The 57,671-nt window shown below is 37.1% G+C and carries 48 protein-coding genes, 13 pseudogenes and 1 other annotated feature (2 of these 62 cut by a window edge); of the genes and pseudogenes, 46 read left to right on the top strand and 15 right to left on the bottom strand.

From position 1 onward, the window contains the following. Window positions 1-380, bottom strand: the 5' end (the start) of a protein-coding gene (locus MKX69_RS12775; RefSeq protein ID WP_002345826.1) for a DeoR/GlpR family DNA-binding transcription regulator. The gene continues 388 nt to the left of window position 1, outside the view; the window shows 380 of its 768 coding nt (coding positions 1-380); its start codon is at window positions 378-380; the stop codon falls past the left edge of the window. Window positions 381-868: 488 nt separating this feature from the next. Between MKX69_RS12775 and lacA the strand changes: the two genes are divergently transcribed. From lacA to MKX69_RS12825, 10 genes and pseudogenes are all read left to right on the top strand, one after another. Continuing rightward, window positions 869-1,294: a galactose-6-phosphate isomerase subunit LacA gene (gene lacA, locus MKX69_RS12780; RefSeq protein ID WP_002290555.1), complete on the top strand. Its 426-nt coding sequence runs from the start codon at window positions 869-871 to the stop codon at window positions 1,292-1,294. Between the two features lie 16 nt (window positions 1,295-1,310). Further along, window positions 1,311-1,826 carry a galactose-6-phosphate isomerase subunit LacB gene (lacB, locus tag MKX69_RS12785; RefSeq protein ID WP_002290554.1) on the top strand — a complete coding sequence of 172 codons (516 nt, stop codon included), beginning with the start codon at window positions 1,311-1,313 and terminating at the stop codon, window positions 1,824-1,826. A 10-nt stretch (window positions 1,827-1,836) separates the two neighbouring features. Continuing rightward, window positions 1,837-2,769, top strand: coding sequence for a tagatose-6-phosphate kinase (gene lacC / locus MKX69_RS12790; protein WP_002290553.1), 933 nt, complete (start codon window positions 1,837-1,839; stop codon window positions 2,767-2,769). A gap of 2 nt (window positions 2,770-2,771) precedes the next feature. Continuing rightward, on the top strand, window positions 2,772-3,752 hold the full coding sequence (gene lacD / locus MKX69_RS12795; RefSeq protein WP_002290551.1) for a tagatose-bisphosphate aldolase: 981 nt from the start codon (window positions 2,772-2,774) through the stop codon (window positions 3,750-3,752). Between the two features lie 27 nt (window positions 3,753-3,779). Beyond that, complete coding sequence (locus MKX69_RS12800; RefSeq protein ID WP_142427894.1) at window positions 3,780-4,097, top strand: PTS lactose/cellobiose transporter subunit IIA; 318 nt, start codon at window positions 3,780-3,782, stop codon at window positions 4,095-4,097. After that, window positions 4,097-5,803 (top strand): lactose-specific PTS transporter subunit EIIC, encoded by a 1,707-nt coding sequence (locus MKX69_RS12805; RefSeq protein WP_142427895.1) that lies wholly within the window; start codon window positions 4,097-4,099, stop codon window positions 5,801-5,803. The genes MKX69_RS12800 and MKX69_RS12805 overlap by 1 nt, the downstream gene beginning before the upstream one ends. Before the next feature lie 146 nt (window positions 5,804-5,949). Beyond that, the gene (gene lacG, locus MKX69_RS12810) at window positions 5,950-7,356 is read left to right on the top strand and encodes a 6-phospho-beta-galactosidase (protein WP_010723875.1); all 1,407 of its coding nucleotides are present in this window, start codon (window positions 5,950-5,952) and stop codon (window positions 7,354-7,356) included. 22 nt (window positions 7,357-7,378) lie between these two features. Further along, window positions 7,379-7,652 (top strand): annotated as a pseudogene (locus MKX69_RS12815) (DUF3884 family protein). Between the two features lie 20 nt (window positions 7,653-7,672). Then, the gene (locus MKX69_RS12820) at window positions 7,673-8,572 is read left to right on the top strand and encodes an aldose 1-epimerase family protein (protein WP_341010556.1); all 900 of its coding nucleotides are present in this window, start codon (window positions 7,673-7,675) and stop codon (window positions 8,570-8,572) included. Between the two features lie 385 nt (window positions 8,573-8,957). Next, window positions 8,958-9,308 (top strand): annotated as a pseudogene (locus MKX69_RS12825) (zeta toxin family protein); the annotation flags it as partial. Here the strand turns inward: MKX69_RS12825 and MKX69_RS12830 are convergent. Further along, window positions 9,292-9,687: pseudogene (locus MKX69_RS12830) on the bottom strand (transposase); the annotation flags it as partial. The pseudogenes MKX69_RS12825 and MKX69_RS12830 overlap by 17 nt on opposite strands. 64 nt (window positions 9,688-9,751) lie before the next feature. On the opposite strand from MKX69_RS12830, the gene MKX69_RS12835 reads away from it, so the two are divergent. Next, window positions 9,752-10,878, top strand: a protein-coding gene (locus MKX69_RS12835; protein ID WP_094850654.1) for an IS3 family transposase whose coding sequence is annotated in 2 segments (ribosomal slippage) — window positions 9,752-9,980 and window positions 9,980-10,878 — 1,128 coding nt in all. Because the reading frame shifts where the segments join, the coding sequence is not laid out codon by codon here. A gap of 82 nt (window positions 10,879-10,960) precedes the next feature. Here MKX69_RS12835 and MKX69_RS12840 read toward each other — a convergent pair. Then, the gene (locus tag MKX69_RS12840) at window positions 10,961-12,100 is read right to left on the bottom strand and encodes a hypothetical protein (RefSeq protein ID WP_053001818.1); all 1,140 of its coding nucleotides are present in this window, start codon (window positions 12,098-12,100) and stop codon (window positions 10,961-10,963) included. A 129-nt stretch (window positions 12,101-12,229) separates the two neighbouring features. Between MKX69_RS12840 and MKX69_RS12845 the strand changes: the two genes are divergently transcribed. After that, on the top strand, window positions 12,230-12,910 hold the full coding sequence (locus tag MKX69_RS12845) for an IS6-like element ISS1N family transposase (RefSeq protein WP_016177626.1): 681 nt from the start codon (window positions 12,230-12,232) through the stop codon (window positions 12,908-12,910). Between the two features lie 374 nt (window positions 12,911-13,284). Here MKX69_RS12845 and MKX69_RS12850 read toward each other — a convergent pair whose 3' ends face one another. Then, a complete protein-coding gene (locus MKX69_RS12850; protein WP_005877422.1) occupies window positions 13,285-13,452 on the bottom strand; it encodes a VraH family peptide resistance protein in 168 nt (55 codons plus the stop codon). 1,236 nt (window positions 13,453-14,688) lie between these two features. Between MKX69_RS12850 and MKX69_RS12855 the strand changes: the two genes are divergently transcribed. From MKX69_RS12855 to MKX69_RS12865, 3 genes are all read left to right on the top strand, one after another. Beyond that, the gene (locus MKX69_RS12855; protein WP_005877419.1) at window positions 14,689-15,840 is read left to right on the top strand and encodes a RepB family plasmid replication initiator protein; all 1,152 of its coding nucleotides are present in this window, start codon (window positions 14,689-14,691) and stop codon (window positions 15,838-15,840) included. 242 nt (window positions 15,841-16,082) lie between these two features. Then, window positions 16,083-16,427 carry a PadR family transcriptional regulator gene (locus tag MKX69_RS12860; protein ID WP_005877417.1) on the top strand — a complete coding sequence of 115 codons (345 nt, stop codon included), beginning with the start codon at window positions 16,083-16,085 and terminating at the stop codon, window positions 16,425-16,427. Then, window positions 16,417-17,283 (top strand): hypothetical protein, encoded by an 867-nt coding sequence (locus MKX69_RS12865; RefSeq protein WP_341010557.1) that lies wholly within the window; start codon window positions 16,417-16,419, stop codon window positions 17,281-17,283. Before MKX69_RS12860 ends, MKX69_RS12865 begins: the two co-directional genes overlap by 11 nt. Before the next feature lie 29 nt (window positions 17,284-17,312). Here MKX69_RS12865 and MKX69_RS12870 read toward each other — a convergent pair. Both MKX69_RS12870 and MKX69_RS12875 read right to left on the bottom strand, forming a co-directional pair. Then, window positions 17,313-18,475, bottom strand: a protein-coding gene (locus MKX69_RS12870; RefSeq protein ID WP_086956687.1) for an IS3 family transposase whose coding sequence is annotated in 2 segments (ribosomal slippage) — window positions 17,313-18,199 and window positions 18,199-18,475 — 1,164 coding nt in all. Because the reading frame shifts where the segments join, the coding sequence is not laid out codon by codon here. A gap of 307 nt (window positions 18,476-18,782) precedes the next feature. Next, window positions 18,783-19,662: pseudogene (locus MKX69_RS12875) on the bottom strand (IS3-like element IS1485 family transposase); the annotation flags it as partial. Between the two features lie 67 nt (window positions 19,663-19,729). Here MKX69_RS12875 and MKX69_RS12880 point away from each other — a divergent pair. Next, window positions 19,730-20,378 (top strand): annotated as a pseudogene (locus tag MKX69_RS12880) (IS6 family transposase). A 227-nt stretch (window positions 20,379-20,605) separates the two neighbouring features. Here MKX69_RS12880 and MKX69_RS12885 read toward each other — a convergent pair. After that, window positions 20,606-21,553: a sugar-binding transcriptional regulator gene (locus tag MKX69_RS12885; protein WP_341010558.1), complete on the bottom strand. Its 948-nt coding sequence runs from the start codon at window positions 21,551-21,553 to the stop codon at window positions 20,606-20,608. 188 nt (window positions 21,554-21,741) lie between these two features. On the opposite strand from MKX69_RS12885, the gene MKX69_RS12890 reads away from it, so the two are divergent. The 9 genes and pseudogenes from MKX69_RS12890 to tnpA form a co-directional block, all read left to right on the top strand. Continuing rightward, entirely contained in the window at window positions 21,742-22,929 is a 1,188-nt protein-coding gene (locus tag MKX69_RS12890) for an NAD(P)-dependent malic enzyme (RefSeq protein WP_016177562.1), read from the top strand. Continuing rightward, entirely contained in the window at window positions 22,910-24,214 is a 1,305-nt protein-coding gene (locus MKX69_RS12895; RefSeq protein WP_002303157.1) for a 2-hydroxycarboxylate transporter family protein, read from the top strand. The genes MKX69_RS12890 and MKX69_RS12895 overlap by 20 nt, the downstream gene beginning before the upstream one ends. Window positions 24,215-24,239: 25 nt before the next feature. After that, window positions 24,240-25,253 (top strand): [citrate (pro-3S)-lyase] ligase, encoded by a 1,014-nt coding sequence (gene citC / locus MKX69_RS12900; protein WP_002303158.1) that lies wholly within the window; start codon window positions 24,240-24,242, stop codon window positions 25,251-25,253. Between the two features lie 3 nt (window positions 25,254-25,256). Continuing rightward, window positions 25,257-25,550 (top strand): citrate lyase acyl carrier protein, encoded by a 294-nt coding sequence (citD, locus tag MKX69_RS12905; RefSeq protein WP_002303159.1) that lies wholly within the window; start codon window positions 25,257-25,259, stop codon window positions 25,548-25,550. 4 nt (window positions 25,551-25,554) lie between these two features. Next, the gene (gene citE, locus MKX69_RS12910) at window positions 25,555-26,460 is read left to right on the top strand and encodes a citrate (pro-3S)-lyase subunit beta (RefSeq protein WP_002303160.1); all 906 of its coding nucleotides are present in this window, start codon (window positions 25,555-25,557) and stop codon (window positions 26,458-26,460) included. Then, window positions 26,453-28,012: a citrate lyase subunit alpha gene (gene citF / locus MKX69_RS12915; protein WP_002303161.1), complete on the top strand. Its 1,560-nt coding sequence runs from the start codon at window positions 26,453-26,455 to the stop codon at window positions 28,010-28,012. The genes citE and citF overlap by 8 nt, the downstream gene beginning before the upstream one ends. Continuing rightward, complete coding sequence (gene citX / locus MKX69_RS12920; protein ID WP_002305953.1) at window positions 28,009-28,566, top strand: citrate lyase holo-[acyl-carrier protein] synthase; 558 nt, start codon at window positions 28,009-28,011, stop codon at window positions 28,564-28,566. Before citF ends, citX begins: the two co-directional genes overlap by 4 nt. After that, a complete protein-coding gene (gene citG, locus MKX69_RS12925; RefSeq protein ID WP_002303163.1) occupies window positions 28,559-29,422 on the top strand; it encodes a triphosphoribosyl-dephospho-CoA synthase CitG in 864 nt (287 codons plus the stop codon). Before citX ends, citG begins: the two co-directional genes overlap by 8 nt. Before the next feature lie 233 nt (window positions 29,423-29,655). Next, window positions 29,656-29,984, top strand: a pseudogene (gene tnpA / locus MKX69_RS12930) (IS200/IS605 family transposase); the annotation flags it as partial. Between the two features lie 189 nt (window positions 29,985-30,173). On the opposite strand, the pseudogene MKX69_RS12935 reads toward tnpA, so the two are convergent. Next, window positions 30,174-30,890: pseudogene (locus MKX69_RS12935) on the bottom strand (IS982 family transposase); the annotation flags it as partial. On the opposite strand from MKX69_RS12935, the pseudogene MKX69_RS12940 reads away from it, so the two are divergent. Continuing rightward, window positions 30,886-31,713, top strand: a pseudogene (locus MKX69_RS12940) (Tn3 family transposase); the annotation flags it as partial. The pseudogenes MKX69_RS12935 and MKX69_RS12940 overlap by 5 nt on opposite strands. Window positions 31,714-33,004: 1,291 nt before the next feature. On the opposite strand, the pseudogene MKX69_RS12945 reads toward MKX69_RS12940, so the two are convergent. Beyond that, a pseudogene (locus MKX69_RS12945) lies at window positions 33,005-33,421 on the bottom strand (tyrosine-type recombinase/integrase); the annotation flags it as partial. A 476-nt stretch (window positions 33,422-33,897) separates the two neighbouring features. Between MKX69_RS12945 and MKX69_RS12950 the strand changes: the two are divergent. The 8 genes and pseudogenes from MKX69_RS12950 to MKX69_RS12985 all read left to right on the top strand — a co-directional run bounded on the left by MKX69_RS12950 (window position 33,898) and on the right by MKX69_RS12985 (window position 44,630). Then, window positions 33,898-38,367 carry a S8 family serine peptidase gene (locus MKX69_RS12950; protein WP_341010559.1) on the top strand — a complete coding sequence of 1,490 codons (4,470 nt, stop codon included), beginning with the start codon at window positions 33,898-33,900 and terminating at the stop codon, window positions 38,365-38,367. A 43-nt stretch (window positions 38,368-38,410) separates the two neighbouring features. Next, entirely contained in the window at window positions 38,411-38,674 is a 264-nt protein-coding gene (locus MKX69_RS12955) for a hypothetical protein (RefSeq protein WP_008271158.1), read from the top strand. A gap of 286 nt (window positions 38,675-38,960) precedes the next feature. Continuing rightward, a protein-coding gene (locus tag MKX69_RS12960; protein WP_094850654.1) for an IS3 family transposase occupies window positions 38,961-40,087 on the top strand; the annotation gives its coding sequence in 2 pieces (ribosomal slippage) (window positions 38,961-39,189 and window positions 39,189-40,087; 1,128 coding nt in all). A gap of 40 nt (window positions 40,088-40,127) precedes the next feature. Next, window positions 40,128-41,732, top strand: a pseudogene (locus MKX69_RS12965) (PRD domain-containing protein); the annotation flags it as partial. A gap of 8 nt (window positions 41,733-41,740) precedes the next feature. Continuing rightward, complete coding sequence (locus MKX69_RS12970; protein ID WP_341010560.1) at window positions 41,741-42,373, top strand: HAD family hydrolase; 633 nt, start codon at window positions 41,741-41,743, stop codon at window positions 42,371-42,373. Window positions 42,374-42,463: 90 nt separating this feature from the next. Beyond that, window positions 42,464-42,695: a binding site (T-box leader), on the top strand. 72 nt (window positions 42,696-42,767) lie between these two features. Continuing rightward, window positions 42,768-43,583, top strand: a complete 816-nt coding sequence (locus MKX69_RS12975) for a MetQ/NlpA family ABC transporter substrate-binding protein (RefSeq protein WP_341010561.1) — start codon at window positions 42,768-42,770, stop codon at window positions 43,581-43,583. A 22-nt stretch (window positions 43,584-43,605) separates the two neighbouring features. Continuing rightward, on the top strand, window positions 43,606-44,112 hold the full coding sequence (gene msrA, locus MKX69_RS12980) for a peptide-methionine (S)-S-oxide reductase MsrA (protein ID WP_002334638.1): 507 nt from the start codon (window positions 43,606-43,608) through the stop codon (window positions 44,110-44,112). A gap of 110 nt (window positions 44,113-44,222) precedes the next feature. Then, complete coding sequence (locus MKX69_RS12985; RefSeq protein WP_142956207.1) at window positions 44,223-44,630, top strand: SRPBCC family protein; 408 nt, start codon at window positions 44,223-44,225, stop codon at window positions 44,628-44,630. A 116-nt stretch (window positions 44,631-44,746) separates the two neighbouring features. On the opposite strand, the gene MKX69_RS12990 is transcribed toward MKX69_RS12985, so the two are convergent. Continuing rightward, window positions 44,747-45,172, bottom strand: a complete 426-nt coding sequence (locus tag MKX69_RS12990; protein ID WP_002334640.1) for a helix-turn-helix domain-containing protein — start codon at window positions 45,170-45,172, stop codon at window positions 44,747-44,749. Between the two features lie 81 nt (window positions 45,173-45,253). Between MKX69_RS12990 and MKX69_RS12995 the strand changes: the two genes are divergently transcribed. The 3 genes from MKX69_RS12995 to MKX69_RS13005 all read left to right on the top strand — a co-directional run bounded on the left by MKX69_RS12995 (window position 45,254) and on the right by MKX69_RS13005 (window position 47,236). Then, the gene (locus tag MKX69_RS12995) at window positions 45,254-45,670 is read left to right on the top strand and encodes a hypothetical protein (RefSeq protein WP_260603093.1); all 417 of its coding nucleotides are present in this window, start codon (window positions 45,254-45,256) and stop codon (window positions 45,668-45,670) included. A gap of 376 nt (window positions 45,671-46,046) precedes the next feature. Continuing rightward, entirely contained in the window at window positions 46,047-46,283 is a 237-nt protein-coding gene (locus MKX69_RS13000) for a hypothetical protein (protein WP_341010562.1), read from the top strand. 272 nt (window positions 46,284-46,555) lie between these two features. Continuing rightward, window positions 46,556-47,236, top strand: a complete 681-nt coding sequence (locus MKX69_RS13005; protein WP_001015311.1) for an IS6-like element IS1216 family transposase — start codon at window positions 46,556-46,558, stop codon at window positions 47,234-47,236. A 45-nt stretch (window positions 47,237-47,281) separates the two neighbouring features. On the opposite strand, the pseudogene MKX69_RS13010 reads toward MKX69_RS13005, so the two are convergent. The 3 genes and pseudogenes from MKX69_RS13010 to MKX69_RS13020 all read right to left on the bottom strand — a co-directional run. Further along, window positions 47,282-47,392 (bottom strand): annotated as a pseudogene (locus tag MKX69_RS13010) (ParA family protein); the annotation flags it as partial. A 225-nt stretch (window positions 47,393-47,617) separates the two neighbouring features. Further along, complete coding sequence (locus MKX69_RS13015; protein ID WP_142956104.1) at window positions 47,618-49,006, bottom strand: sensor histidine kinase; 1,389 nt, start codon at window positions 49,004-49,006, stop codon at window positions 47,618-47,620. Then, the gene (locus MKX69_RS13020) at window positions 49,007-49,711 is read right to left on the bottom strand and encodes a response regulator transcription factor (protein WP_142956106.1); all 705 of its coding nucleotides are present in this window, start codon (window positions 49,709-49,711) and stop codon (window positions 49,007-49,009) included. 149 nt (window positions 49,712-49,860) lie between these two features. Between MKX69_RS13020 and MKX69_RS13025 the strand changes: the two genes are divergently transcribed. From MKX69_RS13025 to MKX69_RS13040, 4 genes are read left to right on the top strand one after another with little or no spacing between them, the layout of a single operon-like run. Further along, window positions 49,861-50,616 carry an ABC transporter ATP-binding protein gene (locus MKX69_RS13025; protein ID WP_142956107.1) on the top strand — a complete coding sequence of 252 codons (756 nt, stop codon included), beginning with the start codon at window positions 49,861-49,863 and terminating at the stop codon, window positions 50,614-50,616. Further along, the gene (locus MKX69_RS13030; RefSeq protein WP_341010563.1) at window positions 50,613-51,335 is read left to right on the top strand and encodes an ABC transporter permease; all 723 of its coding nucleotides are present in this window, start codon (window positions 50,613-50,615) and stop codon (window positions 51,333-51,335) included. Before MKX69_RS13025 ends, MKX69_RS13030 begins: the two co-directional genes overlap by 4 nt. Further along, a complete protein-coding gene (locus MKX69_RS13035; RefSeq protein WP_043737767.1) occupies window positions 51,332-52,099 on the top strand; it encodes an ABC transporter permease in 768 nt (255 codons plus the stop codon). Before MKX69_RS13030 ends, MKX69_RS13035 begins: the two co-directional genes overlap by 4 nt. A gap of 3 nt (window positions 52,100-52,102) precedes the next feature. Then, on the top strand, window positions 52,103-52,387 hold the full coding sequence (locus MKX69_RS13040) for a hypothetical protein (RefSeq protein WP_131500805.1): 285 nt from the start codon (window positions 52,103-52,105) through the stop codon (window positions 52,385-52,387). A 40-nt stretch (window positions 52,388-52,427) separates the two neighbouring features. On the opposite strand, the pseudogene MKX69_RS14110 reads toward MKX69_RS13040, so the two are convergent. Continuing rightward, window positions 52,428-52,511: pseudogene (locus MKX69_RS14110) on the bottom strand (topoisomerase); the annotation flags it as partial. A 63-nt stretch (window positions 52,512-52,574) separates the two neighbouring features. Between MKX69_RS14110 and MKX69_RS13045 the strand changes: the two are divergent. The 5 genes from MKX69_RS13045 to MKX69_RS13065 all read left to right on the top strand — a co-directional run bounded on the left by MKX69_RS13045 (window position 52,575) and on the right by MKX69_RS13065 (window position 57,108). Further along, complete coding sequence (locus MKX69_RS13045) at window positions 52,575-54,296, top strand: DUF4158 domain-containing protein (RefSeq protein WP_341010564.1); 1,722 nt, start codon at window positions 52,575-52,577, stop codon at window positions 54,294-54,296. A gap of 115 nt (window positions 54,297-54,411) precedes the next feature. Further along, window positions 54,412-55,077 (top strand): type 1 glutamine amidotransferase, encoded by a 666-nt coding sequence (locus MKX69_RS13050; RefSeq protein ID WP_142956113.1) that lies wholly within the window; start codon window positions 54,412-54,414, stop codon window positions 55,075-55,077. Next, the gene (locus MKX69_RS13055; protein WP_341010565.1) at window positions 55,074-56,000 is read left to right on the top strand and encodes an alpha/beta hydrolase; all 927 of its coding nucleotides are present in this window, start codon (window positions 55,074-55,076) and stop codon (window positions 55,998-56,000) included. Before MKX69_RS13050 ends, MKX69_RS13055 begins: the two co-directional genes overlap by 4 nt. A gap of 180 nt (window positions 56,001-56,180) precedes the next feature. Further along, window positions 56,181-56,774 (top strand): recombinase family protein, encoded by a 594-nt coding sequence (locus MKX69_RS13060; protein ID WP_021459089.1) that lies wholly within the window; start codon window positions 56,181-56,183, stop codon window positions 56,772-56,774. Further along, entirely contained in the window at window positions 56,746-57,108 is a 363-nt protein-coding gene (locus MKX69_RS13065; protein WP_376765550.1) for a hypothetical protein, read from the top strand. The genes MKX69_RS13060 and MKX69_RS13065 overlap by 29 nt, the downstream gene beginning before the upstream one ends. A 22-nt stretch (window positions 57,109-57,130) precedes the next feature. Here the strand turns inward: MKX69_RS13065 and MKX69_RS13070 are convergent. Continuing rightward, window positions 57,131-57,671 (bottom strand): annotated as a pseudogene (locus MKX69_RS13070) (IS6 family transposase) (it continues 108 nt past the right edge of the window).

Here is a 57,671-nt window from a genome sequence, read left to right on the forward strand (position 1 = left end):
AGACTATTTGTAATGACACGAATTTTATAACCTTTACGACCTTTCAATTCTAATGCCAGTTGTTCAAGTGTAGTTCCGGGTCCAATAAAAATAGTATCGCCATCTTTGATTAAAGAGCAGGCTTTTTTAGCAATGTCAATTTTTTCTTTTGTATTTAGACTTTTCTTCTCGATATGTGTCTTTTCAAGTGGCTTTTTAGAGGAAAGCAATTGTGCACCACCATGAGTACGTGTTAAAAGTCCATCAGCTTCTAGAGCATCAAGGTCTCTACGGGCTGTCATATCGGAAATATCTAGTTCATCTATTATTTCTTTTATGGTTATGGTCCCATCAATCTTTAACATATCTAAAATTTTTTCTAATCGTCGTTTTTTGTTCATATGAAGACCCTTCTTTCATAAAGTAATTTTTTTCCAAAGATAATTCTCTTTTAATTGTATCATAAAAGACAATATTTTCAAGGTAAAACAAACAATTTCAAACAAAAATAAATGTTAGATGATGAAATAAGAACAGAGGATTGACGTATATTAGCTTAGGTCAGATTTTGTATAAGACGAAAATAAAGTAGGACCTCTTAATCAGTAAGTTATAGAAAGTAAAAGACTTTTGTAATACTTGAATAGATATTTCACGTCCATTTTGTGATGGATTAAATGAACAAAAATGAACAATAATTTAACGGTGTTATCTATTTTTTAAAAAAACAAATAAAAAAAACAAAAAATAAACAAAAAAGCATTGCTTTTTGTTTGAATGTTTGATATTATATAAACAAAGAAATGATGAAAACGTTTTTTCGAACATTTTGCAAAATGTTTTCTACTTCTACGTAGCATTTCTTTCTAAAATTTAGGAGGTGGTCAAAATGGCTATTGTTGTTGGTGCAGATCTCAAAGGTACGAGATTAAAAGATGTTGTGAAAAATTTTCTTGTAGAAGAAGGTTTTGAGGTAATTGATGTGACTAAGGACGGACAAGATTTTGTTGATGTTACCTTGGCAGTTGCCTCTGAAGTAAATAAAGATGAGCAAAACTTAGGTATTGTAATTGATGCTTATGGAGCTGGTCCATTCATGGTAGCAACTAAAATTAAAGGTATGGTTGCAGCAGAAGTTTCAGATGAACGCTCAGCTTATATGACACGTGGACATAACAATTCACGAATGATTACGGTTGGCGCTGAAATCGTCGGTGATGAGCTTGCTAAAAACATCGCTAAAGGTTTCGTCAATGGTAAATATGATGGCGGACGTCATCAAATCCGAGTAGATATGCTTAACAAGATGTGTTAAGAAAAGGAGTTAAGGAATGAGAATCGCAATTGGATGTGACCACATTGTCACAGATGAAAAAATGGCAGTATCAGAATTCTTGAAATCAAAAGGACATGAGGTCCTTGATTTCGGGACATATGACCACGCACGTACTCACTACCCTATCTATGGTAAAAAAGTCGGTGAAGCAGTAGTAAGTGGTCAAGCAGACTTGGGAGTATGTATCTGTGGTACAGGTGTCGGCATTAACAATGCAGTCAATAAAGTTCCAGGTGTTCGCTCAGCGTTGGTTCGTGATATGACATCAGCTATATATGCAAAAGAAGAGTTAAATGCGAATGTTATCGGTTTCGGTGGAAAGATTACTGGTGGTCTTCTTATGAATGACATCATTGAAGCTTTCATTGAAGCTGAGTACAAACCAACAGAAGAAAATAAAAAATTGATTGCAAAAATCGAACACGTTGAAACACATAATGCACATCAAGCAGATGAAGATTTCTTTACAGAATTCCTTGAAAGATGGGACCGTGGTGACTACCACGATTAAGGTATAACAAATGATTCTGACAGTCACACTAAATCCTTCAGTAGACATCTCTTATCCTCTAGAAACATTGAAAATTGATACAGTGAATAGGGTGAAAGATGTTAGTAAGACAGCTGGTGGAAAAGGCTTAAATGTTACTAGAGTCTTGTATGAATCTGGTGATAAAGTTACTGCTACAGGTTTCTTAGGTGGTAAAATTGGTGAATTTATTGAAAGCGAATTAGAACAATCTCCTGTTAGTCCAGCTTTTTATAAAATCTCAGGAAACACTAGAAACTGTATTGCTATCTTACACGAGGGTAACCAAACAGAAATTTTGGAACAAGGACCAACAATTTCTCATGAAGAAGCAGAAGGCTTTCTTGACCACTATAGCAATCTTATTAAACAATCAGAAGTTGTGACAATTTCAGGAAGTTTACCTTCAGGACTTCCCAACGATTATTATGAAAAACTTATCCAACTTGCTTCGGATGAAGGAGTAGCAGTCGTTTTGGATTGTTCAGGTGCACCTCTTGAAACAGTTCTAAAATCGTCGGCTAAACCTACTGCCATCAAACCTAATAATGAGGAACTTTCACAGTTGCTTGGAAAAGAAGTAACAAAAGATATTGAAGAACTCAAAGACGTTCTTAAAGAGTCACTTTTTAGTGGTATCGAATGGATAGTGGTCTCATTAGGTCGAAACGGTGCCTTTGCAAAACATGGTGATGTTTTCTATAAGGTAGATATTCCTGATATCCCAGTTGTTAATCCAGTCGGATCAGGGGACTCAACGGTAGCTGGTATTGCATCAGCTTTAAATAGTAAAAAAAGTGACGCTGACTTATTAAAACATGCGATGACATTGGGTATGTTAAATGCTCAAGAAACAATGACAGGGCATGTGAATATGACTAATTACGAAACACTAAACTCACAAATTGGAGTAAAAGAGGTATAAAAATGGTACTTACAGAACAGAAACGCAAATCTTTGGAAAAAATTTCAGATAAAAACGGTGTTATCTCAGCTTTGGCATTTGACCAACGTGGTGCTTTGAAACGTTTGATGGCACAGTATCAAGATACAGAACCAACTGTAGCTCAAATGGAAGAACTAAAGGTTTTGGTTGCTGATGAACTTACAAAATACGCTTCTTCAATGTTGCTTGACCCTGAATATGGACTTCCAGCAACAAAAGCATTGGATAAAGAAGCAGGTCTTCTTCTTGCCTATGAAAAAACAGGTTATGATACATCAAGTACAAAACGTTTGCCTGACTGCTTGGATGTTTGGTCTGCAAAACGTATCAAAGAGCAAGGCGCTGATGCCGTTAAGTTCTTGCTTTACTATGATGTAGACAGCTCAGATGAACTTAACCAACAAAAACAAGCTTATATTGAACGTGTTGGTTCTGAATGTGTCGCTGAAGATATTCCTTTCTTCTTGGAAATCCTTGCTTATGATGAAGAAATCTCAGATGCAGGTTCTGTTGAATATGCAAAAGTGAAACCTCGCAAAGTCATTGAAGCGATGAAAGTTTTCTCTGATCCACGCTTTAACATTGATGTTCTTAAAGTAGAAGTACCAGTTAACGTTAAATATGTCGAAGGTTTTGCTGATGGTGAAGTGGTTTACAGTAAAGCTGAAGCTGCTGACTTCTTTAAAGCACAAGAAGAAGCGACTAACCTTCCATACATCTACCTAAGTGCAGGTGTATCTGCTAAATTGTTCCAAGAAACATTGCAATTTGCTCACGACTCAGGTGCCAAGTTTAATGGTGTGCTTTGTGGACGTGCTACTTGGGCAGGATCTGTAGAACCTTACATCAAAGAAGGTGAAAAAGCAGCACGTGAATGGTTGCGTACTACTGGATTCGAAAATATTGATGAACTTAACAAAGTTCTTGTTAAAACAGCTAGTCCATGGACTGATAAAGTATAGTAAAAACATAAAACGGAGGATATTGTTATGAACAGAGAAGAGATGACTCTCTTAGGGTTTGAAATTGTTGCTTATGCTGGAGATGCTCGCTCTAAACTTTTAGAAGCGCTTAAAGCGGCTGAAAATGGTGATTTCGTTAAGGCAGATAGTCTTGTAGTAGAAGCAGGAAGCTGTATTGCAGAGGCTCACAATTCTCAGACAGCTATGTTGGCTCGAGAAGCTTCTGGGGAGGAACTTCCATACAGCGTTACCATGATGCATGGTCAGGACCACTTAATGACTACTGTCTTATTAAAAGATGTGATTCATCACCTCATCGAACTTTATAAAAGAGGAGCAAAATAATGCATAAACTCATTGAACTTATTGAGAAAGGGAAACCGTTCTTTGAGAAAATCTCTCGAAACATCTATCTTCGTGCTATTCGTGATGGATTTATCGCTGGTATGCCAGTCATCCTTTTCTCATCTATCTTTATCCTTATTGCCTATGTCCCAAATGCTTGGGGATTCCACTGGTCAAAAGACATTGAGACCTTCTTGATGACTCCTTATAGCTATTCGATGGGTATCCTAGCATTCTTTGTTGGTGGTACTACCGCTAAAGCTTTGACGGACTCAATGAACCGTGACCTACCTGCGACCAATCAGATTAACTTCTTATCTACGATGCTAGCGTCTATGGTAGGGTTCCTTTTGATGGCAGCTGAGCCTGCAAAAGAAGGAGGCTTCTTGACAGCCTTCACGGGAACAAAAGGTCTTTTGACAGCATTTATTGCAGCCTTTGTGACAGTTAATGTTTACAAGGTCTGTGTGAAAAATAATGTTACTATTCGTATGCCTGAAGAGGTTCCACCAAATATCTCTCAAGTATTTAAAGACTTGATTCCATTCACTGTATCGGTTGTTCTCCTTTATGGATTTGAACTCATTGTTAAGGGAACTCTTGGTGTAACCGTTGCAGAATCAATCGGTACCCTTCTTGCTCCTCTCTTCTCAGCTGCAGATGGTTACCTTGGAATTACACTTATCTTTGGTGCTTATGCCTTCTTCTGGTTTGTTGGTATCCACGGTCCTTCAATTGTCGAACCAGCAATCGCTGCTATCTCTTATGCCAATATCGATGCCAACTTGCATCTTATCCAAGCTGGACAACATGCAGATAAAGTTATCACTTCTGGTACTCAAATGTTTATTGTTACCATGGGTGGAACAGGAGCTACATTGATTGTTCCATTCTTGTTCATGTGGATTTGTAAATCAGAACGTAACCGTGCCATCGGACGTGCCTCAGTTGTTCCAACATTCTTTGGGGTTAATGAGCCAATCTTATTTGGTGCACCAATCGTATTGAATCCGATTTTCTTTGTACCGTTCATTTTCGCTCCGATTGTCAACGTTTGGATCTTTAAATTCTTTGTTGACACATTGAACATGAACTCATTCTCTGCCAACCTTCCATGGGTTACTCCTGGTCCGTTGGGAATTGTACTCGGTACTAACTTCCAAGTTCTATCATTTATCTTAGCCGGACTCTTGGTAGTTGTTGATACTATCATTTATTACCCATTTGTTAAGGTATACGATGAACAAATTCTTGAAGAAGAACGTTCTGGTAAAACAAACGATGCTCTTAAAGAAAAAGTAGCTGCAAACTTCAATACTGCTAAAGCAGATGCCGTTCTTGGAAAAGCAGGCGTTGCTAAAGAAGATGTAGCAGCAAACAATAATATCACAAAAGAAACTAATGTCCTTGTTCTTTGTGCAGGTGGAGGTACAAGTGGCTTGCTTGCCAATGCCTTGAACAAAGCAGCAGCAGAATACAATGTTCCAGTCAAAGCGGCAGCGGGTAGTTATGGTGCTCACCGTGAAATGTTGCCAGAGTTTGACTTGGTTATCTTGGCTCCACAGGTCGCTTCAAACTTCGATGATATGAAGGCTGAAACAGATAAATTGGGCATTAAACTTGCAAAAACTGAAGGAGCTCAATATATCAAATTGACACGTGATGGACAAGGTGCTCTTGCATTTGTTCAACAACAGTTTGATTAATAAATTTGTAAAAGTTATTTGAGACGAGATTATTCTTTCAGTTCCTTATAATATTGTTAACCATATCATTGCATTTCATTTCATTTCCTTGGTTTCCGGAACTCAGAATATCGTCTCAAATGCTTTTTTTGAAAGGATTTATAGTTATGACTAAAACACTTCCTAAAGATTTTATTTTTGGTGGTGCTACAGCTGCTTATCAAGCAGAAGGTGCGACTCACACGGATGGTAAAGGCCCAGTTGCATGGGATAAGTATCTTGAAGACAATTATTGGTACACAGCAGAGCCTGCAAGTGATTTTTACCATAAATATCCTGTTGATTTAGAATTAGCTGAAAAATATGGCGTTAATGGTATTCGTATTTCAATTGCCTGGTCTCGTATTTTCCCAACTGGCTATGGCGAAGTAAATGAAAAAGGTGTTGAATTCTACCATAATCTTTTTGCCGAGTGCCACAAACATCATGTTGAGCCATTCGTGACTTTGCACCACTTTGACACACCAGAAGTTCTTCACTCAGATGGAGATTTCTTAAACCGCGAAAATATAGAACACTTTGTAGATTATGCCGCTTTCTGTTTTGAAGAGTTCCCAGAAGTAAACTACTGGACAACTTTCAATGAAATTGGCCCAATTGGAGATGGTCAATACTTGGTTGGTAAATTCCCTCCAGGCATTCAATATGATCTTGCCAAGGTCTTCCAATCACACCACAATATGATGGTTTCTCATGCACGTGCTGTGAAATTGTATAAAGATAAAGGTTATAAAGGCGAAATTGGTGTAGTACATGCGTTGCCAACCAAATACCCTTATGATCCAGAAAATCCAGCAGATGTTCGTGCCGCTGAGTTAGAAGATATCATCCATAACAAATTTATCTTGGATGCAACCTACCTTGGACACTATTCAGATAAAACGATGGAAGGGGTCAACCACATCCTAGCTGAAAATGGTGGAGAACTTGATCTTCGTGATGAAGACTTCCAAGCACTTGAAGCAGCTAAAGATTTGAACGATTTCCTTGGTATCAACTACTACATGAGTGATTGGATGCAAGCCTTTGATGGTGAGACTGAAATCATTCACAATGGTAAGGGTGAAAAAGGAAGTTCTAAGTACCAGATTAAAGGTGTTGGTCGCCGAATCGCACCAGATTATGTGCCTAGAACGGATTGGGACTGGATTATTTATCCTGAAGGCTTGTATGACCAAATCATGCGAGTGAAAAATGATTATCCAAACTACAAGAAGATTTACATCACTGAAAACGGTCTTGGATACAAAGATGAGTTTGTAGATAATACCGTTTATGATGATGGTCGTATTGATTACGTGAAGAAACACTTGGAAGTTTTATCAGACGCAATTGCGGATGGTGCAAATGTTAAAGGTTACTTCATCTGGTCACTTATGGATGTCTTCTCATGGTCAAACGGATACGAAAAACGTTATGGACTATTCTATGTAGACTTTGACACGCAAGAACGCTATCCTAAGAAATCAGCTCATTGGTATAAGAAAGTAGCAGAAACTCAAGTGATAGAGTAATATTACTTGAAAATGTAAAAAATTGTTATCCGATACTTTAGAAAAAGTACAACACTTATTTAGACCAGGCTTTGAAAAGGTATATATTGTTAGTTTCGAAGATTGTCCTATGATTCCTGAGCTTGAAGCTACCCCCGTTGCTAAAATGTGGTAAATGGTATGTTTTAACTGGAAAAGAGTGGATTTGCCATTCTGATTTAGAGTTATCAGCATTTGAATGGGAATTTTTACAATCACTCGATGTAGAAATACGTGAGACTATTCACTTCGAGGTAAATTATTTGCCTTTCCAATAATAAAAAGAAAGGAATTAGTTGTGACTATCGAATTAAAAAACGAGTATCTTACTGTTCAGTTTAAAACACTTGGTGGTCAACTGACTTCGATTAAAGACAAGGATGGGATAGAGTATCTCTGGCAAGCTGATCCAAATTATTGGAATGGACAGGCGCCTATTCTATTTCCTATCTGTGGTAGTTTACGAAATGATTGGGCTATTTATAGACCTCAAGAAAGACCCTTTTTTACAGGTCTTATTCGTAGACACGGTTTTGTTCGAAAAGAAGAATTTATTCTGAAAGAAGTCAATGATAATAGCGTGACCTTTAGTATTAAACCAAATGCTGAGATGCTTGATAATTACCTATATCAGTTTGAACTGAGAGTTGTTTATACCTTGAATGGTAAATCAATTAGAACCGAATTTCAGGTAACGAACTTGGAAATAGAAAAAACAATGCCTTACTTTATTGGAGCCCATCCAGCATTCAATTGTCCTTTAGTAGAAGGTGAAAACTATGAGGATTATTATATTGAATTTAGTGAGGTTGAGTCTTGCTCGATACCAAAGAGTTTTCCTGAGACAGGATTATTAGATTTGCAAGATCGGACACCTTTTTTGGAAAATCAAAAGATTCTCGATTTGGACTACTCACTTTTTTCCCATGATGCCATTACACTTGACCAGCTCAAGTCTCGTAGCGTAACGCTTCGGTCAAGGAAGTCTGGTAAAGGTCTTCGAGTAGATTTTGATGATTTTCCGAACTTGATTCTGTGGTCTACAACTAATAAAAGTCCATTCATTGCTTTGGAACCTTGGAGTGGTCTCTCCACTTCACTTGAAGAAGGTAATTTCTTAGAAGATAAAAGACAGGTAACGAAAATTTCACCTCAAGAAACTTCTAGAAAAATCTATGATATTACTATCCTTAATTAAAATTTGTTATTATTTGAGTCTTCAATAAGATTTGAATACTCTTACCTTGTGATGATAGATTGGTCTTCTCCGTGCCAGTCTTACATCGCAAGGTTTTTAAGTTTTTTGTGGGTCTATGTCAACTGTAGTGGGTGACGAAAAGCTAATATCTAAAGACAGTCTGGTAGTAAAAAAATAAGATTATTTACTACTTCTTGATTTAAAATAATAGTGGAGCCATTAATTTGTGGCAAATTTAATTTAATATTTTGCCTCAAATTAGCCACACTTTTTATAGAACTAAGAGGAAAAAAGAAGTTTTCTTCCTATTAATATAGTTGTTTGAAATCTTAAATATAGCGTTTTACGATGTAATGGGAAGTATGGTGAATAAATCAACTATGTTCGTATGACAGAAGCACTTATTAGCCGTTTAAGCGATCAAGGCTATAATTTAGTGATTGAAGGAACAGGACGAACAACAGACGTTCCTATCCAAACAGCCACAATGCTTCAATCTAAAGGTTATGAAACAAAAATGTACGTCACGGCAGTACCGAAAATTGAATCATACTTAGGAACGATTGAACGATATGAAACCATGTATGCAGATGGAATGGCAACAGTTTTTTTGACAAATTTTATAAGGTGCAGAACTTCTTTCCGTATGCTATTCCGATTGTCCTTGACAGTGAGCCTCCTCGGATGTGACGATCTTCGGCAGGAGCTAACAGTTAAAGTTAGACTGCCTCGCTAGCGTTAGCACATCCGAGCTCATTATCAAGGATTCGCTGCGCCAATCTCTGGTTACGGTAACCAACCGGTGTCTCGTAGCCAAGTGTACCGTGCAACCGAAGGTGGTTCCACCAATTGACATAGTCAAATAACTCCAAATCCAATTGTTGTAAGGTTTCAAATGTGTATTGATAGACAAATTCTACTTTCAACGACTTATAAGTTGATTCAGCTACGGCATTATCAAAAGGACAGCCTTTATGACTCAATGATCGATTGATGTCAAAAGTTGTTAATAATTCATCAATAGCTTGGTTATCAAACTCTTTTCCACGATCAGTATGAAAAATCTCAACCTCTGTCAGAGGTTGTTTGATACGGCTAAATGGTGTTAGTATCAAATCTTAGACAGCTTTTCGTAGAGACAAGAATAAATTAAACTTATCTACGAGAGGATGAATTTTTATGACCCGATATGAAGAAAATTTTAAACAAATGATTGTTGAACTGAATCAAACTGGACGTTCTGTTCGAGGGTTAGCGAAAGAATATGGCTTATCTGAAGCAACGATTTACAAATGGAAGAATTTATATTTACCTGATCAGTCCACAGGACTGACTGGAAAAGAAGTAGCTGAACTGAGAAAAGAAAATGCTCGTTTAAATGAGGAACTTGAAATCTTAAAAAAAGCCGCAGCCATATTCTCTCGGAAAACCTAAATTCGCTTGTTCAATTTATTGAAAAATGGTGTAAGGATTACACTGTTTCTTTGTTGTGTCGGTTATTAGAAATCCCTAGAAGTGTCTATTATTTTTATAAGAATAAACCGTTGACAGCTACAGAAATCAGAAATAATAAGTTGAAAAAGAAGATTTCAACAATTTTTTTTACGAATAAACAACGCTATGGTGCCACAAAGATCCATCAAGTTTTATTAAAAGAAGGGATTTCAGTATCTCTTAAACATGTCCAAAAGCTAATGAAACAATTAAATTTAAGGTCGATTGTAGTTAAAAAATATAGACCTCAAAGGTCTAATAAACCGATCATTTCAAAAGAGAATCTCTTAAATCAGGACTTTTCTACTGAAACGATCTGTGAGAAATGGGCAGCTGACATTACGTACATTCCTACTAAGAAAAATGGTTGGTGTTACTTATCTTCAATCATGGATTTACACACGAAAAAAATTATTAGTTATACATTTTCAAAACGAATGACTGTGGATTGTGTCATTCAAACATTGAATAAAGCAAAAATACATTATCACATTCCAGAAGGAATGATTCTACACACTGACTTGGGCAGCCAATACACAGCAAGAGAAGTGGAACAATGGCTTAAAACCAACAAAATAAGGCATTCTTATAGTAGAAAAGGAACACCTTATGATAATGCTGGAATCGAATCTTTCCATGCCTCATTGAAAAAAGAAGAAGTCTACACGACTAGCTACTCAGATTTTGAAGAAGCAAATCGAGCGCTATTTAGCTACATTGAAGGATTTTATAACCGAAATCGAATCCATAGCTCGATTCACTATCTAACCCCACAGGAATTTGAAGAATTAGCAAAAGAAAAAATGGCTTAACCGTCTCTACTAAAATGTGTCCAAGATATTGACTCAAATCCATCTTTAGGATATTAAAATTAACTAGCACCACGGGTTTATATTAATAAAAATTATATTCCTTTTGTAAGTTATCTTGTATCTTTCTTTTCATTTCTTCTTTTTTGGAACTCTTGTTAAATATTTCAAACATTTTTTTATAAACATTTTCCTCAACACGAGATTGCTTACTCATATTTTTTATTAATTCATTTTTATTTTTTGGATTTTTTAATACATTAATAAAATAATTATAAAGAAACATCAATTTTAAATTCCAAATTAATTCTTTCTTAGCAATCTTTTTTTTCTTGCCATATACTCTACTTTTTCTACGACATATTGCTTTACTAAATAATGGCGTGTATATCCAATCAAAAAATAATTTCCGTCTACACTTATACCTATATGCTTGATCACTAATAGAATATTGTCGAATAAGCTGTTGTTCAATTGTAGAATAACCTCTTTTGTACTTTTCAAACTTACTTTTTGATTCATAGATTATTTTATCTTTAAATATAACAGGATCTCTCTTTGAATTTAGTATATCCTTAAATGTTATATGAAATTTTTTTCTATCAAATAAATATCTATCTTCAACATATAACACAAAAGCAACTAAATCTAGGTTCTCATTTACAAAATTTTCTTCCAACACATCTTTAGCTTGCTTATTATTTTTTACACCTAAATTTATATTTTTTAAATTAGAAAATGTTTCTTTATAAGAATTTATTCCAAAATAATCTTTCACAATAGATAAGTATTGGAGTATCAAAGAAATGCTTATAATTATTAAAGATAGATTATAATCGATATTTAATATATGAACTAATGTATATATCAATAAAATATTAAAGATCAAAATATAATTACTTGTTATAAAAAACCATGAAAAAGATGAATAAAGTAGAAGCTGAGGGATACTTAATTCCTTTTCTAAATCAAACTTATCATTTATTGAATAAGATAATCCACCTATAACAAAGAATAATACTAGTACACTGATCATAAAATTTGGAAATTTAGAAGTATATAATATTATTGAAATGATAACTGCATATGAGACAAGTATAAATTTTAATTGTTCTTGTTTACCTTTCTGGTCATCACTTAGCCCTAAAAATATTACTAATACTGATACAATTAATGTCAACATAGCTATTGAAGTGTCCAAATTTTCCTGTATTAAATTAATCATCTTAACTCCTCCTATTTTTATAACACCTTGCAGTATATCATTTTCTAAATAATATCGGTTCTGTTGCAAAGTTTTCCAAAAAATCTATTTTAGTGTAAAATTGAGAAAAAAGACAGAGAGGACAGAGTAATGAATCATTTTAAAGGCAAACAATTCAAAAAAGACGTCATTATTGTCGCTGTTGGTTACTACCTGCGTTACAATCTAAGCTATCGTGAAGTTCAGGAATTGTTATATGATCGTGGAATAAATGTTTGTCATACTACGATTTATCGTTGGGTACAAGAGTACAGCAAAGTCCTCTATTATCTTTGGAAGAAGAAAAATAGACAATCCTTCTATTCATGGAAAATGGACGAAACCTATATCAAAATTAAGGGACGTGGGCATTATCTTTATCGTGCAATTGATGCGGACGGCTTAACCTTAGATATCTGGTTACGAAAGAAACGGGATACGCAAGCAGCCTATGCTTTCTTAAAACGACTCCATAAACAGTTTGGTGAGCCGAAAGCAATTGTGACCGATAAAGCACCTTCTCTTGGCTCCGCCTTTAGAAAGTTACAGAGTGTGGGTTTATATACTAAGACAGAGCACCGAACTGTGAAGTATCTTAACAATTTAATAGAACAAGACCATCGACCTATTAAACGACGAAATAAATTTTATCAAAGTCTCCGTACAGCCTCTTCCACGATTAAGGGCATGGAGACCATTCGAGGAATATATAAAAAGAACCGAAGAAATGGAACGCTCTTCGGCTTTTCGGTGTCTACTGAAATCAAGGTATTAATGGGAATAACAGCCTAAGATATTTGGAGTTCAGAGAGGGCGCGTTTGATTTTCAAACTTCGCAACAGAACCCCTAAAGATATTAAAAATAGGATTAAAAATTTGATGAGTTTCAATACTATCACTCCTTATGTTTATGGTTTTTAAACGAGTTGAAAACGAGTTTCTTCTTGTCTTGACTATTTGGCTCATATTTGCGTTTTAAGAGCCGTTTTTGAATTATAAGTACTTTTTTACTAGAAAAACGCTAAAAATGTCTTAAACGGGCTTAAAATTAAAAATAAACATAAATAGTTTTAAATTTTTCTAGATAATTAATCTGCGAAGTTGAAAAAGGTGCAACGATCTTTTATACCGAAAAGGAAATTGGAATAAAGAACACAATTAACGACTTAATTTTCTTCCTCGTCTAATAAAAAGAAATAAGCAAGTATACCAAATGGAATTGCCAAAACAGGTGTTAAGAATATGCCTGCTATGACAATGCACATGATAAGAAATAGCAAATCTGTTACCCATTTTCTATTTAACAATTCAGACCATAGTTGTTTAAGTGACATATATATCCCCCTTTTTTACATCTAAATTTTACCAGTTAAAAAATAAAAAAACTATTCTAAATATAGTTTTTTTATTTTTTTCAATATTGATTTTCTCGGTACTGCCCATTTACATGCAAACTTCGTTTTCATGTAAATGGGCAAACATGCTGTTTGATTGCATAGTCCGTGTGGCGACTGAAAAACGAGAATTAATTTGAAATTCGATGTTTTTTTGATATGAAAATCAGGCGATCTTTTATGCTGAAAAGGAAATTGGAATAAATGTAAAAATGAGTTATAGTGTGTCTGAGTTAGAATAAAAAAATATTGGGGGATTGTTATGAAGACAGAGTTTGATTTGCCGTTTTTTATTTCTTTGATTCTTAACGTGATTTTATTAACTTTTATCACTTTGGGTCTTTTTGATTTTAATATTTATATTTCAGTAATTGTTGCTATAGTGGCTGTTATAAATGCGGGTTTTATGTGTGAAAGGAGCATGAAATTGAATAAAAAAAACCGATCTCTTTGAAAAAGAGGTCGGTTTTGCTTGAGGAACTCAAAAATGCGAAGCAATTTTTGAGTTTCTTCTTGTCTTGATTTAAGCGACTTTAATTCGAAACTGTCTATATTTTTTCAAAGGGAGCATTAAGAATGCTTAAACGAGCTTTTAAGTGGGTTTAAATTGATTTTGAATTGAATAGCTTGTTGTAAGTTGTAAAAAAAAACAAGTTAAACAAAATATCGGTTTTCCATTTAAGGGTTGTTAGGGCTTGCCCTTACCGTCTGTAAGACGCTTGATTGCATGATATGAGTAATTTAGCTAGTCAAACAGTTAAAACAGCTTATATGAGCAATTAGAGGGAATCCAATAAATCCCTAAAAGTGGTTTTGATCTTTTCTTTTAGCGAGTGAACGAAGTGAACGCTGCAAGTAAAATGTGAGCGTGGTTTTCGCTCACTCCTTTTTTTGATGACTTTGACCTTTGGTTTTAAATTTTTGAAAAAAATAAAAAATAGGCGAAGCCTATTATATATTTATCTTATATATTTTAATCTTTTGTTCTTTTGCGTGGTTAAAAAGTCAGTGTTTATAATGATTTAAAAAGTTAAACAGCATAAGAAAACTGTGTATATAGCATAAAAAAACTTGTTAATTTTGCTATATTTTAGTACAATAAAAGCATGAAGAAATCACACGGCAAAATGTTTTTCTTCATGCCTATTCTTAAACACTCACAAAGGAGTATTCTCTATGGCAATTATAACAGAAAAACAAGACAAACAAAAGCAGGTGCTGACCTTGAATGAACTTTCAAAACGTAAAGTCGTGGAGCATAACGACTTAATCACTAGTATTGCTAAAATGGATAAAACGCCTCTCAAAATGTTTGAGTTAGCGGTGTCTTGCATTGATACGGAAGAACCACCGAAAGACAATACGGTTTATCTCTCAAAAACTGACCTTTTTGCTTTCTTTAAAGTATCCGACAATGACAAACATAGTCGATTTAAAGAAGCAGTACGAGCTATGCAAAAAGAAGCCTATTTTGAAATCAAGGAAGAACAGGATAAAGGCTTTAAATTCAAAAGCATTGTTCCTATTCCTTACGTGGAGTGGAACGATTATAATAACGAAGTGACTATCCGTTTCGACCAAGCCATTATGCCCTATTTAATCAATCTCAAAAAGAATTTTACGCAACATGCTTTGTCTGACTTAGCAGAATTAAACAGTAAGTACAGTATTATCTTGTATCGTTGGTTATCCATGAACTATAACCAATACGAGCATTACAGTGTCAAAGGCGGACGAAGAGCGGAACAAGTGGAAGCCTATCGCAACCCTTCAATTTCAATGCAAGAGTTGCGTATCATGACAGATACAATTAAGGAATATCCACGTTTTCAAAGCTTTGAAAGTTATGTAATAAAAAATTCTTTAAAGGAAATTTCAGAACGGACAACTTTCAACGTGACCTATGACAAAGTGAAAAAGGGACGTTCGATTGACTCAATAGTTTTTCATATTGAGAAGAAACGGACAGCGGACGAAAACAGCTACAAGCTAGAAGATAAAACCTATCAATCCGACAAAGAACAAAAAGAAGAAACAGAGCAAGCCCTTGTTTTTCAAGCAATGGGAAGTAAATATACCACTTTACTTTTAGAAAACATGTTGTTAAGTCCTTTTGAAATGCAAGATACAAAATTGATGGCAGGCTTGCAAGCCCATGTTTACCCACTATATGACGAACTGAAATCCTTACGAGGATTAAATGGCGTGAAAGACCACTTGTCTTATGTTGCAAGCAAACAAGAAGCCTATTCCAAACGCAATGTGGCTAAGTACCTTAAAAAAGCCATTGAACAGTACCTACCAACCGTTAAAAGGCAGGGCTTATGATGAATGAAGAATTGAAAAAGGGATTATTGTTTTAGGGTATGCTGGTTTTACACTCTTTATTTGTTTAATAGCTATATCTATTGCAAACTTTTTAAATAAATAGAAAGCTGTTGTAATAGGCTGAAAATCGACTATTAAGGAGTGGAAAATTCCGCTCTTTTTTATGCTTCGCTATATTGCTTTACAAGTTACTACAATTTTGGTATCATGTAAAACATAATACCTCTGGAGGAATTATTAAAATGACAAATAAAATTGATTCTCAAATGCTAAAAGGAATACTTTATGGTTGTATTTTACTTCTTCTTTCTAAAAAAGAGATGTATGGATACATGATAAGCGAAGAGTTAGATATTTATGGATTTAAAAATATATCTAAAGGCACAATATACCCATTATTGTTATCTTTAGAAAAAAAAGGGCTAATAATAGGTAGTTTAAAACCATCAATATACGGGCCCAGAAGAAAATATTACTCATTAACAGAAAAAGGAATCAAAGAAAAGCAAGAATTTTTTAAAGAGTGGAATCAGCTCAATAGCTGTCTTACAAATTTAATTAAAGGGGTTGATGAATATGAAAACTAATAAGATTATTGAACGTAATGCGGAACTCCAAGAGCACCTAACAAAAGAAAACAAAAAATATTATGGCAATCTTTTAGTTTACATTAGAGTAATGTCTCTTATAAGAGATGAAAAAAAGTCTGAAGAAATGTTATTAGAGATTTTAGAAGATATATTGGAAGGACAGGCTCACGGACAATCCGCGGAATACTATTTAGGTAAAAATCCTAAACAAGTAGCTGACAATATTATTAAAGAATTGCCTATAAACGTGATAGATACAATAAAAATTATTATTAGTTCGTTAGGGATATTATGTTTACTGAAACTTATACCCATTTTAGTCTCATTTGAAGAATATATTGATATTGGTAATTTCTTAATCTCAGGTGTTTATCTGGTATTTCTTGTTATCGCCTTATTATTATTTATGGGATATTGTTTATATAGATATGAATCTAAGATTATGAATATAATATTGTCACTATTCTTTGGAGTAGGACTAGTTGTCTTCTTTTTACTATCATTCCAACTAAACACAGGATTACAAGTAAGATTATCAAATAATTTAGGGATATTTCTTATATTGTTAGCTCTTTTAATCATTTTCTATCTTTTTAATAAAACGAATGAAAAACAAATATGGATTCCGCTTATACCTCCTATAGTAATCTCTGCAATAGCTGGTATTATTATACGTATAAATTTCTTTAGAACAATTATAAACACTTCTGAAGGAAGGATAGGTTTAGCTATTGTATTAATAATAGGATTACTGTGGAATGGCAACAGTTTTTTTGACAAATTTTATAAGGTGCAGAACTTCTTTCCGTATGCTATTCCGATTGTCCTTGACAATGAGCCTCCTCGGATGTGACGATCTTCGGCAGGAGCTAACAGTTAAAGTTAGACTGCCTCGCTAGCGTTAGCACATCCGAGCTCATTATCAAGGATTCGCTGCGCCAATCTCTGGTTACGGTAACCAACCGGTGTCTCGTAGCCAAGTGTACCGTGCAACCGAAGGTGGTTCCACCAATTGACATAGTCAAATAACTCCAAATCCAATTGTTGTAAGGTTTCAAATGTGTATTGATAGACAAATTCTACTTTCAACGACTTATAAGTTGATTCAGCTACGGCATTATCAAAAGGACAGCCTTTATGACTCAATGATCGATTGATGTCAAAAGTTGTTAATAATTCATCAATAGCTTGGTTATCAAACTCTTTTCCACGATCAGTATGAAAAATCTCAACCTCTGTCAGAGGTTGTTTGATACGGCTAAATGCTTTTTTTACTAGAACGGCATCTTTATGTTCTCCACAAGAATAGCCGAGAATTTCTCGATTGAACAGATCCAAAATGAAACAGACATAATTCCATTTTTTCCCGACTCGTACATAAGTCAAGTCTGTTACGATCGCTTCTAATGGGTTGTCTCTTAAGAATTTACGATTCAATACGTTTGTCGTTTTGGCTTCATTGCAAGTAGAATGATGTACTTTAAAATAAGCAACAGTATAGCTCGATTTTAATCCTCTATTTTTCATGATTCTACTAATTTTTCGTCGGCTGATCTGAATGCCTCGTTTTGATAAGGCTTTTTTTATTTTTCTTGAGCCGTAGGCCTTTCGGCTGCGGATAAATTCTTCAGCGACTACTTCTTCAAGTTCTGATTCGTCTTTCTTTGGTTTTGATTGATAATAATAGGACTGACGTGATAGACCTAATATTCTGCACATCGCTGATATAGGGTAAAGATGCTTATTCGCATCGATTACTTGTCTCTTCGTCCGAATATCAGCGCTGCTTGCTTTAAAATATCATTTTCCATTTCTAATTGCTGGTTTCTTTTACGTAGTTCTAACAATTCTTTTTGTTCAGGCGTAAGATTATCTTTTTCTTTGAATGAACCACTCGTTTTAGATTGCTTTACCCATTTGTCAAATGCTGAAGCCGTTAGTTCATATTCTCGAATGATTTCTACACGTGGCTTTCCAGCTAAGTAAAGATTGACGATTTGTTGCTTGAATTCTTGTGAAAAAGTTCTTCGTGTTCTCTTAGACATAAAAATTCCTCCTGGTATGTTTTCTTCTAGTCTACACACCTTAATTTTTCTGTCTAGTTAATTGTAGCCTATCCACTGCTACAGTACTTGTTGATGTGGTTTATATATAGAAAATTAAAGAAAAACGATTAAAAGCAAAAGCCCATTGGAGTACACTCTAGTGGGCTTTTTTGTTTTTCTGGAATGGCAACAGTTTTTTTGACAAATTTTATAAGGTGTAGAACTTCTTTCCGTATGCTATTCCGATTGTCCTTGACAATGAGCCTCCTCGGATGTGACGATCTTCGGCAGGAGCTAACAGTTAAAGTTAGACTGCCTCGCTAGCGTTAGCACATCCGAGCTCATTATCAAGGATTCGCTGCGCCAATCTCTGGTTACGGTAACCAACCGGTGTCTCGTAGCCAAGTGTACCGTGCAACCGAAGGTGGTTCCACCAATTGACATAGTCAAATAACTCCAAATCCAATTGTTGTAAGGTTTCAAATGTGTATTGATAGACAAATTCTACTTTCAACGACTTATAAGTTGATTCAGCTACGGCATTATCAAAAGGACAGCCTTTATGACTCAATGATCGATTGATGTCAAAAGTTGTTAATAATTCATCAATAGCTTGGTTATCAAACTCTTTTCCACGATCAGTATGAAAAATCTCAACCTCTGTCAGAGGTTGTTTGATACGGCTAAATGCTTTTTTTACTAGAACGGCATCTTTATGTTCTCCACAAGAATAGCCGAGAATTTCTCGATTGAACAGATCCAAAATGAAACAGACATAATTCCATTTTTTCCCGACTCGTACATAAGTCAAGTCTGTTACGATCGCTTCTAATGGGTTGTCTCTTAAGAATTTACGATTCAATACGTTTGTCGTTTTGGCTTCATTGCAAGTAGAATGATGTACTTTAAAATAAGCAACAGTATAGCTCGATTTTAATCCTCTATTTTTCATGATTCTACTAATTTTTCGTCGGCTGATCTGAATGCCTCGTTTTGATAAGGCTTTTTTTATTTTTCTTGAGCCGTAGGCCTTTCGGCTGCGGATAAATTCTTCAGCGACTACTTCTTCAAGTTCTGATTCGTCTTTCTTTGGTTTTGATTGATAATAATAGGACTGACGTGATAGACCTAATATTCTGCACATCGCTGATATAGGGTAAAGGATGCTTATTCGCATCGAGGTTCTGTTGCAAAGTTTTAAATCTACTATCAAATAAGGTAGAATAATAGAAAAAGATAGCAGGAGGAATGACGATGAATCATTTTAAAGGAAAGCAATTTCAGCAGGATGTGATTATTGTAGCCGTGGGCTACTATCTTCGTTATAACCTTAGCTATCGTGAAGTTCAAGAAATCTTATATGATCGTGGCATTAACGTTTCTCATACAACGATTTATCGTTGGGTGCAAGAATATGGCAAACTACTCTATCAAATTTGGAAAAAGAAAAATAAAAAATCCTTTTATTCATGGAAAATGGCATTATTTGTATCGAGCCATCGATGCAGATGGTTTAACCTTGGATATTTGGTTACGTAAAAAACGGGACACACAAGCAGCGTATGCTTTTCTTAAGCGGTTAGTGAAGCAGTTTGATGAACCGAAGGTTGTAGTCACAGATAAAGCCCCCTCTATTACAAGTGCCTTTAAGAAACTAAAAGAATACGGCTTTTATCAAGGGACAGAACATCGTACCATTAAATACCTGAATAATTTGATTGAACAAGACCATCGTCCAGTAAAGAGACGCAATAAATTCTATCGAAGTTTACGCACTGCCTCTACCACGATTAAAGGCATGGAAGCCATTCGAGGATTATATAAGAAAACCCGAAAAGAAGGCACTCTCTTCGGGTTTTCGGTCTGTACTGAAATCAAGGTATTATTGGGAATCCCAGCTTAAATCATAGATACCGTAAGGGATTTTATTCTTTATTTAAAACTTTGCAACAGAACCAAGAAATTAAATCTTGAAAAGTAATGGAGTATGGCTTGGAAAAGTTCAAAAAATATCAAGACAAGCTTCTCAAAAAAAGGGATTTTGATATCCAATAAAAAGAGTGAATCATTGTACTGCCCTCCAAAAAAGTAGTACCAAAAATCTAAATTTTTTGGAGGATTTTACATGACTCACTCTTTTTTTATCAAAGAAAGTATTTTCCAAGCAGTTTTTTCATCCAAAAATAAATCTGTAAAAAAATTACCATTCAAGGCGCCTAAACAACTCTCCGCTTTGAACTTACTTTTACAAATACCAATTCGTTTTGGAATATCGAAAATTTCTTTTAAAGAAAGACCAAAAGTCTTATCCTCATATGCTTTGATGAATTCACCATTGATATTGAAGGGTCTTCCGTAAAGAAATCCAACAGTATCCGTCATGCTTGGAAATAGGATTTTACGATGCTTGTTCCAGGGTTCGACAGAATCAATAGAGGATAAGGTGCCAATTCCAGAAATTAACATATCTGCATGCGAAGCGGTTGCTAAGGTATTAGCTAAAGAAGGTTCTAGAGCCATTAGTTCACGTGCAGTTTCATTGATGACATATAAAGGAATACTGAGAGTCAAATAAGAAGACTCATAACGTTCAGCAGCTTTTTGAACTAATCGTGTGGAGCCAGCTAAGGAATTATATTTTCCGATTTCGCCAATGAATTGAGTAAAAATTAATTCTTCACGAGCACCCATTTTAAACTGATCAATCACTTTGTAAACGGTATCTCCCCAAGATAGTGCAACCACATTGGCTTTCTTAATTAATTCTTGAATGTAATCGGCAGCAAATTTTGAAAATAATAAATCGTGTTGTGATAAGTCTTCACTACTTTTTAATATATAGATATTCGTTTTAAAGTAATTTTTGAAGATTTCTTCTAGCTCATAATTCCTAGCATACGGAGAATTAATTGAAATACTAACTAATTGTTTTTCACGTGCATCTTCAATATATTTTAAAGCTTTATATCTGGTGATCCCATATTTTTTAGAAATTTCACTAATATTGATATCCTCGAGATAATAGTCTTCACAAATTTTTACAAGGAGTGATTCATAGTCAGAGAATTCCAGATGCATAGTATAGCTCCTAACTTTTTCAAATAGATATTTTTTCTCATTATACCAAAAAAATTGAATTTAGTCTTTTTTTTAATTTTTTAAAAATAAGCATCATTTTTTTAAAATTTAAAATGAAAGGGTTTTTTTATTTTAAAAAAAGTGTTAAAGTGGTTTTGTAATTAAAAAATGTAAAAAGGAGTGAAGGTATGCTTGATGAAGTTTTAGAAATCCATAAAAAAAATGTAGGTGTTTTACGGATGGAAACAACAGAAGCCGTGCAAGATGATCAAGATTTAGCAAAAATGTACACCCCAGGTGTAGCAGAACTAAGTTTAATGATTGAGAAAAATCATGCTTTGGCAAGAGAATTAACAATTAGTGGTAAATTAGTGGCCGTTATTACAGACGGGTCGGCGGTATTAGGTCTTGGAAATGTAGGAAACCAAGCTGGATTACCAATCGTCGAAGGGAAAGCGCTGCTTTATAAAAATTTAGCAGGTGTCAATGCGATTCCATTAGCCATCGAACAAAAATCAGTAGACGAGATTGTACAAACAATTGTCAATTTGCAAAATAGTTTTGCAGGGATCCATTTAGAAGATATTGCAGCACCGAAGTGTTTTGAGATTGAAGAAAAATTACAAGAAAAACTTTCTATTCCTGTGTATCATGACGATCAAGAAGGAACAGCGATAGTCGTTTTAGCTGGATTGATCAATGCTGCTAAGATCCAAAGGAAAACATTAACTGAACTTCGAGTTTTGATCAACGGCATGGGAGCATCTGGGGTTGCAACAGCTAGACTATTAATCGCTGCTGGTATCAAAAATCTAACATTGGTGGATAAACAAGGGAGATTAAAGAAGCAAGATAGTACATTAAATAAATATCAAAGAGAGTTGTTGGATCATATACATGATACAAATAATAATGCAAGCGTTTTGGAAGATGCAATCGTTGGACAAGATGTTTTTATCGGTCTTTCAATAGGAAATGTTTTAACGCCTGAAATGATTGGAAAAATGAATGATAATCCGATTATTTTTGCTTTAGCCAATCCAGTACCAGAGATCACACCCGATTTAGCAAAAGAATCTGGTGCAAAGCTAATCGCTACAGGTTCTTCGAAATATCCTAACCAAGTAAACAATATTTTAGTATTTCCCGGATTGTTCAAGGGACTATTACTATCGAAAGCGAATAAAGTCGATCTTTCATTACAACTTGAAGTAGCCAAACAATTAGCTGCTATGGTCGCAGAGCCTACGGTAGAAAAATTCATCCCTAATGTTTTTGATGAAGGAGTCGCAAACGTCGTTTCACAGGCAGTTTTGGATTATTTACAAAAACTAAAAGAAAACGAGGATAATATACATGCTGAAAACATTAAATAGAATTAAAATTGGTTTTATTCCTTTATCTCTTTATATCATTTTGGTACTCGCGTATCTTGCAATGACGATAAGCAATATCGTTCCAGAAAATGATATGTTAGTTTCTTTGGGTATTATGACTGTTTTTGCTTATTTATTAGAAGAAATTGGTAAAACTATTCCTATTTTAAAAGATTTAGGTGGTAAAGTATTAGTTGTTACATTTTTGCCTGCATTTCTAGTCTATAAACATTGGCTACCTCAAAGTACTGTAACTGTGGTTTCTGATTTTATGAATAATAACAATTTCTTGATGTTCTTTATCACACTACTAGTTGTCGGCAGTATTGCTTCAATGAATCGGCAAACATTGGTTAAAGCAACTTCACGTATTATCATTATTTTAATTTTATGCGATGTGATTGGTTCTTTGATAGGAACAGGTGTGGGAATACTCCTTGGGCTATCTGCTTGGAATGCGTATTTCTTTATCGTTGCGCCGATTATGGCTGGTGGTGTTGGGGAAGGAGCGATGCCATTATCGATTGGTTATGCAGCAATATTATCTGGTATGGGACAAAATGATATCTTTGGGAAGATTCTACCGTGTGTGATGTTGGGAAGTTTAGTCGCTGTTCTACTGTCTGGTATGCTCAAAAAAATTGGAGAGAAATACCCACAATTAAATGGTCAGGGTAATTTGATCGATGGGGATGATGAACATTTAGAGAACTTGAAGGGTTCAGCTAAACCAGTCAATATTGAAAAAACATTGTTAGCAGGCGTGGTAGCAATAACGATTTATTTTGTTGCTGTCTATGTTGAGCACTTATTAAAATCACTCCTTGGCTTTTCTATTCCTTCACCTGTGATCTTATTAGTCTCTCTTATGGGGGCTAAAATGCTTGGTTTTATCCCTAAAAATATCGAAGAAGGTGGAAATTCGTTGTATGGATTCACTGTTCGTGGGATCACACCTCCCTTACTTTTTGGCGTAGGGGTTGCAAAAACAGATTGGTTAGAGCTGATCGAAGTATTTAAAAATCCTGCAACGATAGTAACAATCATTGTGACGGTAGTAGCTATTGTCGCTACAGCTTTTATCGCCGCAAAATTTTTAAAAATGTACCCAGTTGATACTGCCATCGCAGTTTCATGTTGTAGCGGACAAGGCGGTACAGGTGCTTTAGCTATCTTAGCTGCGGGTGATCGCATGGAATTAATGCCATTTGCACAAGTTGCTGTTCGACTAGGGGGTGCTATGACCGTAACGTTCGCTATCTTTTTAATGGGTCTGCTATCATAAGAACATAAAGAAAGGACGTGACCATGTGTTTGATCAAACAGATATCCAACGATTATTTTTAAAAAATAACTATATCAAAGACCAATGGGAAAATCTTTTGCTTGATTCAGGAATACAAAAGAAGCAAATCGAAGATTTTCAACATTTAGATCAAACATTGGGTATATACCATAAAGAAAAGTTAGTAGGAACAGTATCTTATCAAAACAACGTGATTAAATATATCGCCGTGTCTGAAAAATATAAAGATGGTGGACATACATTTAATGTACTAGTCTCTGCAATAATTCAGGCAATGAGTCAACAAGAGATTTTTCATTATATTGTTTTCACGAAACCGCGCTATCAAAAAAGTTTTAACTTTTTAGGTTTTGAAACAATCGTATCTACCCCAAAAATAGCTGTATTAGAAATGGGAGATAGTTCTATAAAACAGTACCTAGAGAGGATTCCTAAAGTGAATGGTGAAAAAAAAGCAGCAATTGTCATGAATGCGAACCCATTTACAGAAGGGCATTATTATTTAGTAAAACAAGCTGCCAATAACAACGATTGGGTATATGTATTTGTACTCGAAAAAGAACAAAATCTTTTTTCGACGAAGGACCGACTCAAATTAGTTCAACAAGGATTACAAAAACTGAAAAATGTCATTGTTCTATCAGGTGGCGAGTATATTATTAGCCCTGCAACGTTTCCCACCTATTTTTTACGAGAAGATGATGAAATAGCAAAGGAGCAAATGGTCGTAGATGCTACTTTATTCAAAGAAAGAATTGCCACTTATTTAGATATCTCTGCTAGATATGTGGGAGAAGAACCACTTTCCCCAATGACTCGTTCATATAACGACATACTGGAAACGATTTTACCCCCTGAAATAAAAGTTCATGTCCTTGCAAGGAAGAAAACGGAACAACACCAAGTTATTTCTGCTTCTCAAGTTCGTAAAGCGTATCTTGCTGGGCAATTGGAAAAAATAAAATATATGGTTCCAGAAACAACCTATCAATACTTAAAAAATAAAAGGGAGCGTTAAGTAATGGAAATAAATAAATCAGCGATTGCTGGAACATTAGAGTCAAGTGATGTCCAAATCATGATTTCACCGAATACAGAAGGAATAGAAATCGATTTAGACAGTCAAGTGATTGAGCAATTTGGAAAACAAATCAAAAAAGTTATCTATGACACACTAGCAGTTTATCAGATTAAAAACGTAAAACTCAAGGTAGTAGATAAAGGGGCATTAGATTGCGTTATTGTTGCACGATTAAAAACAGCGATCCATCGTTCCTTAGGTATCCAACACCAAGAAACACCGTGGGAGGTTTAATTAGATGATGAAAGAACGTTTGAGAAGAACAATGATGTTTGTTCCAGGAAATAATCCAGCGATGATCAAAGATGCAGGTATTTATGGTGCTGACTCGATTATGTTCGACCTGGAAGATGCAGTGTCTATGGCAGAAAAAGACAGCGCAAGAATGCTTGTGGCTGAGGCATTGAAAACAGTGGATTATGGTGACACAGAATTAATTGTTCGAATAAATGACCTGCACTCAGAATTTGGACGTGCAGACATTTTTGCAATGGTTAAAGCCGGCGCGCATGTATTACGTTTACCTAAAACAGAAACCTCTGAAGATATAACAGAAGTAGAAAAAGTGATTATAGAAGCAGAAAACTATCATAATGTTCCGATAGGGCGAACATTGATGATGGCAGCCATTGAAGGTGCTTCTGGTGTATTGAACGCACCTGCGATCGCCAAAGCATCTGATCGATTGATTGGAATCGCCATTGGGGCAGAAGACTATGTGACAAATATGAAAACCAAACGATATCCAGATGGAAACGAATTGTTTTTTGCTCGCAGTATGATCGTTCATGCTGCACGTGCAGCAGGCATTTCCGCATTTGACACTGTTTACTCTGATGTGGATGATATGGAAGGATTTTTAAACGAAGTACGTTTAATCCATCAATTAGGTTTTGATGGAAAATCTTGTATCAATCCACGGCAAATTCCAGTAGTCAATACTGTTTATCAGCCGTCAATCAAAGAAATCAAACGATCACTAGACATCATCTCGGCAATCGAAGAAGCAAAAGAAAAAGGTTCTGGCGTAATTTCTTTAAATGGAAAAATGATCGATAAACCAATTGTAGAACGTGCACAACGGACATTGATGTTAGCAAAAGCATCACGATTGATTGATGAGGAGGGAAATATCCATGCATAATAAACAAAGACGTAGCATTCCATCAAGTGTTTTAACAAAGTATAAAAAAGAATTCCAAAGTGTTTCATTATCGCCACAAACGATTCAACGTTGTGCACCAAAAGTAACGACTGTAACTAATCAGACAAATAAATTGATGCACTCGATCAAAGAAGCTATAGAAAAATCGGGCTTAAAAGATGGAATGACGATTTCATTTCATCATCATTTAAGAGAAGGTGATTTTGTTTTTAACCAAGTGATGGCCGTGATCCGTGAAATGGGCATCAAAGAATTGACCTTAGCACCAAGTTCTTTAACGAACACTATGAATGAGATGGTTATTGAATGCATCAAGGACGGTACAGTAACTCATATCACAAGCAGTGGGATGCGCGGCAGCTTAGGTGAATTTATTTCTCATGGAGGAATGGACAATCCTGTGATTTTACGTTCTCATGGTAATCGTCCACGTGCAATTGAAAGTGGTGAATTGAAAATCGATGTTGCATTTCTAGGAGTACCAACATCTGATGATTATGGAAATGCTAATGCGACTGTTGGAAAATCCGTTTTTGGTTCATTAGGGTATGCAAAAGTAGATGCACAATATGCAGATAAAGTCATTCTTCTAACTGATCATTTAGTTCCTTACCCTAATACGCCCATTAGTATTCCGCAAACACAAGTCGACTATGTCGTGGAAGTAGAAGCAATTGGTGATCCGAATAAAATCGGTGCTGGTGCTACACGGTTTACTAAAAACCCAAAAGAATTAAAAATTGCTGAAATGGTCAAAGATGTCATTGTTCACTCACCTTATTTCAAAGATGGCTTTTCTTTTCAAACAGGAACGGGTGGTGCAGCTTTAGCAGTAACGCGTTACTTAGCTAGTGAAATGGAAGAAAAACAGATCAAAGCTTCTTTTGCATTAGGTGGCATCACTAAACCAACGGTTGATTTATTGGAAAAAGGTCTTGTTGAAAAAGTGTTAGATGTCCAAGACTTTGACAAAGGAGCAGCTGAAGGAATGGCGCGGCTTGAGAACCAACAGGAAATCGATGCTTCCTTTTATGCTGATCCAAGTAATAAAGGAGCGGTTGTTAACCAATTAGATGTCGCTATTTTATCTGCATTAGAAATTGACACAAACTTCAATGTAAATGTTATGACTGGTTCAGATGGTGTGCTAAGAGGTGCGATTGGTGGACATCAAGATGCAGCAACGGCTAAACTTACTATCATCTCAGCGCCGTTAGTACGTGGCCGAATACCTACAGTAGTAAATGACGTTACTACGTTGATCACACCAGGGAAAAGTATCGATGTATTAGTCACAGAAGTAGGGGTTGCTATCAATCCCCAACGTAAAGATCTAATAGCTATTTTTGAAAGAATTCCACAAATTCCTGTTTTTACAATAGAAGAATTACAGCAAAAAGCAGAAAAAATAGTAGGCATCCCCGAACCTTTGCAATTCACAGATCGGATAGTTGCCTATGTAGAATACCGAGATGGTTCAATTTTAGATGTCGTTCGTCAGGTGAAAGAATTTGAAGAAGAGAGATCATGATGTTTGATACTGGAGAAATTCAAGAAATCGAGGATATTTTGATCCATAAAGAACAACGTGCTAACTTGCAAAGCAACCTGCTTTCCAAGTATTCAAATAGTTCATTGATGGTCTTTACATTGAATATTCCTGGGCCGATCAAAAATAATCCAATGATTGAGCAGGTATTTCGTCAGGGACAGCAGTCAATTCAGCAAATGTTTTTAAAAAAAAAGGTGGAAATGACGTACACAAAAGAAATCAATTTGCCAAGTGGATTGGACTGGTACGTAATAGTAACAGAAGCACCTTTGAATCTCAAAAAATGGTTGGTCACGTTAGAAGAGCAAGACGCATTAGGTAGACTTTTTGATTTAGATGTCTTGTTCAAAAAAGGAGAGCAGATAACAATTGTCAGTCGCCAAGCTCTTAATCATGGGGAACGTCCTTGTTTTATTTGTGGGAAATCAGCAAAGGTATGTGCACGTAATCGTACACATACTGTGAAAGAAATGCAAAAGAAAATCGAACAAATAGTAGCCGATTCCTTAAAAGGAGCATTGAAACATGCATGATAATATTCAAAAAATAGCACAAGAAGCACAATTAGCGATGCTTTATGAAGTTACATGTATCAATAAACCAGGATTGGTTGATCCAGTAGACCCCGGGTCTCATCAAGATATGGACATTTTTACTTTTCTACAAAGTAGTGTAGTTTTGACTCCCTATTTTGAAGAATTTATCCAAACAGGATTGGACCGACAACATCAACCAATTGAAGAAACCTTTATGGCGATTCGACAGATTGGTTTAGAGGCTGAAACTGCGATGTTCTCAGTGACAAATGGTATAAATACACATAAAGGTGCTATCTTTTCATTGGGGATTTTTCTTGCTATTTGTGGCCGGTTAACTATTTGGAAAGTTCCTTGTAAAAAAAGTTTCTTTCAAAAAGAAATTCAAAAAATGACGAAAAATCTACTTAACGATTTTGGGAAGATTGATCAAACAAAACCAAAAGCATGGACCTGGGGAGAATATCTATTTGTTAACCATGGATTGACAGGGATACGAGGGGAAGCCAAAAGAGGTTATCCTTGTGTTTTTGACCGAGGATTGCCTTATTATCAAGCATATCAAGGGTCGCAACAAGATAAGATGATAGACACTTTACTTTTTCTATCAATGGAAGTAGAAGATACCAATTTGATCAAACGAAGTAATAATAGACATGTTTTTGAAGAGTATCAATTACTTATTCGTCCTTATTTTGAATTAGGGGGTGTAAAAACCATACAAGGTAAAAAATATTTGGATTACCTAAATCAGCAATTTAAAAAGAAAAATTGGAGTATTGGTGGAAGTGCAGACTTATTGATCCTTACAATCTTTTTAGATAAAATCATGGACAAAGGATGGTTATGTTGATACTATAATACAGTATTTTGTATTAGTAAGCTAATAACTAAAAAATGGTTCAATACAAATATTTTATAAAAAATGGTAGTGCCTATCCTTTCAGATTGTAGACAAAGAAAAATTTCTTTGTCTACAATTTTTTTGTTAATGACTTCAGTCAGTTTCGTGCGCAAAGCGTGCGAAACAAGAAAACCATGCGTTTCTACACGTGGAAGAACTAGCATATCGAAAGGAGTTTTTTCATGTCAAATGACGATAAAAGTTTAGCACATACTCGTTGGAATTTTAAGTATCATATTGTATTTACACCAAAATATCGACGAAAAGTAATCTATAGGCAATTACGAAAAGATATTGGAAAAATACTTAGGAAGTTGTGCAAAATAAAAAACGTGGAAATTATAGAAGCACATGCAACGCCAGATCATATTCACATGCTTGTTCAAGTACCATCAAAAATAAGTATATCCAGTTTTATGGTTATCTGAAAGATCGCAGTGCTGTGCTAATCCACGAGCAGCACGTAAATCACAAATATAGATACGGAAATAAATCCTTTTGGTCGGAGGAATATTATGTGAGTACAGTCGAATTGAATCAAAAGACAATTGAAAAATATATCCGTGAACAAGAAGCTGATGATCGCATTTGAGATAGTATAAGTAAAAGAGAGTAGATGTTGCAATAACAAAAGGGTAAAAATGGACTACCTCCAGTAAAATACCTAAAAATAGTTTAACACCCGTGGTGCTAGTTAATTTTAATATCCTAAAGAATATCTCAAAGTTCCTTCAAAACGTCGTTGTGCTCGACTTAATAGAACACTGTAAGCCAGTAATATGCTTTCAAATCTACTCTCTAGCCCTTTAACAGAACGTGAGTTGAAATTTTGACAACCTAATTTTTCTAAGGAAGAACAAACAGTCTCAACTGTTTTTCTTTGTTTTCCAAGTAAGCTGTGGTCTAGTTTTTCTGATTTATCCATGTTTTTACGTGGCGGAACGGATATAGTAATGCCCTTAAGGGCAAGCTTTTCATGGATTTTATGGCTAATATATCCTTTGTCCCCTAGGATATTGGGAAGATTCGCTTCTTCCGATAAAGTCTCTAACACTTTCACGTCATGGACACCTGGATTCGTGATTGAGTAAGTAATCGGAAAGCCAGTCTTAGTAACGATCATATGAATTTTAAGACCATAAAAATAAGATTTTTTTGTTGAGTTATAGCCAACTTTGGCTATTTGATTCAATAGTTTTGCTTGTCTATTTCTAACTGGTTTACATAATGGACTAGGAAAACTATCTATAATTCCGACTAGTTCACCTTTGGTGAGCTTCTTGATGAAAAAGTATCGAATAATCTTGATAGTGTAAGCTAAGTTTGAACTTAAGCGAGTGAATCGACTCCTACTAGGAAAGTCACCATTAGGAAATAAGACGGAATAAACCGCTCTATACGTGGCTCTTTGCTTTGTTTCTGATCAATATATTGGATTTCATGGAATGATTGTTCCAGGAACTTTGCGTGATTCTTTGTACTTATTGGATGGTTTTTTAAATCAAACAAGTGGCTTAGAACCAAAACAAATCATGACAGATACAGCCGGGTATAGTGATTTGGTATTTGGACTTTTTGGATTGTTAGGCTTCCAATTTAGCCCACGAATTGCAAACAATCACGGAACAAAACTTTGGCGAATAGACTTAACTGCAGACTATAAAATGTTAAATAAAGTTTCTCAAAACAAAATCAACACTACTCGAATAGAAAAAAACTGGGGCGAAATACTTCGAGTAGCAGGTTCTTTAAAGTCAGGAAAAGTGAATGCGACAGAGTTAACAAAAGCACTTCAACGAAATGGTCAACCAACAGAGCTAGGGAAAGCCATTATTGAATATGGAAAAGTATACAAAACAAAGCACCAATTGCGCTATATTTCTGATGAGATTTATGCAAGACAGATTTTAGAACAGCTGAATAAAAGAGAAGCAAGGCATACATTATGTCGCCACATATTTTATGGGAAAAAGGGCAAACTATATCAAACCTATATTGACGGAATGGAGGAGCAATTGACTGCTCTTAGTACTGTGACAAATGCAATTATTTATTGGAATACGCTCTATTTAGAAAGAGTAATTGACCAAATGCGTGTAGAAGGATTTGATTGTTCAGAAGAGAAAATCAATAAATTATCACCACTTCTCTTTGAGCATATTAACTTTGTTGGTAAATACTCTTTTCGATATGATCTTTCCTTGAAAAATGGACATTTACGTCCTTTAAATACACAATAAAACTAAAATGTTCGTGTTTTAAATCCTACCGCTATTTTCTGCACGAATGTTCCAGAAGAATGTTTCTGAAGAGAAAAAGAGAAAAACAAGAAACGTTGATTTAACAGCATTTCTTGTTTTTTTCATGTCTCACTACCGCTGTTTTCTGTACGGATGTTCCAGTGACCCCTAATTGCTCATATAAGCTGTTTTAACTGTTTGACTAGCTAAATACTCACTTCTTGCAATCAAGCGTCTTACAGACGGTCAGGGCAACCCCTAACAACCCTTAAATGGAAAACCGATACTTTGTTTAACTTGTTTTTTTTACAACTTACAACAAGCTATTCAATTCAAAATCAATTTAAACCCACTTAAAAGCTCGTTTAAGCATTCTTAATTCTCCCTTTGAACAAAATAGACAGTTTCGAATTAAAGTCGCTTAAATCGAGTTTTAGAGCGTTTTAAAATAGAATGATGAAAAACTAAAAAGTTTCAAACGCTGGTCGGCTTGTTTCGTTAAAAAAGAGTGCAATGCGCACTTACACATCAAATAACTTGATGTCGTGCTAAACCCTAAAAACCTGTATAAGAAGTTGCCTTTGGCAACAACAAAAAATATAATATGGGGATTGGGGCAACGCCCCAAAAATAAAAAGAATCGTCTGAAACGAGGAACAAACTAAAATGTAAATTTTAGGTGTGAACGAGTGGAAGATGATTACTTTTTACCCTATGTGTGTACACACATAGTAAGTTCACCACAATACTTTATAACGTTTTTATTTACATGAGCAAAGCGAGTTTTTCCAACACGTTTAATCTAAAATATTGGCAATTTATACCATGATTTTCATGGTATATAAGTGCGCCCTTAGGAAAATAATTTGAATATATTTCAGATTTTCAATCTGACTGCTCCTGTCATCGAGCAGACCGATGAGGAAAACAAAAAGAGGACTAAACAAAAAAGTTTAGTCCTCTTTTTGTTTTGAATAGTTCTAGAAGGGGTCACTGGAACATCCGTACAGAAAATAGCGGTAGTGATTAGCTCTAAATCCATAAAACGCTTATTTAACGCTGATTATAGAATTTCCAAGATAGGAAAACACAAAATATTTCTGGAACATTCATGCAGAAATTAGCGGTAAGGAAAGCAGCATAGATTCTAAAAAACATTAGGTTTTGAAAATCAGTAAAATACGTTTTAAAAGCTTGATATAACAATGTTTCATAGTTTCAAAAAGTCATTATAAAAACGATTCTAAATAACTATTTCCAAAACCTACCGCTATTTTCTGTTTAGTTGTTCCAGTGACCCCATACCTAATAGATCGCCAACGCGTGCCATCACCTTATAAAACTGCTTCTCCGTTATATGTCGATCTGGATGGGACGTTGAGGGAAATAACCAATCCGAAGTGATATTCTGTTGGACTAGCCAATCATGATATTGTAGCAAGTCTTGTTGGACGGGCTTTAAATATAAGGTGTTTGCTTTGCCTGTCTTTTTATCATGAATAAAGACCGTATTTTTAACAGTTCCTTCGGGATTATAGACATCTGATTTTTTTAACGTCATGACATCACTCACCCGTAGTAGAGTGGCTTTTCCAACTTGGAAGATGGTGTAGTTTCGACGACCAGCGCGAAAACTATCTAACAAGGTGTCCTGTACCATCTTTAATACGTTTGAGTCTTTAATTGGCAGTACAATCTGTTGAGACATCATATACCTCCCCGTTAATTAAATTTTGTCTATTTGATTGATATCAGACGGATCGTATGTTGTTGTACCATTTGGCTCATACTCTGTAACTAATACATCTTCTTCGTTTAATATTTGGCGCTACGATATTTGGAGTTGATAGGCAGCTTGCCTACCAGCTCCAAATATCGTAGCGCCAATAATGTTTTATGGAGGGCACACCTGTCTCAGCGTGTCCTCCTTTGTTTTGCCACAAAATTAAAATCGGTGCTAGCTAACTCTCATAATTATGCGGCGGTCAAGTGGTCCCAATATGTCGTAATTATCGATACACCGATATTCAATGTCTTGACAATGCTGATGTGATGCGATAAATTACCCTTGTTGAGCAAATTAAAATTAAATGAGTTAAAAATGTGAACGATTTGTGTTTTTTGCAAAGCTTTGTCTGGAAAGATGGCGTGCTCAACAACCAATATGAGGGGGGGTAGTCACGAATGCGTAGAAATTCGATGACCGAAATGAAGAGGCACTACAAGTTATATAAGTCGGGCTCCAAGGGGGTAGCGGCGGCAATCATTACCGTTAGTGCGGGAGCTATTGTGCTGAGTGGTTACGCCACACAATCAGTGTCGGCCGATACCACGTCGGCGGCAACGGTACAAACGCAAACCGACACGGAAACGACCGGACAGTCGTCCACCGCGGTGGACGACGCGCAAAATGTAGCGGACAACCACACGCAAAGTAGCACGGCTACGGAGGAGGGCACGACGCCAGCTACTACTACGAGTCAATCGCAGGCTGGCTCAAGTGCAGCCACTAGCGGCGCCACTGCCACCAGTGGTGCGAGCGCGTCGAGTTCAAGCGCTGCAACCACGACGACACCTGCCGCTACCACCACCGCGCAGGCTACAGCCGACGCAACCGTCGATCCCGGTCCCGCAAACCAGGATACGTTGACCAAGGGGAACGTTGAGGGCTTGTGGAATGAGGGTTATCAGGGTCAGGGCATGGTTGTGGCCGTGATCGATTCTGGGGTCCAACCACACGCAGACTTGCGGTTGACTGACGATAGTACGGCGGCGATTAGCAAAGACGCCGCGGAGGCCGCTATTGCTAAGCTAGGGCACGGCACGTACGTCAACAGCAAGATCCCCTTTGCCTACGATTACGTCAACAACGATAGTGTCAACACGGGGACTACGGTGTCCGGGTCTACGCACGGTGAACACGTCGCTGGTATTATTGCCGCCAACGGGACCGTTGCCGATGGTGCTACCGGTACGTCTAAAGCGTCAGTCTACGTCAAAGGGGTCGCCCCGGAAGCCCAGATTTTGGCGATGCAGGTCATTGATGAGTTCCCGGACGAAAATGCTAACGATATTTCCCGGGCAATAAGGGACGCCGTTTCGATGGGAGCCAATGCCATCCAAATGTCACTGGGAATTGGTGTGGCCGAACAAGATCTGACCGACGAGGAGCAAGCCGCCGTGCAGTACGCTACCGACCACGGAGTCTTTGTTTCCATCTCGGCCAGCAACAACGCCAACGCGGCCAGCATTGTGGGCTCCGATACGCCGAATGATATTTCCACGGCGTACGTGCCGAAGAACGATTCAACCATTGCCGATCCCGGTGCCGCAGCGTCCGCGATGACCGTCGCCGCCGAGAAGAGTGCGACTGGTGCTGATTCTGAAATGGACGGCTTCTCCTCGTGGGGACCGATGGCGGACTATACGCTTAAGCCGGACATCGCGGCGCCCGGTGATAGTGTGACCTCCACGGCCATTGACCCGACAACCAATACCCAAACATACGCGGTTGAGTCCGGTACTTCCATGGCTGGCCCGTACGATGCCGGTGCGGCCCTACTAGTCATGCAGAAACTCAAGGCAACCCGTCCAGAATTGCAGGGCGCGGACCTGGTTAAGGCCGTTAAGCTAGCGTTAATGAACGCGGCAGACCCAATGATTGACTTAAACTACCCGGACACCTACGTCTCCCCGCGGCGCCAGGGTGCTGGACAAATTGATGTGACCAAGGCGGGGAACTTGGACGTCGCTGCTGAGGGTACAAATAACGCCGGCTCGGTGTCGCTGGGTAAAATCGGGCAGACGACCAGCTTCAACGTGACTTTAACCAATTACGGACAGACGACCCAAAGCTACACGGTCGACTACGACGGTGGGCCCCTCACGCAGGTGCGGGACACCAGTAAGGGTAATATCGTGCACGACCAGAAATTGGCAGGAGCGGCGGTGAACAGTGCTACGCCAACGTTTACGCTCGCTCCCGGTGCCAGCAAAGTGGTGACCTTCACGCTCGCGTTGGCTGATGCGGTTGCCGCTAACCAAATTGTCGAGGGCTACTTGACATTCAAAGCGGGAGACGACACCCAGACCATCAGTGTGCCGTACCTCGGCTACTTTGGTGACCTCACCACCGAGCAGATTATTGATGATTCGGCGAACAAGCAGGACTCAATCTTTAAGGGTGGGTACCTCGTTGATAACAACAATAACCCGCTGGGGGTCACCGACGCTGCCTCACTGAGCAACCTCGTGAATAGCGACGTAACAGGCAAGTACACGTGGGGACAGGTGCCCGCGTACATTGAGAACGGCAAGGTCTCGTTCTCGCCTAACGGAGACGGTGCTAGCGATACCGTGTACCCATACGTCTTTGCCAAGCAGAACCTCAAGGCGGTCACCATTCAGATTCTGGACGCTAATGGTAAATTGGTTCGCGTGCTCGACAAGGAGAACAACACGACCAAGTCATACCTGCAAGATGGCTCCAGTCACAACTCTGACTTAGGGTTGAGCACCGACATGCGTCTGGATGCTGACGCGTTTACCTGGGATGGTCGGATTTACGACCAACAGACGGGCAAGTACATCACGACACCGGATGGTAGGTACACTTACCGGATTGTGACTGAGCAGTACAACGACGGGGCGGAGCAGGAACAAAACTTTGATTTACCTGTAGCCGTGGATACCGTCGCACCGACTCTGACCGGTCTGACTTACGCCAAAGGTCAGTTGACGGCCAGCTACAACGACCAGGGTGCGGGGTTCAGCCAGTTTAGTGACGCGGTGCTCAAGATTGGCGCCCAGGAGTATGGGGTGAGTCTCGATAACAACGGGCAAAGTAACGCTGGGACAATCAGCTTCAAACTGACGGCAGCGCAAATGGCCGCCCTAGCAACGAGCGATGGGCAGCTGACCTTGACGGTGACGGACGTTGCTGGCAACCACACCAGCGCGAGTGTACAGGCGTTTGCGGGTACTACTTCAGCCTCAGCAACCGATACTGCCGCCAACGTCGCACCGCAGTTTAGTTGGCAAGTCGGCGACGGCAGTAATATCTATTGGCCTACGAAGGGCTTCGTGCAGGCCGTGTCCGACCAGACGAGTTTCACCGCGTACGCCCAGGTGCCGGCGGGTGTCGATTGGATTGTTTACGCGACCGACGCTATCGCGGGCAAAGTGTTCCCAGGCAAAGTCGATACGGCTACTGGTATCGTGACGTTTAACCTGACCGAAGGGGATCCCTACGGCGACTTTGTGGGCACCGTCCTGTACCCGACCGCTAACTTTGGCGAATACAAGCGGGCTGGACGTGCTGACGGGGACGAAATGATCGTCTTCCTTGACGCTGACGGCACTGCCGGATACGGTCACTTCAGCACAACGAATCCACACACGGTGATTGCCCTGCGCGATAACGCAGACGCGGCTGCGGACGCTACGGTCACGACCGGGGCGCCAGTGCTTAGTGGGCGCGCCTTTGCGGACATTACGACGCACGCACAGCCAACTGCTGGGCTTTCCTTTGATAAGTTTAACGACAACACGTTTACGTTGGTGGGTGCTGATCAGGTGGCGGACGTTTACGACCCTCAGACTGGTGAACTGACGATTACGGGTAAGGTGGCTGATCCTGCCGGGAAAGCCATGACGGTGACTGATGCTACCGAGCCGACCAAGGCGGTTGCGATTAACGCGGACGGGACGTTCAGCTTCACGGTACCATTCAAAGCCGCTGAGCAGCAGTCAGTTGGTTACCGTCTGACGACGACTACGACCAACGATGACGGTACGACGGCAAGTAGCACGGCTTACGGCGCGCTCCAGATCTACCTGGACACCGTCTTCCCAACTTTGTCCATGCCGCAAGCCGACACGTTGACGGTTGATGCGGATGGTAACTACGATATCACGACGTCAGACCCGACCTTTACCGTCACGGGCACCGTAAACGATAACGTGAATGGCTACCGGCTGTACACGAACGGCGATAACGTTGTGCACCAGAAGAACCTGGCTGGGTTTAACAACCACGTGGATGCGGATGCGGCCAGCTCAAACCCTTATGGGGCGGCTGACTTTAGCCAGACGTACAACCTGTTGGAGGGCGATAACTACTTCACCGTGACTGCCGTGGATATGGTGGGTAACACCATCACGAAGGTTTTCCACGTCGTACGGGTGGACGCAACTAGCGTGACACCAAAATCGCAGGGCAGTAAGGGTACCGCCATCACTAGCCCCGTGGTTGATGGTGGGCAGCGCGGGCAGGCGCAGGGCGCTCCAGACGTGCACCCTGCTGCACCTGGTTACAAGAATGATGGTCAGGGTGGCGTACAGCTAGTACCTGCCGCCATCACCAGCCCCGGGGTTGATGGTGGGCAGCGCGGGCAGGCGCAGGGCGCTCCAGACGTGCACCCTGCTGCACCTGGTTACAAGAATGATGGTCAGGGTGGCGTACAGCTAGTACCTGCCGCCAGCCAGGCAGGTCGTCCGCAGAGTGGTGCTGAGCAAGGTCAAAGCCCAGCAACTACGACTGCAGCGGCACTGCCGGCGACGGGGGAAACACACAGCCCGTTGGCCGCAATCGGTCTAGCTATCCTTAGCGTGCTGGGACTGGCTGGACTTGCATCTCGGAAGCGGCGTGTATAGTTTATATGTAGACGATAGCGGCAACATCGGGGGGATGAAGAGGATGCAACCAGTGACCATTACTAATTTAGACCGGGTGTTGACCGCGTTGGTGCAGGCGCGCCAGCGGGGAGAACTCTCTCCTGACCAGGTGGTGCTGGATGTACGCCCGCACGAGCCCGGATCGGCGCACGTTTTCACGGTACGGGACGACGCTGGCAGGCAGCACGTACTCGTTGAACTCCGGTTTGATGAGCCCTTACCCGATAACTACGCCAGTGAAATACGCCGCCGCGGCTACCACCTCGAATTGGTGGATGGGCGGTAATCATAAAGAACTTGAAGTCGGTACACGGCGCATTGATTGCGAAGTGTGCCGGCTTTTTGCGTTTGTCTCGGCAATTGTTGGCTCTTCGTCAAGTAGAGTTGATAGATCTTTTGTGAAGCATCTAGGCCTTAATTGGTCTAGGTGCTTTTATTATGCTGCTGCCTTGCTGCTCTTAGCTCTGAACCAAACCCGTTCCAGGAATATACGTGGTGTTAGTATCAAATCTTAGACAGCTTTTCGTAGAGACAAGAATAAATTAAACTTATCTACGAGAGGATGAATTTTTATGACCCGATATGAAGAAAATTTTAAACAAATGATTGTTGAACTGAATCAAACTGGACGTTCTGTTCGAGGGTTAGCGAAAGAATATGGCTTATCTGAAGCAACGATTTACAAATGGAAGAATTTATATTTACCTGATCAGTCCACAGGACTGACTGGAAAAGAAGTAGCTGAACTGAGAAAAGAAAATGCTCGTTTAAATGAGGAACTTGAAATCTTAAAAAAAGCCGCAGCCATATTCTCTCGGAAAACCTAAATTCGCTTGTTCAATTTATTGAAAAATGGTGTAAGGATTACACTGTTTCTTTGTTGTGTCGGTTATTAGAAATCCCTAGAAGTGTCTATTATTTTTATAAGAATAAACCGTTGACAGCTACAGAAATCAGAAATAATAAGTTGAAAAAGAAGATTTCAACAATTTTTTTTACGAATAAACAACGCTATGGTGCCACAAAGATCCATCAAGTTTTATTAAAAGAAGGGATTTCAGTATCTCTTAAACATGTCCAAAAGCTAATGAAACAATTAAATTTAAGGTCGATTGTAGTTAAAAAATATAGACCTCAAAGGTCTAATAAACCGATCATTTCAAAAGAGAATCTCTTAAATCAGGACTTTTCTACTGAAACGATCTGTGAGAAATGGGCAGCTGACATTACGTACATTCCTACTAAGAAAAATGGTTGGTGTTACTTATCTTCAATCATGGATTTACACACGAAAAAAATTATTAGTTATACATTTTCAAAACGAATGACTGTGGATTGTGTCATTCAAACATTGAATAAAGCAAAAATACATTATCACATTCCAGAAGGAATGATTCTACACACTGACTTGGGCAGCCAATACACAGCAAGAGAAGTGGAACAATGGCTTAAAACCAACAAAATAAGGCATTCTTATAGTAGAAAAGGAACACCTTATGATAATGCTGGAATCGAATCTTTCCATGCCTCATTGAAAAAAGAAGAAGTCTACACGACTAGCTACTCAGATTTTGAAGAAGCAAATCGAGCGCTATTTAGCTACATTGAAGGATTTTATAACCGAAATCGAATCCATAGCTCGATTCACTATCTAACCCCACAGGAATTTGAAGAATTAGCAAAAGAAAAAATGGCTTAACCGTCTCTACTAAAATGTGTCCAAGATATTGACTCAAATCCACCTACCCAACACGACTCAGCAAATTCACTTGGAAAGCAAAGAGACACAACTGCTTCGTAATTTTTTTGATGAAGTCGTATCAGAATTTAAAAAGGTCCAGAAAAAAGAGAGTCAGCCGCAAGAATTCATTGAGGATACTGTTAGTCGTGTGACACAAATGATGGACGAATTTATTTTTCAAGGAACGTATGAAAAGGAAGAGTCTTTATATTCCGTGCTGACTTATCATATTCGACAAACACTGGATATGATGTATGAGAACTATGGATTTGAACAGGATGGCAATCGGGTTGTTTCTTTAGCAAGCTATCTTTATCTAAAGGATAATACAGATATTTTAGATAGTGATTATGGCTGGCAGGAACAAAAAAATGAGTTGATGGAATTCTTGGATTCATTTTTAGAAACGCCATTTTGGTATGCTAAAAAGCTATTGAGCTATTTATCCCAGCAGTTGGATCAGCGATTATTGGATGAAGATATTGTTTTTGTGACTTTTTATTTTTATAGTTTACAGATCAGCGACCTGCCGAATGACGTAAAATGTATCGTACTAGCCCATGGCTATTCAACAGCCAGCAGTTTGGCGAATGTCGTGAATCGGATGCTAGGGAAAAATGTGTTTCAGGCCTATGATATGCCCATCAATATCACCTTAGACAAGGTTGAAACACAGATTATTCGTTATATCAATGATTATCGTACAGATTCAGGATTGATCCTACTAGTAGATATGGGTTCCTTCAATCAATTGGGGGAACGTCTTTCAAATAATATTAAGAGTCCTTTGGTTATTATTGATAATGTCAGTACACCGCTTGTATTGGAAGTCGGAGAACATATTGTCAACGGCAACAGTGTCACCGAAGTTTATGAGGCCATCACTGTCGAAAACCGTATACAAAAGCAACTGATCATCCCAGAGGTAAATAAGAAAAAAGCGATCATTACCTGCTGTTATACAGGAATAGGAAGCGCCACTCAAATCCAAGAAATCCTACAGAAGTGCTTAGGTGATTCTGCAAAGGAATTGACCATCCTGCCTTATGACTATAAAAAATTAGCTGAGAATAAAATGTATGAGACTCCATTTCAGCTGTATGATGTCTTGATGACCGTTGGGACAGAAAACCCGAAAATCAATCAAGTCCCATACATTGGTTTGGATCAATTAATCAACGGAGAAGCCGTTTCAGAATTTGCGGAGCTATTGCATGAACAAGTCGACATTGATAGTAAAGCCTTCAAGAGTCAATTGATTTTTAATTTCTCGATTAACAAGATCGTAGAAAATTTAACGATCCTTGATGCAACGAAGGTTTTGAGATTGGTACAAAAGGCCGTCAAAGAACTCGAAAAACTAATGGGGATCGAATTTTCAAACAATCAATTGTTCTTGCTTTACATGCACTGCTGCTCAATGATCGAACGTATTTTACGCAAAGAAAGTGTATATGAACAAGCAGATATCAAAGAATATATTCAAAAAGAGGGACATAATATGGAGTTGATCCATCAAGCATTTCAAGAGGTTGACAAGGAATATACGATTGAGCTTCCTTTGTTAGAGCTTCGCTTACTAAATGATATTGTGAAGGACTAGGTGAGAGAATGAGAAAAGCAGTAATATTTGATATGGACGGTGTGCTAATTGATAGTGAACCCTTCTATTTTAAACGTCGAATGGATTTTTTTAAGTTTAAAGGCATACAACCAGGCTCTGATAAATTTGAAGATTATGTAGGAAACTCGGAAAAACAAACATGGGAAATGCTGATCCCTGAAGATGAGATCACACGCGATCGCCTCCATCGAGAGTACCTTCATTACAAGCAGCGACACGGAATTGATTTTTCAAAGGCTATTCGAGAAAGCGTGCCATCAGTATTAGAACAATTGAGAGTAGAAAATATCGCAATTGGATTGGCCTCGTCATCCCCACGCAAAGAAATTGATCAAATGTTATCCGACTGCAAATTGGAACGCTATTTTTCATATACTATTAGTGCGGAAGAGTTAAAGGAAAGCAAACCTAATCCGGAAATCTATTTGATCAGTCGCGACGCCTTAGCCTGTGATGATTGCCTAGCTGTGGAAGATTCAACATTAGGGATTGCTTCGGCTAAAGCTGCGGGCATTTATACGGTTGCTTTGAAACAAGGGTTCTTTATGGATCAGAGTAAAGCGGATAATATTATCAATGAGCTGACAGAGCTTGTGACTTTGCCACAGGTAACACGATAGAGGTGAAACTCCTCAATTTAAAAGTTGAGGAGTTTTCGCTTTTTTTTGTTGCAAAGCAAGATTGTTTATATTAGAATAACGTAAATCAATAATGAAGCATTGAAGAGAAGAGTAATTGACTAATAGACGATTAAAGAGACCCTCGGCAGGTGAAAAGAGGGATCGTGGAAAATCAATGAAGATGAGCTCTGAGCCTTTAGTTTGTTCACGCAAGCTGGACGGGAAGCGACCGTTACATCGCCGGGTATGTTTGTACCGTTGAGGTATTATTTGTGAGAATAATACGAATAAGGGTGGTAACGCGAAAATATTCGTCCCTTTATTTATCAGGATGCTGATAGGTAAAGGGATGAATATTTTTTTTATTTGTCAAAAAAATTGGGAGAGTGTTTGTATGAAAAAAATTGGTTTGGTTTTATTGGTGTTAGGTTGTGTGACTTTATTGGCTGCCTGCGGCTCGGGTTCAGCTGAGAAGACGGATAAGGTAAAGATTGGTGCTTCACCGACGCCCCATGCAGAAATCTTAGAGCATATTAAGCCAGAGTTGAAGAAGAAGGGGATCGAATTAGAGATCGTCAAGTTCGATGACTATGTTTTGCCAAATAAGTCATTGGAAAATGGAGACATCGATGCGAATTATTTTTCAACGGTTCCATACTTCAATTTGCAAAAGAAAGAAAATGGGTATCAATTTTCAAATGTGGGGGCGATCCATCTTGAACCAATGGGCATTTATTCACACAAAATAAAGAAAATTGCTGCTATTCCCGATGGGGCAAAAGTGATTGTTTCAAATGTGCCCTCTGAATGGGGCCGAGTCTTAAATATCTTTGTAAAAAATAAGTTGATCAAAATTAAACCTGGGATACAAATTGATCAGGCAACTTTTGAGGATATTACTGAAAATCCTAAAAATCTGGTCTTTGATCATAGTGTGGATCCGACATTACTGACTTCAGCCTATGAAAATAATGAAGGGGATTTAGTCGCAATTAATTCTAATTTTGCTTACGAAAAAGGGTTGAATCCAGTGAAGGATTCCTTGATGATCGAACAAAACGATTCGCCATATGTGAATATTGTCGCGACGAAAACGACGAATAAGGACAATAAAGACATTAAAACAATTGTTGAAACATTGCATGAAGCCAAGGTTCAACAATGGATGGAAAAGAAATGGGGCGGATCCATCGTCCCTGTGGATGAATAAATGTAAAGGATAGGTGAGAAAGATGGAGCGAGCAATTTTTGCAGGAGGTTGTTTTTGGTGTATGGTCAAACCCTTTGATTCATTGCCGGGAATTGAATCAGTGATTTCTGGGTATACTGGCGGTGAGAAAGAAAATCCAACGTATTTAGAAGTAAAGAGCGGCGATACAGGCCATACTGAGGCGGTAGAAATTATTTACGACCCAGAATTCATTTCATATCAAGAATTAGTAGAAATTTATTGGCAGCAAACAGATCCGACAGATGCTTTTGGTCAGTTTGAAGATCGTGGCAGCAGTTATCGTCCGGTTATATTTTATTTTAATGAAGAACAAAAAAGAATTGCTGAGAAAAGTCGAGACAGCTTGCAGGCAAGTGGAAGGTTTGATCAGCCGATCGTAACAACCATCGAGGCTGCAAAAACTTTTTATCCTGCTGAAGCTGAACACCAAGATTACTACCAAAGAAATCCGGAGAACTATCAAAGAAACGCCGAGCGAAGAAATAAATTTATTCATGAAGTTTGGTAAGTCCAAGAACGGTCAATCCACCCTTATTAAAACACGCAGAATTAGTATCAAAACTGAGAGGTTTTACTATGTCCAGTACAGTAAAATGATAATAAAGGGGTTGGATAATTATGACTACTGAAAGAATCGAAGCAATCTTTCATGCTGATATAGAAAAAGTTTGGCAGGTGGTCACTTCAATGACAAACACAAAGTGGCGAAGTGATCTGAATAAAGTTGAAGTCCTCGAAGATCAGAAGGTTTTCGTTGAGTACACTACTCAAGATTTCCCCACGACCTTCACAATCACAGAGTTTGAACCCATGAAGTTTTACGCATTTGAGATGGAGAATGTAAATATGAAAGGAAAATGGACAGGTGAATTTTTCTCCTTAAGCGATCACAAAACAAAAAACCATTTTACTGAAGCGATTCAGGCTAAAAAAATTTACCTGAGACCGTTTGTTAAAAGCTATCTAAAAAAGCAACAGAAAACGTATGTAAACGATTTGACTAAATATCTACATGAAAGTTTTTAAGGCTGGAAACGCTGAGTATTTCTTTAAGTATTGTTCAACACCTCACTGAAAGTCGCGCTTTTTAATAGTAAATACCCATCTGACGCTTTTTCAGCTTGCGTCGAATGGGTATTTTATCAATGATTTATTTTGAAATACTCTGCTTCAGAAGATCGGTATTTAAGTTGTTCCATGTCAGTGATTTGAAATTTCCGTTTTTCCCGTTTTAAAATACCATCATCACATAACTTATTCAGTAAGCGCAGCAAATGCCGATAGCTAATCCCAATCGTAGCGGCCACATCTGTCAGATTATCGAAAAAATAATTCTTATAGGAACCTTGCAGGATATAGGTACATAATCGCTGTTCACCGGAATATAAGGCGTTCGACGTATAATTATGCGAGCTGTTAATCAAGTTTTCTGACAGCCCTTTGGCTAACGTGGTCATAAATGTCAAATTTTTAAAAATCGAATCCTGATCATCTTGAAATGGAACGATAATGACTTCGAAAGGGGAAAGGGTAATGACCGAAGCAGTGGCATAAGTCGTGTTGGACATTAATTCAACATCACTTTTTTTGTTGTTTTGAGGTAAGACTAATTCACTTAAAAATATATTAATATTTCTGGAGGTGCTTGAATGGGATCTATTGGAATCGAAGTCAGAGAGAAAGATTTGGAGACAGTCAGCACGAAAATAAAACTATTGAACAGTCAAATTTGGTACTTAGAAGAAGGATTTGCGGTCAAGTATTGTTATCTTTTTGAGCGAGGTGAAAAGGTGCCGGTCCAAGTGGATAGAGTGGGGATCAATACTATTTATCCCAAAATTCGTTTTGTCTTTGACAAGAAAAACAACGTAATAGCAGAAAGAGCCTGTGCAGGAGCAAGACTCAGGACTACAAGAGAGAATAATTGGTTGTCTATAAATAAAAAGGGGAATACAAATAGAGCTTTATATATTTACCAACTTATTGAGAAGATTGAGGATCGTGAACACGCGAAAAAGATGCTTGATCATTACTATGCTGGTAAAAGTTCTAAAAGAGGCAACTAGGAGAAGTTGTAGCTGTCTAAACGTCTATTGTTTGCTAATTAAATTAGCAATTTTTTCTAACACATTCTTTCCTGGCGTACTGATAACGAGTACAAAAGGAGCTAAAACTAAATACATGAATTTTTGGGATGTAGAACCCCCTCCAAGTTAATCAGCAAGGCTAATAAGGGGCTTGGAGTAACCGATAGAATTATCGGTGTGCCTGAAAACATTGAAGGATTTGCAAAGATATACCCAAGGTATTGAGCGAATATCCGGCCTTCATAGGAGTTAGATTATCTCGGGTTGCAAAAATCTGCGAATTATTCGTTCTACGTTTTTACTTAGTAAACAATAGACGTTTAGTTAATAAAAAAACGAAGAAGGGAGTATTTTCATGCAGCAAGAAATTTCAATGAAATTAATCACACTTCCCATAGGTAAAACTGTTGATCCGATTTGGGATAATGAAAAATCAAATATCATGTTAGGGATTAAAGTTGCTCCTAATATGGTCTTATCATTATTTGACAACAAAGTAGTTGATAAACAGTCAATTTACCAATTAGAGGAAATTGTTTTAGTTACCAAGTACAAAAAAAAACAGAGGTACCTATTGGAAAAGTCTGTTTAGCCCCTGATGGTAGTTATCGTTGCTATGTAAAAGACGGTGTAAGGATAAATCGTGGGAAAATTGTTTTGCCACGGGTAAAGAAAAGGAAGCATTTTTAATTGTCTTTTTCATAACAACTATTTTTTTAAGGAGTGGAAGATATGGGGAGTACAAAAGTGATTATAGCGTTAGGCCTCTATTTTTTTCTATTGTGGATCTGGTTCTGTTGCAAAGTTTTAAATCTACTATCAAATAAGGTAGAATAATAGAAAAAGATAGCAGGAGGAATGACGATGAATCATTTTAAAGGAAAGCAATTTCAGCAGGATGTGATTATTGTAGCCGTGGGCTACTATCTTCGTTATAACCTTAGCTATCGTGAAGTTCAAGAAATCTTATATGATCGTGGCATTAACGTTTCTCATACAACGATTTATCGTTGGGTGCAAGAATATGGCAAACTACTCTATCAAATTTGGAAAAAGAAAAATAAAAAATCCTTTTATTCATGGAAAATGGATGAAACGTACATCAAAATTAAAGGAAAATGGCATTATTTGTATCGAGCCATCGATGCAGATGGTTTAACCTTGGATATTTGGTTACGTAAAAAACGGGACACACAAGCAGCGTATGCTTTTCTTAAGCGGTTAGTGAAGCAGTTTGATGAACCGAAGGTTGTAGTCACAGATAAAGCCCCCTCTATTACAAGTGCCTTTAAGAAACTAAAAGAATACGGCTTTTATCAAGGGACAGAACATCGTACCATTAAATACCTGAATAATTTGATTGAACAAGACCATCGTCCAGTAAAGAGACGCAATAAATTCTATCGAAGTTTACGCACTGCCTCTACCACGATTAAAGGCATGGAAGCCATTCGAGGATTATATAAGAAAACCCGAAAAGAAGGCACTCTCTTCGGGTTTTCGGTCTGTACTGAAATCAAGGTATTATTGGGAATCCCAGCTTAAATCATAGATACCGTAAGGGATTTTATTCTTTATTTAAAACTTTGCAACAGAACCATTTTTACTGTTTAAAATACGTCTTAATTCTTCAAGTATTTTTAGTTCTTCCTTCTCCATAACTACGCCCCATTCTTTTTTTGTATAGTAATATTGTATCATTAAGAATCACAAATCACAAGTGATTAATCACTTGTGATTTGTGATAAGTGATTTGTGATTAACATATAAAAGCCCTATTTAAAGGGTGTAAATTTTGATTTTATTTTGCACTAACTTTAAGCGCTACGATGCACTAATAGAACATTAAAAAAGACTATTTCGCTCAGAAAATAGTCTTTTTTAATATTAATTAATGAAATCAACTTCCAGTGGTAGTAAGATTCCTTAATATTTTAGAAATTCCAAAGTGACTGAAAAACCACCATAATGACTTTGATCAATTCTCATTTTACCGTTATGAGATTCCATAATTTGCTTAACTAGAAGTAGACCTAATCCGTGTCTTTGTTCAGTGGTTGAATCGTCACTAATTATATAATGGGGTGTATTGTTCAGTTTGTCTATTTGTTTGTCAGAAGCTCCTACACCATCATCTGCTATCGTAATAGTAGATTTTTCCAGTGTATTTCCGAGTGATATATAAATTGTACAGCCATTCTCGTTATGGTTGATGGCATTTTGAATGAGGTTTGTAAGTGCTCGTTTTATCAAGTCTTCATCAGCCTGAACATAAAAAGAACCAGTATTTCCGTCAGTTTCTAATAGAATAGGGTGATTATCTTCAAGGTCATTATTTAGAAAATCTACAATAACTTGACGTACGAGAGCTAGAATATTTAATTTTTTCATATTTATCGATTGCATATTATATTCTAATTTTGAAGCTAAATTTAAATCATTAATTAAGTCTCGCATTTTCTCGCTTTGTCGAAGAATAATCGAGGCTTTTTTTCGCTCTAAGAGTGAAAGATTTGAATTATCTTCTAATTGTCCTGCATATCCCATGACCATTGAAAGGGGTGTTCGTATATCATGCGATACACCTGCAATCCAATTGGCTCTTGCATTTTCTCGTTTCCTAAGATCTCTTTCTTGTAAACGTAACGTTTGAGAGGTTTGATTAATATTCATTGCCAATTCGGATAGTGGCCCTTTTTCCTTCAAATTTACCTCTTTTTTGGCTGCTAAATTTCTTATTCCTTGAACGATTGGATTAACAGATTTTACCAACTTGCCTGTGGCCCCCAAATAAATAATAAAAATTAATAAAAAATTACTGAACAGAATAATTAAAGCAATTTGTGGAAAATTTGCAATAAATTGATAATCCCAACTTGGCGACACGTGCTTCCAGTAACTGTCCTTTGGATAGCCAAGTACTAATAATCCATCTTCCGCATCACCTGTATAAGTAGGATATCCGTCAATGTATCTCCTTGTTAGAGTAGATATATCGCTAAGGGAATATGTTTGTGGTATTGATTTCGGAAGATTCTCAGTTTGCCACACAACGTTTTTAGTTCTTTCATCTATCAAGATTGCCCAAATATTATTTTCTTCTAAAAAAGCAAGAGATTCAGAATCCATTTCAAAGCCACTGTCCGTTTGCCGCAATGAATCAGCAGTTTCTTCCGCTGTAGTGTATGGACCTCCATTTGGAGACTGATCAACTGTGATAAAAAATATAACGAAAAAATTTAGAATAATTAATAATAAGACACTAATAAGCAGAATCCCGATAAAGCGGCCAATTAACTTGGGAACACTCTTCATTTAGCTCTCCTCCGTAAGTAGCTTATAGCCGAGACCCTTAATAGTAATTAAAGATACGGGCTGTGAGGGGTTTTTTTCAATTTTTTGACGTATACGGCTGATGTGAGCCATTAATGAATTCTCATAACCAAAGTAATTATCTCCCCATACTGCTTCACATAACGTATCAATCGTCACAATTCGCCCAGTATTACGGTAAAGAGCCGAAAGGAGGGCATGTTCTTTAGCGGTTAGAGAGACACGTTCACCTTCTTTAAGTACTTCTGCGCGTTCAAAATCGATCTCACTATCATGTAATTGTACGATCGGGTTTTCATCTTTATAGCTTCTCTTTAAAATGGCAGTAATCCGAAAAACTAATTCTTTGGGTAAGAAAGGTTTAACGATATAATCATCTGCTCCTAAGCCAAGCCCTTCCAATTTATCTTCATCTTCTCCTTTGGCTGTTAAGAATAAAATAGGATAGTCCTTCTGTTCTTTCAGTATTTTCATTAAAGAAAAGCCGTCACCATCGGGCAGCATGACATCTAGTATTGCAAATTCTGGTGAATACTCCTCAGCTACGCTCACTGCTTCCCCGACTGTCTGCGCAGTTTGGATATCTTCGAAATCATATTCTTTCAAAATAGAAACCACCATATCTAACAGTTCCGGTTCATCATCAACTAATAAGATTCTTTTTTGTTTTAAATAGCTTATGTCCAATTCTTCACCTACTTTATGTACTTTATTATAACTTAAATTTTTCAAACTATTTTACTTAATACCAATTGTAAGGCAAATGTAAGGTTTACAGAAGGTTCCTGCAAGGATGAACCTGTAAAATAGAAACATAAAGGAAAGGAGCAAATACAATGAACATCATTGAAACACAAGACCTAACAAAATCCTATGGTGATTTTACAGCGGTACGTAATGTGAGTATGCATATTCCTAAAGGAAAGGTATACGGCTTGCTAGGACCAAACGGAGCAGGAAAATCAACAATTATGAAAATGTTTTTAGGTTTAACACAACCTACAAGTGGTACTTTCATAATCAATAATAAAAAACACCCTGAAAACAGAAATCAAATATTAAAGGAAATTGGATCGTTTATTGAAGCACCTGCTTTTTATGGAAATCTTACAGGAGGAGAAAATTTAGAGATTGTTCGTGAAATCCTAGACTTACCCGAATCAACTGTAGATGAAGCTCTAGAAATTGTAGGTATGTCAGAATGGAAAAATAGACTAGCTCGAAAATATTCTCTCGGAATGAAACAACGATTAGGATTGGCAAGCGCATTAATCGGACAACCACCTATTCTAATTCTTGATGAACCGACAAATGGACTTGATCCGGTGGGCGTACATGAAATCAGGAATCTTATCCGGTCGGTTCCAGAAAAATTTGATTGTACTGTGCTTGTCTCTTCTCATTTACTGTCTGAAATTGAACTAATGGCAGATAATATTGGCATTTTAAATCATGGGAATCTTCTTTTTGAAGGAACAATCGATTCATTGGACAAGACAGTCGCTGAACAAGGGTATTCAACAAACAATTTAGAGGATACTTTCCTAGCATTGATTGACGCAGATAATGGTCGGCGAGGTGAAAGGAAATGATGGCTTCTTTAGAGCTCAAAAAGAGTAAGCGAACAGGGTTGATTCCTGCATTCTTAATAGGAGGATTATTTTCAGCAGCAATTCCGCTGTTAAATATGGCTTTTCGTTCAGAAGTTTATGTGAATTTGCCAGATTCTCCTTTACAAATTCTTCTTCAAGCCAATTGGCAAATGATGGCTATGATGAATCTTTTACTGATTGCTGCAGGTGCGTGTCTGTTGTATTTTACCGAATATGCCGATAATGCGATACAAAAAATGAAGTCCTTACCAGTAAAGGAAAGTACATTATATTTTGGCAAAGTCATTCTGTTAACCAGTCTGTATGCGGTACTTCTTGTCCTTGAAGCAGTGGCTTTAATCGTTAGTACTTCTCAATGGTTTGGTTTGAACGATGGATTTTGGGTTGAACTTGGAAAAAATTTTGGTTTCTTTTTCCTTCTAGGTTTGCCGAGCATTTTATTAGCGCTTATGATTGCTTCTCTTTTTCAGAATATATGGGTTTCACTTGGATTGAACGTAGTAGCTGTTTTCTTGGCTACCATGTTGTCTAGTCAAAGTTTCGTGTTATCACTTTTTCCCTTTGCCTTGCCCCTTCAAACACTAGGAGGAGTAGAAGTTAATCAAGTAAACTTATATATTGGCGTTGCACTCATTGAGGTAGCAGTAATTGCTGTCGCAGAATGGATATTTTTAAGAATTAGGAGGTCATTCGAATGAACTTTTCTTCCCTCATCGCAGTTGAATTTAAGAAAATCAAACGCTCCAGAATTTTGCCAGTATTGTTTATCGCGGCTCTCATACTATGGTTGCCTTCCTTATTTAGTGCACAACTAAATTTTGATATGGCGGTCGGGATTACTCCGGAACATAATTTCTTTATACAAGGTTTATTAGGACTATCTTGGTTCTTATATCCAGCCAGCATGGTTGTCGCAACTTTGCTTTTAAATCAAATTGAAAGAAGTAATAATGGTATCTTGAAAATGCTCGCTTTACCAATAAACATGGTGAAATTAAGTTTAGCAAAATTTGTCGTTCTTTTAGCACTTGCAGCTGTTCAGCTTCTTATGGTAGCAGTCGTTTATTATATTAGTGCAGCTATCATATCTCAAACTCAGGACTATAATTTTATTCTTTCGCCACTTTTTGTTTTAAAAGAGATGGGATTAATTTATGTTTCTTCAATCCCCATGCTAGCTGTTTTTTGGATGATTTCTGTCTGTATTCATACACCTATATTCGCGGTCGGATTAAGTCTTGCTTCTATTGTTCCTTCTGTTTTGTTCATCAATACAAAGGCTTGGTTTTTATATCCTATGTGTTACCCGTTCTTTGTCATAACTTCAGAATATGGGAAGCTGTCCACTGATCTCTCTACTAAAGCAATAGAATTCTTTCCATGGATTCCAGTAGCTGTAATTATCACAATCGTTGCTTTATCAATTGCGTCTGCAAGATTTGGAAAAGTTGAAAGGAGATAAAAAATGAAAAAGAAAATATTAACAATCATCAGTACCGTTATGGTTTTTGTACCTTGGACGATCTTATTACTTCGAACAAATGAATGGGCTTTAGAATCGCCAACAGCTGAAATCATGATTACGAGTTATGCGATCTTTATGATTATCAGTGGCCTATTTACGCTATTTTCATATACAAAAGGAAAAGCACAAAACAATTTGATGAAGATTTCTCTCGTAGTAAATAGTCTTTATGCTGTAGTCGGGGTTGCGATTATAGGAATGATGGTTATTCCAAATATGCTTTAAGGGAGAGTGTAAAATAAAATCAAAATTTACAAAAGGGCTTTTATGCTTGTTTTGAAAATGAGATAAAATCTATATATCCCTTTTCCCCGATTTTTACAACGGCATTGTAGGACTTTTTCTCTTTATAGTCAAAAACTAGAAATACGATTCTAAAAACCTATAGTTTTTGGAAAGTTTGGAGGTTTGAATGGAAAAAGAAAAACTTTTTGGTATGTTTACGGGTATTCCTTCAGAAGAACAATTACAGCTATATTTCCAGTTAACTGATTTTGATAAGGAAATTATTGATGAAATGAGATTACATTCCACTAAACTCGGTTTTGCTGTACAGCTTGGGACAGTAAGATTTTTAGGAACGTTTTTTACTGATTTTTCAAAAATTCCGTTAGAAGTAATAGTATACCTAGCCAATCAATTATCTATTGATCCATGTGAATTTGATTCATATTCTAGAAAAATGACAATCAGTAAACATGCACAATTAATCAAAGATCGCTATTCATATAGAAATTTTCATGACTATGATTGCCAAAAAATTCTTTATAATTGGCTTTTATCTCGTGCTTCACATACGACCGAAACAACTGAAATGCTCTCAAATATGTTATTGAAAAAGTGTTTAGAAGAAAAAATATTACTTCCAGGTGTGTCCGTGTTTCAACGCTTTATTTCCAAAATTGTTGAACAAGCAGAAGAGCAATTAACGAATCAACTCTCTCTTATACCTTCCGAAGAAGAGTCAGAAAAATTATTAAATTTACTTAGTCTTATGGGGACACCTATTCAAGGGGCATTAACTAAAATGGATATTTTACGAGCGCCTTTAATTGATGAAAGTAGAAAAGAAATCACTCGTGGCTTTCATCGATTAAAGGAATTCCAACAGTTTCATACGAGTGAATGGGATTTCTCAACTGTCCCTGAAGGAAAAATAAAACATTTAGCTACCTACGCTTTCAAGGCCAAATCAAGCCTTCTTCAAAGAATGAGTACTCAGAAAAAATTAGCTCTTTTAGTTGCTTTTGTGTATGAGTATGAAAAAGTCGCTACAGACGAATTGCTTACAGCTTTAATTAAATGTTATGAGTCAATTTTTAAACGAGCAAGAAATAAAGAATCAAAAGAACGGCTACGAACGTTAAAAGATTTGGATCGTGCAGCATTTACTCTATCTGAAATAGTTGAACTACTTTTAGACGATTCTATTGAAATTGATTGTCTGCGAAGCCAAGTGTTTGACCAATATCCTGAAGAAGATATTGTAAATGCAGTATATCAAGTGAAGAAACTTGTAAAAAATGAACAAGAACCTATTGCAATTACAGAATTACTTCAATCTTATCGTAAAATTCGAAAGTTTATTCCTTTGATTATTGAAACATTAACAATAGAAAATGGGCACTATGGCGAAGATTGTATGGCAGTATGGCGTTTAATTCAACATAGATTTTCCAAGCCAATTACTTTTAGACAATTTGAATCAATTGAAAGTCACATACCAAAGAAATGGGTTTATTATATTCACTCTAACCCTAATGAAGTCAATCAAAGTGTACTTATTCTAGGTGTTGAGTTACTGATCCAAAGCTTGAATAAACATGATATATTTGTGCCTAAAAGTGAAAAATTTATTGATCCAATGAGTTGTTTGATCAGCAAAGATACGTGGGAGCAACAAAAAGAAAGTTTACTCGCTCAATTGGATTTACCTAGCTCTTCTGTCGAAGTAATAAAGCAATTAGAAGAAGATCTAAGTCTCTCTTATAGCGAAACAATAAAAAAATGGCCTCATTCTGAAATGGCTAAAATTGAAAAACACGATAACAAGGAAAAAATTATCGTGTCTAGACTCCGAAAGGCGCGAGAAAATAAGGAAAATAAACAATTCAAGGATCGCGTAAAAGTGTAACTTTACTTGATATATGAGAACAACTTTATGGAATAAATGAGAAAATGAAATAGTGCATACAGAAAATAAGATGTATATTAAAAAGTGTATAATAAGATTAAATTAGGAGGTTTCTATGAAAACATATCTTTTACAACATGTACCCTTTGAAAAACCAGGTATATTAGATTTATTGGAACCCACTGTAATCAAACTATTTGAAAGTAATAATCAGTTACCCAAAGCTGAAGATATTGATTTTCTTATAATATTAGGTGGTCCGATGAGTATACACGATGATTTCACATGGTTAAAAAATGAGAAATTATTGATTAAGGAGTTGATAGAAAGAAATATACCAATGCTAGGTATTTGTTTAGGTGCTCAGCTTATAGCTGAAGCATTAGGCTCGGATATATATAATAATTCTAAAGGAAAGGAAGTAGGATTTGGGTACATTCAAAAACAAACTGATAAGTACTCTTTTCTCCCAGAAGAATTAGATGTCTTACATTGGCATGGAGATACATTTACCTTACCTGAAAACACAGTGCGTTTATATAGTAGCGATAAATGTGTTAACCAAGCTTTTATTTATAATGAAAAAATAATTGGTCTACAATTTCATATGGAAACAACTAAAAATACTTTGAATGACATTATTAAAGCAGATCGCGAATATATTGAAGGAAATGTATTAGGCCAAACAGAATTATTAATTGCTAATCATCAAATTCCAGAAAAAAACAAAATAGTATTAATAGATATGATCAACTATATTACGGGGGGGTCTAGTATATGAAAAGTAGAATACATCCAGAATTATTAGATACATTTGAAAATCTCTCCCCAATGAATTTATCTGAAGAAGCACTACCCAATATTCGTGCAATCAATAAAGCCTCAATAAATGCTTATATAGATAATGATATTACTCAAAAAGATTATTATATGCTAAATGAAAATAGTGGAATAAGAATTAAAGTATACGCACCTAGAAACCAGACTCGTAAATTGCCAGTAGTATTATTTATACATGGTGGTGGTTATATGTTCGGTTCAATTGAAGGTAATGATCCAAAATGTGCAAGATATGTAAAAGAAGTGAATTGTGTGGTGGTATCAGTTGATTATCGCTTAGCGCCTGAAAATCCATATCCTGCAGCAATTGAAGATTGTTATTTGGCTTTAGAGTGGATAGTCAGTAATAAAGATTTATTGAATGTAGACATAAAACGATTAGCCGTAGTTGGGGGAAGTGCTGGAGGAGGGTTAGTCGCTGCTTTATCATTATTAACTCGAGATAGAAAAGGGCCAAAAATAAAATTTCAAATGCCCCTATTTCCAATGATTGATGATTCATGTACGACATATTCAAGTAACGAGTTTCATGACAAAAGAATATGGAGTAAAGAATTAAACAAGTTTGCATGGTCTATGTATTTAAAAGATATTGAGGGAGAAACACCTAAATATGCGGCACCAATGCGAGAAACTGATTTTAGTAAATTACCCGCTACCTATACAACAGTTGGGACACTTGATCCGCTTAGAGATGAAACAATAAATTATGTCCAAGCATTAATAAGTGCTAATATTCCTGTAGAATTCCATTTATATCCAGGTTGTTACCATGAATTTGAAGATATAGTGCCAAATTCTTATATTAGTAAGAAAGCTATTGAAGACTCTATAGTAGCTTTAAAAAGAGGATTATTAAATTAAAAAAATAGTACAAGAGAGTGTGCAGAAAATAACCATTTTCTGTACACTCTCTTTTTATGTCGAAATAAGTGAGTATTACATAGATTTTTGTGTTCAAAAACCCAACAAAAAATCTATGTTCACAAAAGACCTTGAAATTAAGTTATGGTACACTGGATATGTATATAGGAGGTTTGTATTTTGAAAATAGGTTATGCAAGAGTTTCAACTGGCTTACAAAATTTGAATTTACAGGAGGATCGATTAAACGCATATGGTTGTGAAAAGATATTTAGCGACCATATTAGTGGTTCAAAAAGTAAAAGGCCTGGTTTAGATAAAGCAATTGAATTTGCGAGATCAGGAGACACGATTGTTGTTTGGAGACTAGACAGACTAGGACGTAACATGGAAGATTTAATCACATTAGTTAATGAACTTAACGAACGAGGCGTGAGTTTTCATAGTTTAGAAGAAAATATAACTATGGATAAATCAAGTTCTACAGGACAATTATTATTTCATTTATTCGCAGCGTTTGCAGAATTTGAACGTAACTTAATTTTAGAACGTTCTTCGGCTGGTCGAATTGCAGCTCGTGCCAGAGGACGTTATGGTGGAAGACCTGAAAAATTAAGCAATCAAGATTTGAATTTACTCAAAACACTTTATGATAATGGTACACCAATTAAGACAATTGCAGAACAATGGCAAGTTTCACGCACAACAATTTATCGTTACCTCAATAAATTGGAGGAAAAGGAAGATGAAAAACAAGGAGAAATACCTCACTAATTTTTCTGAAACCAAGCGTAAAGAGGCTATACAAAAGTACGATGTTATTAAACCTTTTATTTTAGGAAACAAATCCTTATCAAGTATTTCTAAAAATACAGGTATTGCGCTAAGTACACTTTATAGGTGGAATAAGTTATATAAAGAACAAGGACTTAAGGGGCTAATTTATACGACAAGAGCCGATAAAGGGACGCGTAAAATAGAACCAAAGATAATTGATGAAATTGAACGCCTTGCACTTAAAAATAAAAGAAATAGTATTGCTACAATTCATAGGAAAATCGCTAATTATTGTAAAGGGTTCTGTTGCAAAGTTTTAAATAAAGAATAAAATCCCTTACGGTATCTATGATTTAAGCTGGGATTCCCAATAATACCTTGATTTCAGTACAGACCGAAAACCCGAAGAGAGTGCCTTCTTTTCGGGTTTTCTTATATAATCCTCGAATGGCTTCCATGCCTTTAATCGTGGTAGAGGCAGTGCGTAAACTTCGATAGAATTTATTGCGTCTCTTTACTGGACGATGGTCTTGTTCAATCAAATTATTCAGGTATTTAATGGTACGATGTTCTGTCCCTTGATAAAAGCCGTATTCTTTTAGTTTCTTAAAGGCACTTGTAATAGAGGGGGCTTTATCTGTGACTACAACCTTCGGTTCATCAAACTGCTTCACTAACCGCTTAAGAAAAGCATACGCTGCTTGTGTGTCCCGTTTTTTACGTAACCAAATATCCAAGGTTAAACCATCTGCATCGATGGCTCGATACAAATAATGCCATTTTCCATGAATAAAAGGATTTTTTATTTTTCTTTTTCCAAATTTGATAGAGTAGTTTGCCATATTCTTGCACCCAACGATAAATCGTTGTATGAGAAACGTTAATGCCACGATC

Source organism: Enterococcus sp. FSL R5-0957 (assembly GCF_038008005.1).
Lineage (GTDB): Bacteria > Bacillota > Bacilli > Lactobacillales > Enterococcaceae > Enterococcus_B > Enterococcus_B faecium.

Coding starts and splice junctions, on each gene's coding strand:
- MKX69_RS13005 (WP_001015311.1), top strand. CDS start 46,556: ATGAATCATTTTAAAGGAAAGCAATTTCAGCAGGATGTGATTATTGTA.
- lacA (WP_002290555.1), top strand. CDS start 869: ATGGCTATTGTTGTTGGTGCAGATCTCAAAGGTACGAGATTAAAAGAT.
- lacD (WP_002290551.1), top strand. CDS start 2,772: ATGGTACTTACAGAACAGAAACGCAAATCTTTGGAAAAAATTTCAGAT.
- MKX69_RS13035 (WP_043737767.1), top strand. CDS start 51,332: ATGAACTTTTCTTCCCTCATCGCAGTTGAATTTAAGAAAATCAAACGC.
- MKX69_RS13055 (WP_341010565.1), top strand. CDS start 55,074: ATGAAAAGTAGAATACATCCAGAATTATTAGATACATTTGAAAATCTC.
- MKX69_RS13025 (WP_142956107.1), top strand. CDS start 49,861: ATGAACATCATTGAAACACAAGACCTAACAAAATCCTATGGTGATTTT.
- MKX69_RS12865 (WP_341010557.1), top strand. CDS start 16,417: ATGAAAACTAATAAGATTATTGAACGTAATGCGGAACTCCAAGAGCAC.
- MKX69_RS12950 (WP_341010559.1), top strand. CDS start 33,898: ATGCGTAGAAATTCGATGACCGAAATGAAGAGGCACTACAAGTTATAT.
- MKX69_RS12885 (WP_341010558.1), bottom strand. CDS start 21,553: ATGCATCTGGAATTCTCTGACTATGAATCACTCCTTGTAAAAATTTGT.
- citX (WP_002305953.1), top strand. CDS start 28,009: ATGATGTTTGATACTGGAGAAATTCAAGAAATCGAGGATATTTTGATC.
- MKX69_RS13040 (WP_131500805.1), top strand. CDS start 52,103: ATGAAAAAGAAAATATTAACAATCATCAGTACCGTTATGGTTTTTGTA.
- MKX69_RS12860 (WP_005877417.1), top strand. CDS start 16,083: ATGACAAATAAAATTGATTCTCAAATGCTAAAAGGAATACTTTATGGT.
- MKX69_RS13015 (WP_142956104.1), bottom strand. CDS start 49,006: ATGAAGAGTGTTCCCAAGTTAATTGGCCGCTTTATCGGGATTCTGCTT.
- MKX69_RS13045 (WP_341010564.1), top strand. CDS start 52,575: ATGGAAAAAGAAAAACTTTTTGGTATGTTTACGGGTATTCCTTCAGAA.
- lacB (WP_002290554.1), top strand. CDS start 1,311: ATGAGAATCGCAATTGGATGTGACCACATTGTCACAGATGAAAAAATG.
- MKX69_RS12990 (WP_002334640.1), bottom strand. CDS start 45,172: ATGTCCAACACGACTTATGCCACTGCTTCGGTCATTACCCTTTCCCCT.
- MKX69_RS12995 (WP_260603093.1), top strand. CDS start 45,254: ATGGGATCTATTGGAATCGAAGTCAGAGAGAAAGATTTGGAGACAGTC.
- citG (WP_002303163.1), top strand. CDS start 28,559: ATGCATGATAATATTCAAAAAATAGCACAAGAAGCACAATTAGCGATG.
- MKX69_RS13000 (WP_341010562.1), top strand. CDS start 46,047: ATGCAGCAAGAAATTTCAATGAAATTAATCACACTTCCCATAGGTAAA.
- MKX69_RS12890 (WP_016177562.1), top strand. CDS start 21,742: ATGCTTGATGAAGTTTTAGAAATCCATAAAAAAAATGTAGGTGTTTTA.
- MKX69_RS12800 (WP_142427894.1), top strand. CDS start 3,780: ATGAACAGAGAAGAGATGACTCTCTTAGGGTTTGAAATTGTTGCTTAT.
- citE (WP_002303160.1), top strand. CDS start 25,555: ATGATGAAAGAACGTTTGAGAAGAACAATGATGTTTGTTCCAGGAAAT.
- MKX69_RS12985 (WP_142956207.1), top strand. CDS start 44,223: ATGACTACTGAAAGAATCGAAGCAATCTTTCATGCTGATATAGAAAAA.
- citF (WP_002303161.1), top strand. CDS start 26,453: ATGCATAATAAACAAAGACGTAGCATTCCATCAAGTGTTTTAACAAAG.
- msrA (WP_002334638.1), top strand. CDS start 43,606: ATGGAGCGAGCAATTTTTGCAGGAGGTTGTTTTTGGTGTATGGTCAAA.
- citD (WP_002303159.1), top strand. CDS start 25,257: ATGGAAATAAATAAATCAGCGATTGCTGGAACATTAGAGTCAAGTGAT.
- lacC (WP_002290553.1), top strand. CDS start 1,837: ATGATTCTGACAGTCACACTAAATCCTTCAGTAGACATCTCTTATCCT.
- MKX69_RS12855 (WP_005877419.1), top strand. CDS start 14,689: ATGGCAATTATAACAGAAAAACAAGACAAACAAAAGCAGGTGCTGACC.
- MKX69_RS12805 (WP_142427895.1), top strand. CDS start 4,097: ATGCATAAACTCATTGAACTTATTGAGAAAGGGAAACCGTTCTTTGAG.
- lacG (WP_010723875.1), top strand. CDS start 5,950: ATGACTAAAACACTTCCTAAAGATTTTATTTTTGGTGGTGCTACAGCT.
- MKX69_RS12845 (WP_016177626.1), top strand. CDS start 12,230: ATGAATCATTTTAAAGGCAAACAATTCAAAAAAGACGTCATTATTGTC.
- MKX69_RS12850 (WP_005877422.1), bottom strand. CDS start 13,452: ATGTCACTTAAACAACTATGGTCTGAATTGTTAAATAGAAAATGGGTA.
- MKX69_RS12895 (WP_002303157.1), top strand. CDS start 22,910: ATGCTGAAAACATTAAATAGAATTAAAATTGGTTTTATTCCTTTATCT.
- MKX69_RS12955 (WP_008271158.1), top strand. CDS start 38,411: ATGCAACCAGTGACCATTACTAATTTAGACCGGGTGTTGACCGCGTTG.
- MKX69_RS12975 (WP_341010561.1), top strand. CDS start 42,768: ATGAAAAAAATTGGTTTGGTTTTATTGGTGTTAGGTTGTGTGACTTTA.
- MKX69_RS13030 (WP_341010563.1), top strand. CDS start 50,613: ATGATGGCTTCTTTAGAGCTCAAAAAGAGTAAGCGAACAGGGTTGATT.
- MKX69_RS12970 (WP_341010560.1), top strand. CDS start 41,741: ATGAGAAAAGCAGTAATATTTGATATGGACGGTGTGCTAATTGATAGT.
- MKX69_RS13050 (WP_142956113.1), top strand. CDS start 54,412: ATGAAAACATATCTTTTACAACATGTACCCTTTGAAAAACCAGGTATA.
- MKX69_RS13065 (WP_376765550.1), top strand. CDS start 56,746: ATGAAAAACAAGGAGAAATACCTCACTAATTTTTCTGAAACCAAGCGT.
- MKX69_RS12840 (WP_053001818.1), bottom strand. CDS start 12,100: ATGATTAATTTAATACAGGAAAATTTGGACACTTCAATAGCTATGTTG.